54 protein-coding genes and 1 tRNA gene (2 of these 55 running past the window's edge) are annotated in these 57,671 nt (G+C 60.4%); 20 read left to right on the top strand and 35 right to left on the bottom strand.

Going from position 1 to position 57,671, the window contains the following annotated elements; all coding sequences use genetic code 11:
• Together ACYVI2_RS27510 and ACYVI2_RS27505 are read left to right on the top strand one after the other, a co-directional pair.
• Positions 1-218 carry the end of a TAXI family TRAP transporter solute-binding subunit gene (locus tag ACYVI2_RS27510; protein ID WP_415819655.1) on the top strand. Its footprint begins 745 nt before the window's first position, so the window shows 218 of its 963 coding nt (coding positions 746-963); the start codon falls outside the window, past its left edge; its stop codon occupies positions 216-218.
• A 90-nt stretch (positions 219-308) separates the two neighbouring features.
• Positions 309-2,336: a TRAP transporter permease gene (locus ACYVI2_RS27505; RefSeq protein WP_415819654.1), complete on the top strand. Its 2,028-nt coding sequence runs from the start codon at positions 309-311 to the stop codon at positions 2,334-2,336.
• A gap of 78 nt (positions 2,337-2,414) precedes the next feature.
• Here the strand turns inward: ACYVI2_RS27505 and ACYVI2_RS27500 are convergent, their stop codons facing one another.
• The 4 genes from ACYVI2_RS27500 to purN form a co-directional block, all read right to left on the bottom strand.
• Positions 2,415-4,712, bottom strand: coding sequence for a UvrD-helicase domain-containing protein (locus tag ACYVI2_RS27500; protein WP_415819653.1), 2,298 nt, complete (start codon positions 4,710-4,712; stop codon positions 2,415-2,417).
• Positions 4,709-5,887, bottom strand: coding sequence for a DesA family fatty acid desaturase (locus ACYVI2_RS27495; protein ID WP_415819652.1), 1,179 nt, complete (start codon positions 5,885-5,887; stop codon positions 4,709-4,711). The genes ACYVI2_RS27500 and ACYVI2_RS27495 overlap by 4 nt, the downstream gene beginning before the upstream one ends.
• A gap of 256 nt (positions 5,888-6,143) precedes the next feature.
• Complete coding sequence (locus ACYVI2_RS27490) at positions 6,144-7,607, bottom strand: RsmB/NOP family class I SAM-dependent RNA methyltransferase (protein WP_415819698.1); 1,464 nt, start codon at positions 7,605-7,607, stop codon at positions 6,144-6,146.
• A 647-nt stretch (positions 7,608-8,254) separates the two neighbouring features.
• Complete coding sequence (gene purN / locus ACYVI2_RS27485; RefSeq protein ID WP_415819651.1) at positions 8,255-8,917, bottom strand: phosphoribosylglycinamide formyltransferase; 663 nt, start codon at positions 8,915-8,917, stop codon at positions 8,255-8,257.
• A gap of 48 nt (positions 8,918-8,965) precedes the next feature.
• Here purN and ACYVI2_RS27480 point away from each other — a divergent pair, with 48 nt between their 5' ends.
• Genes ACYVI2_RS27480 through lspA form a run of 3 tightly spaced genes read left to right on the top strand, consistent with a single transcriptional unit; the run spans position 8,966 to position 13,352 of the window.
• Positions 8,966-9,931 (top strand): bifunctional riboflavin kinase/FAD synthetase, encoded by a 966-nt coding sequence (locus tag ACYVI2_RS27480; protein WP_415819650.1) that lies wholly within the window; start codon positions 8,966-8,968, stop codon positions 9,929-9,931.
• Complete coding sequence (ileS, locus tag ACYVI2_RS27475; RefSeq protein ID WP_415819697.1) at positions 9,921-12,776, top strand: isoleucine--tRNA ligase; 2,856 nt, start codon at positions 9,921-9,923, stop codon at positions 12,774-12,776. Before ACYVI2_RS27480 ends, ileS begins: the two co-directional genes overlap by 11 nt.
• A gap of 42 nt (positions 12,777-12,818) precedes the next feature.
• On the top strand, positions 12,819-13,352 hold the full coding sequence (gene lspA / locus ACYVI2_RS27470) for a signal peptidase II (RefSeq protein ID WP_415819649.1): 534 nt from the start codon (positions 12,819-12,821) through the stop codon (positions 13,350-13,352).
• A 21-nt stretch (positions 13,353-13,373) separates the two neighbouring features.
• Here the strand turns inward: lspA and ACYVI2_RS27465 are convergent, their stop codons facing one another.
• Positions 13,374-14,081 (bottom strand): GntR family transcriptional regulator, encoded by a 708-nt coding sequence (locus ACYVI2_RS27465; protein ID WP_415819648.1) that lies wholly within the window; start codon positions 14,079-14,081, stop codon positions 13,374-13,376.
• A 160-nt stretch (positions 14,082-14,241) separates the two neighbouring features.
• On the opposite strand from ACYVI2_RS27465, the gene ACYVI2_RS27460 reads away from it, so the two are divergent.
• From ACYVI2_RS27460 to coaBC, 6 genes are all read left to right on the top strand, one after another.
• Entirely contained in the window at positions 14,242-15,207 is a 966-nt protein-coding gene (locus ACYVI2_RS27460; protein ID WP_415819647.1) for a Bug family tripartite tricarboxylate transporter substrate binding protein, read from the top strand.
• 8 nt (positions 15,208-15,215) lie between these two features.
• Positions 15,216-16,358, top strand: coding sequence for a mandelate racemase/muconate lactonizing enzyme family protein (locus tag ACYVI2_RS27455; protein WP_415819646.1), 1,143 nt, complete (start codon positions 15,216-15,218; stop codon positions 16,356-16,358).
• A gap of 5 nt (positions 16,359-16,363) precedes the next feature.
• Positions 16,364-17,275, top strand: a complete 912-nt coding sequence (locus ACYVI2_RS27450) for a fumarylacetoacetate hydrolase family protein (protein WP_415819645.1) — start codon at positions 16,364-16,366, stop codon at positions 17,273-17,275.
• Positions 17,265-18,239: an NAD(P)-dependent oxidoreductase gene (locus ACYVI2_RS27445; RefSeq protein WP_415819644.1), complete on the top strand. Its 975-nt coding sequence runs from the start codon at positions 17,265-17,267 to the stop codon at positions 18,237-18,239. Before ACYVI2_RS27450 ends, ACYVI2_RS27445 begins: the two co-directional genes overlap by 11 nt.
• 8 nt (positions 18,240-18,247) lie before the next feature.
• On the top strand, positions 18,248-19,390 hold the full coding sequence (locus ACYVI2_RS27440; protein ID WP_415819643.1) for a mandelate racemase/muconate lactonizing enzyme family protein: 1,143 nt from the start codon (positions 18,248-18,250) through the stop codon (positions 19,388-19,390).
• An 82-nt stretch (positions 19,391-19,472) separates the two neighbouring features.
• Positions 19,473-20,678: a bifunctional phosphopantothenoylcysteine decarboxylase/phosphopantothenate--cysteine ligase CoaBC gene (coaBC, locus tag ACYVI2_RS27435; protein ID WP_415819642.1), complete on the top strand. Its 1,206-nt coding sequence runs from the start codon at positions 19,473-19,475 to the stop codon at positions 20,676-20,678.
• Between the two features lie 58 nt (positions 20,679-20,736).
• Here the strand turns inward: coaBC and ACYVI2_RS27430 are convergent, their stop codons facing one another.
• Entirely contained in the window at positions 20,737-21,822 is a 1,086-nt protein-coding gene (locus ACYVI2_RS27430; RefSeq protein WP_415819641.1) for a metal-dependent hydrolase, read from the bottom strand.
• A 123-nt stretch (positions 21,823-21,945) separates the two neighbouring features.
• Here ACYVI2_RS27430 and ACYVI2_RS27425 point away from each other — a divergent pair, with 123 nt between their 5' ends.
• Positions 21,946-22,509, top strand: a complete 564-nt coding sequence (locus ACYVI2_RS27425) for a hypothetical protein (protein WP_415819640.1) — start codon at positions 21,946-21,948, stop codon at positions 22,507-22,509.
• Positions 22,510-22,645: 136 nt separating this feature from the next.
• A complete protein-coding gene (locus ACYVI2_RS27420) occupies positions 22,646-23,278 on the top strand; it encodes a dUTP diphosphatase (RefSeq protein ID WP_415819696.1) in 633 nt (210 codons plus the stop codon).
• Positions 23,279-23,340: 62 nt separating this feature from the next.
• On the opposite strand, the gene ehuA is transcribed toward ACYVI2_RS27420, so the two are convergent.
• The 12 genes from ehuA to thrS form a co-directional block, all read right to left on the bottom strand.
• The gene (gene ehuA / locus ACYVI2_RS27415) at positions 23,341-24,111 is read right to left on the bottom strand and encodes an ectoine/hydroxyectoine ABC transporter ATP-binding protein EhuA (protein WP_415819639.1); all 771 of its coding nucleotides are present in this window, start codon (positions 24,109-24,111) and stop codon (positions 23,341-23,343) included.
• Positions 24,108-24,779, bottom strand: a complete 672-nt coding sequence (gene ehuD, locus ACYVI2_RS27410) for an ectoine/hydroxyectoine ABC transporter permease subunit EhuD (protein ID WP_415819638.1) — start codon at positions 24,777-24,779, stop codon at positions 24,108-24,110. Before ehuD ends, ehuA begins: the two co-directional genes overlap by 4 nt.
• Positions 24,776-25,417 carry an ectoine/hydroxyectoine ABC transporter permease subunit EhuC gene (gene ehuC / locus ACYVI2_RS27405; RefSeq protein ID WP_415819695.1) on the bottom strand — a complete coding sequence of 214 codons (642 nt, stop codon included), beginning with the start codon at positions 25,415-25,417 and terminating at the stop codon, positions 24,776-24,778. The genes ehuD and ehuC overlap by 4 nt, the downstream gene beginning before the upstream one ends.
• 15 nt (positions 25,418-25,432) lie before the next feature.
• Complete coding sequence (gene ehuB / locus ACYVI2_RS27400) at positions 25,433-26,371, bottom strand: ectoine/hydroxyectoine ABC transporter substrate-binding protein EhuB (RefSeq protein ID WP_415819637.1); 939 nt, start codon at positions 26,369-26,371, stop codon at positions 25,433-25,435.
• A 231-nt stretch (positions 26,372-26,602) separates the two neighbouring features.
• A complete protein-coding gene (locus ACYVI2_RS27395) occupies positions 26,603-27,763 on the bottom strand; it encodes an ABC transporter substrate-binding protein (protein WP_415819636.1) in 1,161 nt (386 codons plus the stop codon).
• Between the two features lie 235 nt (positions 27,764-27,998).
• The gene (locus ACYVI2_RS27390; protein WP_415819635.1) at positions 27,999-28,184 is read right to left on the bottom strand and encodes a hypothetical protein; all 186 of its coding nucleotides are present in this window, start codon (positions 28,182-28,184) and stop codon (positions 27,999-28,001) included.
• Positions 28,185-28,337: 153 nt separating this feature from the next.
• Positions 28,338-30,041, bottom strand: a complete 1,704-nt coding sequence (gene ptsP / locus ACYVI2_RS27385; protein WP_415819694.1) for a phosphoenolpyruvate--protein phosphotransferase — start codon at positions 30,039-30,041, stop codon at positions 28,338-28,340.
• A gap of 61 nt (positions 30,042-30,102) precedes the next feature.
• A complete protein-coding gene (locus ACYVI2_RS27380) occupies positions 30,103-30,372 on the bottom strand; it encodes an HPr family phosphocarrier protein (protein WP_415819634.1) in 270 nt (89 codons plus the stop codon).
• 4 nt (positions 30,373-30,376) lie between these two features.
• Positions 30,377-30,775, bottom strand: coding sequence for a PTS sugar transporter subunit IIA (locus ACYVI2_RS27375; protein ID WP_415819633.1), 399 nt, complete (start codon positions 30,773-30,775; stop codon positions 30,377-30,379).
• A gap of 10 nt (positions 30,776-30,785) precedes the next feature.
• Positions 30,786-31,742: a glutathione synthase gene (gene gshB / locus ACYVI2_RS27370; protein WP_415819632.1), complete on the bottom strand. Its 957-nt coding sequence runs from the start codon at positions 31,740-31,742 to the stop codon at positions 30,786-30,788.
• Between the two features lie 149 nt (positions 31,743-31,891).
• Entirely contained in the window at positions 31,892-32,440 is a 549-nt protein-coding gene (gene infC, locus ACYVI2_RS27365) for a translation initiation factor IF-3 (protein ID WP_209156465.1), read from the bottom strand.
• A gap of 20 nt (positions 32,441-32,460) precedes the next feature.
• On the bottom strand, positions 32,461-34,413 hold the full coding sequence (gene thrS / locus ACYVI2_RS27360; RefSeq protein WP_415819631.1) for a threonine--tRNA ligase: 1,953 nt from the start codon (positions 34,411-34,413) through the stop codon (positions 32,461-32,463).
• 377 nt (positions 34,414-34,790) lie between these two features.
• Here thrS and ACYVI2_RS27355 point away from each other — a divergent pair, with 377 nt between their 5' ends.
• The 5 genes from ACYVI2_RS27355 to ACYVI2_RS27335 all read left to right on the top strand — a co-directional run bounded on the left by ACYVI2_RS27355 (position 34,791) and on the right by ACYVI2_RS27335 (position 37,378).
• A complete protein-coding gene (locus ACYVI2_RS27355) occupies positions 34,791-35,522 on the top strand; it encodes a response regulator transcription factor (RefSeq protein WP_415819630.1) in 732 nt (243 codons plus the stop codon).
• Positions 35,523-35,542: 20 nt separating this feature from the next.
• Entirely contained in the window at positions 35,543-35,959 is a 417-nt protein-coding gene (locus ACYVI2_RS27350) for a hypothetical protein (RefSeq protein ID WP_415819629.1), read from the top strand.
• Between the two features lie 142 nt (positions 35,960-36,101).
• The gene (locus ACYVI2_RS27345) at positions 36,102-36,467 is read left to right on the top strand and encodes a hypothetical protein (RefSeq protein ID WP_415819628.1); all 366 of its coding nucleotides are present in this window, start codon (positions 36,102-36,104) and stop codon (positions 36,465-36,467) included.
• Between the two features lie 113 nt (positions 36,468-36,580).
• The gene (locus ACYVI2_RS27340; protein ID WP_460490381.1) at positions 36,581-36,823 is read left to right on the top strand and encodes a hypothetical protein; all 243 of its coding nucleotides are present in this window, start codon (positions 36,581-36,583) and stop codon (positions 36,821-36,823) included.
• Positions 36,824-36,982: 159 nt separating this feature from the next.
• Entirely contained in the window at positions 36,983-37,378 is a 396-nt protein-coding gene (locus ACYVI2_RS27335) for a pyrimidine dimer DNA glycosylase/endonuclease V (protein WP_415819627.1), read from the top strand.
• A gap of 42 nt (positions 37,379-37,420) precedes the next feature.
• Here the strand turns inward: ACYVI2_RS27335 and ACYVI2_RS27330 are convergent.
• The 16 genes from ACYVI2_RS27330 to ACYVI2_RS27255 all read right to left on the bottom strand — a co-directional run bounded on the left by ACYVI2_RS27330 (position 37,421) and on the right by ACYVI2_RS27255 (position 55,000).
• A tRNA-Val gene (locus ACYVI2_RS27330) sits at positions 37,421-37,497 on the bottom strand.
• A 139-nt stretch (positions 37,498-37,636) separates the two neighbouring features.
• Entirely contained in the window at positions 37,637-38,602 is a 966-nt protein-coding gene (locus tag ACYVI2_RS27325; protein WP_415819626.1) for a glycosyltransferase family 9 protein, read from the bottom strand.
• A gap of 141 nt (positions 38,603-38,743) precedes the next feature.
• A complete protein-coding gene (locus tag ACYVI2_RS27320) occupies positions 38,744-39,400 on the bottom strand; it encodes a phosphoribosylanthranilate isomerase (RefSeq protein WP_415819625.1) in 657 nt (218 codons plus the stop codon).
• 29 nt (positions 39,401-39,429) lie between these two features.
• On the bottom strand, positions 39,430-41,097 hold the full coding sequence (locus ACYVI2_RS27315) for a TRAP transporter large permease (RefSeq protein ID WP_415819624.1): 1,668 nt from the start codon (positions 41,095-41,097) through the stop codon (positions 39,430-39,432).
• A gap of 2 nt (positions 41,098-41,099) precedes the next feature.
• A complete protein-coding gene (locus ACYVI2_RS27310) occupies positions 41,100-41,723 on the bottom strand; it encodes a TRAP transporter small permease subunit (protein WP_415819623.1) in 624 nt (207 codons plus the stop codon).
• Between the two features lie 213 nt (positions 41,724-41,936).
• Complete coding sequence (locus ACYVI2_RS27305; protein ID WP_415819622.1) at positions 41,937-43,031, bottom strand: TRAP transporter substrate-binding protein; 1,095 nt, start codon at positions 43,029-43,031, stop codon at positions 41,937-41,939.
• Between the two features lie 203 nt (positions 43,032-43,234).
• Positions 43,235-44,041 (bottom strand): tRNA pseudouridine(38-40) synthase TruA, encoded by an 807-nt coding sequence (gene truA, locus ACYVI2_RS27300; RefSeq protein ID WP_415819621.1) that lies wholly within the window; start codon positions 44,039-44,041, stop codon positions 43,235-43,237.
• 5 nt (positions 44,042-44,046) lie between these two features.
• Positions 44,047-45,732, bottom strand: coding sequence for a type IV pilus assembly protein FimV (locus ACYVI2_RS27295; RefSeq protein WP_415819620.1), 1,686 nt, complete (start codon positions 45,730-45,732; stop codon positions 44,047-44,049).
• Positions 45,733-45,948: 216 nt separating this feature from the next.
• Positions 45,949-47,079 carry an aspartate-semialdehyde dehydrogenase gene (asd, locus tag ACYVI2_RS27290; RefSeq protein WP_415819619.1) on the bottom strand — a complete coding sequence of 377 codons (1,131 nt, stop codon included), beginning with the start codon at positions 47,077-47,079 and terminating at the stop codon, positions 45,949-45,951.
• 257 nt (positions 47,080-47,336) lie between these two features.
• The gene (leuB, locus tag ACYVI2_RS27285; RefSeq protein WP_415819618.1) at positions 47,337-48,413 is read right to left on the bottom strand and encodes a 3-isopropylmalate dehydrogenase; all 1,077 of its coding nucleotides are present in this window, start codon (positions 48,411-48,413) and stop codon (positions 47,337-47,339) included.
• A gap of 23 nt (positions 48,414-48,436) precedes the next feature.
• Positions 48,437-49,087, bottom strand: coding sequence for a 3-isopropylmalate dehydratase small subunit (leuD, locus tag ACYVI2_RS27280; RefSeq protein ID WP_415819617.1), 651 nt, complete (start codon positions 49,085-49,087; stop codon positions 48,437-48,439).
• 13 nt (positions 49,088-49,100) lie between these two features.
• Positions 49,101-50,504, bottom strand: a complete 1,404-nt coding sequence (leuC, locus tag ACYVI2_RS27275) for a 3-isopropylmalate dehydratase large subunit (RefSeq protein WP_415819616.1) — start codon at positions 50,502-50,504, stop codon at positions 49,101-49,103.
• A gap of 244 nt (positions 50,505-50,748) precedes the next feature.
• Positions 50,749-51,567 carry a M48 family metallopeptidase gene (locus ACYVI2_RS27270; protein WP_415819693.1) on the bottom strand — a complete coding sequence of 273 codons (819 nt, stop codon included), beginning with the start codon at positions 51,565-51,567 and terminating at the stop codon, positions 50,749-50,751.
• A gap of 171 nt (positions 51,568-51,738) precedes the next feature.
• Positions 51,739-52,797, bottom strand: coding sequence for a chorismate synthase (gene aroC, locus ACYVI2_RS27265; protein WP_415819615.1), 1,059 nt, complete (start codon positions 52,795-52,797; stop codon positions 51,739-51,741).
• Positions 52,798-52,889: 92 nt separating this feature from the next.
• Complete coding sequence (locus ACYVI2_RS27260) at positions 52,890-54,488, bottom strand: protein adenylyltransferase SelO (RefSeq protein WP_415819614.1); 1,599 nt, start codon at positions 54,486-54,488, stop codon at positions 52,890-52,892.
• A gap of 125 nt (positions 54,489-54,613) precedes the next feature.
• Positions 54,614-55,000 carry a DUF2069 domain-containing protein gene (locus tag ACYVI2_RS27255; RefSeq protein ID WP_460490380.1) on the bottom strand — a complete coding sequence of 129 codons (387 nt, stop codon included), beginning with the start codon at positions 54,998-55,000 and terminating at the stop codon, positions 54,614-54,616.
• Between the two features lie 126 nt (positions 55,001-55,126).
• Between ACYVI2_RS27255 and ACYVI2_RS27250 the strand changes: the two genes are divergently transcribed.
• Both ACYVI2_RS27250 and ACYVI2_RS27245 read left to right on the top strand, forming a co-directional pair.
• Positions 55,127-56,479: a YihY family inner membrane protein gene (locus tag ACYVI2_RS27250; protein ID WP_415819612.1), complete on the top strand. Its 1,353-nt coding sequence runs from the start codon at positions 55,127-55,129 to the stop codon at positions 56,477-56,479.
• Positions 56,473-56,943 carry a CBS domain-containing protein gene (locus ACYVI2_RS27245; RefSeq protein WP_415819611.1) on the top strand — a complete coding sequence of 157 codons (471 nt, stop codon included), beginning with the start codon at positions 56,473-56,475 and terminating at the stop codon, positions 56,941-56,943. The genes ACYVI2_RS27250 and ACYVI2_RS27245 overlap by 7 nt, the downstream gene beginning before the upstream one ends.
• A 146-nt stretch (positions 56,944-57,089) precedes the next feature.
• Here ACYVI2_RS27245 and dusA read toward each other — a convergent pair whose 3' ends face one another.
• Positions 57,090-57,671, bottom strand: the 3' portion of a protein-coding gene (gene dusA / locus ACYVI2_RS27240) for a tRNA dihydrouridine(20/20a) synthase DusA (protein ID WP_415819692.1). It continues 426 nt past the right edge of the window; only the last 582 of its 1,008 coding nucleotides appear in the window; its start codon lies off the right edge, out of view — the gene reads right to left on this strand; the stop codon is at positions 57,090-57,092.

Raw genomic sequence — 57,671 nt, 5'->3', positions numbered from 1 at the left:
CCAACGTGATGAACCTGCTGGTGGCTAACGAGGAGATGGACGACAAAACAGCCTATAACATCGTCAAGACCATCTTCGAAAGCCGTGACGATCTGATCGCCGTACACAAGATCACGGCGGATTTTGCGCTCGACAAGCAAAAATCGGCCGCCAGTCCTATTCCCTTTCACCCCGGGGCGGCCAAGTATTTCCAGGAACGCGGCGCCTCGCTCGATTAAGCAGGCTCCGCCTCATGCCGGTCCCGCCTGCGGCGGGACCGGCGTCGGCACACCATTGCCGCAACCGCATCCTGGAAGAGAGACCCCGGCATGACCGAATCCAACGAACAGAATTCCGCACATGTCAGTGACGAAGCCTTGCGCAAGGCCGAGCAATACATCGAGGAAGAAGAAGGCGCGATCAATCATATCGGCGGCACGCTGGGTGTGTTTCTGGCGGTGCTGGCGGTATTGATGTCGCTTTTCCATCTATATGCCGCCTACGCGATCGTGCCCACTCAGGCGCTGCGCCCCTTGCACGTGAGCATGGTGCTGGCGCTGTGTTTTCTGATGTTCCCCATCGCCAAACGTTATCGGCATCGCATCATGTGGTGGGATTGGCTGATGTCGGCATTGGCGGTGGCCACCGTGGTCTATCTGCTGCTGGGAGGCGACGAATTCACCGACCGCAATACCTTTCCCAATGCCTGGGACATCGCATTCGGCTCGGCCTTGATTCTGTTAGTCATGGAGGCAATGCGCCGTACCATAGGCTGGATTCTGCCCGTCATATCCAGCTGCTTTCTGCTGTACGCCTTTCTGGGCAACTATCTGCCTCATCCCTGGACGCATCGAGGCTATGACCTGGGCCGTCTGGTGGGCTTCATGTATATGACGCTCGAGGGTATCTACGGGGTGGCTGTCGATGTGTCTTCGTCGTTGATCATTCTGTTCACGATTTTCGGCGCGTTTCTGCAGTTTTCGGGTGCCGGCAAGTTCTATATCGATTTCTCTTTTTCGGCGATGGGCGGCAAACCCGCGGGAGCAGGACGCACCGTGGTGCTGGCCTCTTTTCTGCTGGGTGGACCATCAGGCTCGGGCGTAGCCACGACCGTGACCCTGGGTACCGTAGCGTGGCCGATGCTGGCTAAAGTCGGCTATGCGCGCAACGCGGCAGGAGGTCTGTTATCAGCTGGAGGTCTGGGGGCGATCATCTCACCGCCGGTGATGGGGGCTGCGGCTTTTATCATCGCCGAGTTCCTGCACATCTCGTATCTGGACGTGCTGCTGATGGCAGTCATCCCGACGCTGCTTTTTTATCTGGCGCTGTTCTTCATGGTCGAGATCGACGTGCACAAGTACGGAATGCGCAACGTCGATATCAAGCGCGTAGACACAGTCTGGAACCTGACGCGACGCTATTGGTACCACTTTCTGTCGCTGGTTTCCATCATCGCTTTCATGCTGCTGGGTTTCTCGCCGGTACTGTCCGTGTTCTGGGCCACGGTGGTGTCTTTCTTGACGAGCTTTCTGCGTCCGGAAACGGCGATGATCTCTCGCGATCTGTTCCGCGGCAAGGGGCGTATAGCCGAGCATTTGTTCAACTCACCGCTGATACAGGCGTTGAAAGCGGGCTCGCTCGGCATGTTGAGCGTGGGCGCGACCTGCGCCGGCGCAGGCATCATCGTCGGCGTCGTCACGCTGACCGGGCTCGGGCTGAAATTCAGCGGCATTGTGATCGACTACGCAGCCGGGTCGCTGCTGTTGACGGCGATTTATACCGCGCTGGTCGTCTGGATCATCGGCTTGGCCGTGCCCGTGACCGCTTCCTACATCATCTGCGCCGTCATCACGGCGCCTGCATTGATCAAGCTGGGCGTGCCGGATTTCGCCGCGCATATGTTCATTTTTTACTACGCCGTATTATCGGAGGTTTCACCGCCCACGGCCCTCTCGCCATTCGCCGCTTCGGCGATCACCGGCGGAGATCCCTACAAGACCACCATGCAGTGTTGGAAATACACCATCCCGGCATTTTTGGTGCCCTTTATTTTTGTGCTGGATCCGGGTGGCCAGGGATTGCTGCTGATGGGTTCGACCAAAGCGCTGGCGGGGGCTGACTGGTGGAGCATCGCCGCCGCCACGTTCACCGCAGCAAGCGGCATTTTCGCGTTGGCGATTGGCTTTCAAGGATGGCTGCTGGATCGAGTCAACGCGGTCGAGCGCACGATGTTGATCGTCGCTGGTTTCGCGTTGGTCTATCCCGATCCGGTATCGACCACGATAGGCTTTTCGTTGGTGGTAATTGCGTTGGGACTATATGCATGGCGCCGACGCATGGCGGTGCGGATGAGTTGATCGCCCACTGGCAAAACAGGCCGACGATGTGTTGGGTGGCAGATCCATTGATCCGCATCCTATCGTCGGCCCACAATATCAGCCTTGGACGATATCCAGCTTGGCAATGCCCAGTGCCAATGTCTTGGCTCCCACATCGCGGAACTGGATTTGCGCCTGGGCATCCTGGCCTGAACCGCTCAGGCCGATGATGGTGCCATCACCGAATCGGGCATGATGCACGCCCTGGCCGATGCGGAATTGCTTGTCGCCCACGGTCACTCCCGAGGTCACGCCGCGTGGCGTCCGCGGTGAGATCGTTCCGGTCGAACGGCGTCCGAACGCGTCGCCGTGACTGACACGAGCCGCCGATTCGCCAAAGCCGGCGTGCGCATGGCCCACACCACCTCGCGGGGTCAACCATTTCAGGTGTTGCTCCGGAATCTCGTCCAGGAACCGCGACCGCATGGCGTAGCGCGTCTGGCCGTGCAACATGCGGCTCTGCGCCAAGGTGAGGTAAAGACGCTCGCGCGCGCGCGTGATGGCCACATACATCAGACGGCGCTCTTCCTCGAGCCCGGAGGCCTCGAGAATGCTGTTCTCGTGAGGGAATAAGCCTTCTTCGAGACCGGTGATGAACACCGCGTCGAACTCCAACCCCTTGGCGGCATGTACGGTCATCAGTTGCACGGCGTCCTGACCAGCCTGAGCCTGATTGTCGCCCGCCTCCAGCGAGGCGTGTGACAGGAACGCGGCCAATGGCGTCATGCCTGTCGAGATCTCGGCCGGCGCATCGACCACGCCGGGCATCAAGGTACTGTCGACGGCGCCTTCGGGCACGATACCGGCAGGCAAACCGTCGAAGTTTTCCTCCGAGGCGAACACCGCCGCGGCCGTGATCAACTCGTTCAAGTTTTCGAGACGCTCGGCACCATCGCGATCGGCCTTGTAGTGCTCAATGAGGCCGCTGGTCTCGAGCATGTGCTCGACCAGCTCTGGCAGCGGCAGTTCGCGAGTTTCGTCAGTCAAACGGCCGATCAGTTGCGCAAACTGAGCCAGATTGGCGCCGCCCTTTCCAGGCACGCGGGCCACGGCGCCATAGAGGCTCGTGTCGAGCGTACGGGCCGCATCGGCCAACTGTTCCAGCGTGCGCGCACCGATGCCGCGCGTGGGGAAATTGACAACGCGCATCCAGGACGTGTCGTCATGGGGATTGGCCATCAAACGCAAATAGGCCAACGCGTGTTTGATTTCCTGGCGCTCGAAAAAGCGCAGGCCGCCGTAGACCTTGTACGGAATGCCGGCCGAAAACAGCGCATGCTCGATCACACGGGATTGTGCGTTGCTGCGGTACAGAACGGCGATCTCGCGACGCAGGCTGCCCTCGTTGATGAGCGAGCGCATCTCGTCGACCAACCATTGGGCCTCCATGCCATCCGAGGGTTGCTCGATGACGCGGATGGGCTCGCCCTCGCCTTGTTCGGTCCAGAGGTTCTTACCCAGGCGGCCGCTATTGTGGCCAATGAGGGCGTTGGCCGAATCCAGGATGTGGCCGTAGGACCGGTAGTTTTGTTCCAGCCGAATGACGGTGCCGCGCGCATAGTCGCGCTCGAAATCCGCCATGTTGCCCACGTTGGCGCCACGAAAGGCATAAATCGACTGATCGTCGTCACCCACGGCAAAAATGGCAGCGCCGCCCCCGGCCAGCAGCTTGAGCCACTTGTATTGCAGGGTATTGGTGTCCTGGAACTCGTCGACCAGGATGTGACGAAAACGACGCTGGTAGTGTTCGCGTACCGGTGCGTTGCGCGTCAATAGCTCGTACGCACGCAACAGCAACTCGGCAAAGTCGACCACACCCTCGCGCTGGCACTGCGCCTCGTACAACTGATAGATCTCGATCAAGCGGCGGCGATGGCTGTCGTAGGCCTCGATATCGCCGGGACGCTCGCCCGCCTCTTTGGCGCCGCTGATAAAACGCTGGACGTCGCGAGGGGGATATTTTTCGTCGTCGATACCGTTGGCTTTCAAGAGGCGCTTGATGGCCGCCAATTGATCGGTAGTATCGAGAATCTGAAAGGATTGCGGCAGACCCGCATCACGATGATGCGCACGCAGCATGCGATTGCACAGCCCGTGAAAGGTACCGATCCACAGACCGCGCGTATCGATCGGCAAGATCGCCGACATGCGCGACAGCATCTCGCGCGCAGCCTTGTTGGTAAACGTGACAGCCAGCAGCCCAAATGGACTGGCCTGACCGGTTTGAATCAGCCAGGCCATGCGGGTCGTCAAGACCCGTGTCTTGCCGCTACCCGCCCCGGCGAGAACCAGGGCGTGCTGCGGATCAAGCGTTACTGCGGCGCGTTGTTCGGGATTGAGTTGCTCTAGCATCATGCCGCGTAGCGGCTGAGACGTTGCGCAAATTGCTCGAGCCCGGCGATGCCGCTTTGCTGGGCGCGCTGGCACCAGGCCTGCAGGTCATGTAAAAGTTGCTCGCTGCTGGCGCTGGAGCTTTCCCACAAGCGGCCCAACTCACGGCGCATTTGCACCAGGGTGGACAACGACTTGTTGTGTGCGATGGCCTGATCGACCTCGGCGCGCTGCTCGGGATGCAGGACATCCTCGTTGCGGTGCAGCCAACGGCGGACACGCTGCAAACGCGATGCGCTGTGGTCCTTGCCGAGCTCTTCGCGCAGCGTGGTCTTGATGATCTCGCCGTAACGAGCCATGACCTCGTAACGGTGCGTGATCACGCCTTGCAGCGTACGCAGATCGATGGCCTTGGTGTTCGTTTCGAGCTTGAGCTTGGGCGCGACCTTGCGGACCTTGGCCAAGCCGAAGAACTTCAGCACCTGGATGTAGCCCCAGCCGATATCGATCTCGTACCACTTGGCCGAGAACTTGGCCGACGTGCCATGAGCGTGGTGGTTGTTGTGCAGTTCTTCGCCACCGATCACGATGCCCCAGGGAAATACGTTGGTGCTGGTGTCCGGGCTGTTGTAGTTGCGATAGCCCCAGAAGTGGCCGATACCGTTGACCACCCCCGCCGCCCAGAACGGAATCCAGGCCATTTGCACCGCCCAGACCGTCAAGCCGATCGCGCCGAACAGGGCCACGTCGATCGCCAGCATGGTGAGCACGCCCCACAGGCTGTGCTTGGTGTAGACGTTTTGCTCGAGCCAGTCGTCCGGCGTACCGTGGCCGAATTTAGCCATGGTTTCCTTGTTGGCAGACTCTACGCGATACAGATCAGCGCCACGGAACAATACCTTCCAGACACCGAACAGCATCGGCGAATGAGGATCGCCCTCTTTTTCGCATTTGGCGTGGTGCTTACGGTGAATGGCGACCCATTCCTTTGTGACCATGCCCGTCGTCATCCAGAGCCAGAACCGGAAGAAATGCATTACTGCGGGGTGTAAGTCGAGACCGCGGTGCGTCTGGCTGCGGTGCAGGAAGATCGTGACCGCCACGATGGTGACGTGCGTCATCACCAAGGTGAACAGAACAATCTGCCACCAGCTGGCTTGGGTAAACCCGCCGGAGAGGAAGGAAAGGAATTGATCCATAAAGCTTTTTGCGACCCTCGCGTAAAGGAATGGAACGCAGTTTAGCGTACCTGACTTGCTTATGACAGCGGGATTTCAAAATAGTTTTTGTGATAAATCAAGGACTAAGCTGCGATACCCGGCCCGGGGGGAGAATTTCGACCCGCGGAGCGGGCCTCTGCCCCGGGCGAGGCGGCATGTCGATGATGCCACGCCAAAAACACATTTTGCAACAAGCTGCCAGACGAACTGTGGCTTTTCCGTCCTAGTGGCAGGGTTATTCGGCAGACGGCTTGGTTTCGGCAGGAGCAAGTTTGGCTCCCGCGGGGCCGGCGCCTGTGTCAACGGAGGCAGGCTCGGTCTGACCGGCAGTGGACCCACTATCAGCGACGAGCTCGCTCTCAACAGCCACAGATTCACTATCCGCGGAGGCAGACCCAGCTTCGTCAGACGTAGACGCCGTCTCATCGGACACCGGTGCCGCAGCCCCCGTCTTTTTACGCTCTAACACGGCAGCGAAAAAACCATCCGTGCCGTGTACGTCGGGACGCAACTGGACGTAGGGGCCCTCGAGATCGAGTTCCGGACAACGGCTGGCCAAAATTTCAGCAGCATCCAGGCGCTCGAAATCGGGGTGCGTGTCCAGGAACTGCTGCACCTGGATCTCATTTTCCTCGGCCAGCAAGCTGCAGGTGGCATACACCAGGCGCCCGCCCGGGGCAACGCAACGTGCGGCGCTATTCAGGATACGCGTCTGCAGCGCCCCCAATTCCGCCAAGGCCTCGGGATGCTGACGCCATTTCAGATCGGGATTGCGGCGCAATGTGCCAATCCCGCTGCAAGGGGCATCGACCAGTACGCGCTGAGCTTTGCCTGCCAGGCGTTTTACGCGCGCATCGTTTTCGCTGTCGATCGCCACCGGCACCACGTTGGATAGCCCGCTGCGGGCAAAACGGGGTTTGGCGCGCGCCAACCGGGCGGCCGAGACATCAAAGGCATACAAACGCCCGGTAGAACGCATCAGCGCGCCCAAGAGCAACGTTTTACCGCCCGCCCCGGCGCAGAAATCGATAATCATCTCGCCGCGGCGCGGGCCGACCAGCAAAGCCAGTAGCTGGCTGCCCTCATCCTGGACTTCCAGGCTGCCGTTCTCGAATAACGGCCACCGATTGACCGCTGGCCTGCCGGCCAGCCGGATACCCCACGGGGAATACGGGGTGGCCTGGGGCTCAAAACGCGCCGCGGGACCGTCGCCCAAGGCAGCCAGCGCCGCCTCGCGTTCCATCTTGAGGGGGTTGACCCGCAAATCGAGCGCTGCCGGGCGGTTGAGCGCCGACATCAGCGATTCTGGATCATCCAGTTTGCCCAGACGTTCGTCCAGCCAATCGGGCATGCTGGTACGGACGGCACGGGGTAATGTGGCGGGGTTGATGCGGCTGACGCGTTGCAGCCAATCGTGCTCGGAGGGATCCAGACCGTCTTCTAAAAACGCCGCACCCAAGGTAGCCGCCAAGCCCAGGATTGCCAGGCGGCGCGAGGCCGGGCCGCTGCCGCTTTCGGCGAGTTGACGATAGCGGCGCAAGTGGCGCAGCACGTCGTACACGGCCTCGGCCACCTCGCCACGGTCGCGCCCACCCAGCGTGGGATGAGCACGGAACCAGTGCGACAAGGTGGCATCGGCGGGGTAGGTCCATTGCAGGATCTCGCCCAAGACACGCTGAACCTGATCGATACGGATCACGGCGCGCGGCGTGCGAGGCTGCGTGTCGGGCTGAGACCGGGGCTGGCCGGGGCGCCCCTGGGAGCGGGACCGATCCGAGTCGCCCGAGCGCCCTTCAGGCCGAGGCCGGTCCGAATAGCCAGGTCGTCCTTCGGAGCGAAACCGATCCGAGCCACCCGAGCGTCCTTCGGGCCGAGACCGGTCCGAATAGCCAGATCGTCCCTCGGACCGAGACCGATCAGAGTCGCCCGAGCGTCCTTCGGGCCGAGGCCGGTCCGAATAGCCAGATCGTCCCTCGGACCGAGACCGATCCGAGCCACCCGAGCGTCCTTCGGGCCGAGGCCGGTCCGAATAGCCAGATCGTCCCTCGGACCGAGACCGATCAGAGTCGCCCGAGCGCCCTTCGGGCCGCGACCGGTCCGAATAGCCAGATCGTCCCTCGGACCGAAAGGGCCCGCTGGAGGTGCGACGGGCTCCACCACGAGAGCCTGTTTCAGAACGGTTCGTGGAAAAAGCGCCTGCGGGACGCTGCCGAGAGGCGGGATTCTTGCTCATTGTGGTTCCATGCGTGGCCAAGGCGGCGCCTTGACCGGTCAAAATTCAGGGCCGAGACAAACTGCCTCGGCGGATGATAACGAGAGATTTCGCTGGGGGGTATGGTCAGGCCGTCAGACCTCGCCCCCGATAAACAAACGTTGCGGATCGCCATCGACCTCGACACGATGATCGACCGTCATATGCACCCTGCCCTCGACCAGCCAGCGAACCGCTGCGGGATAGGCCTGGTGCTCAACGGCCAGTACGCGATCAGCCAGGATATCAGGTGTATCACCCGCCCGGACAGGGACGCAGCCCTGCGCGATGATGGGTCCGTGATCCAGCACCGGCGTCACAAAATGCACGGTACATCCGTGCAGTTGCACTCCCGTCGCCAACGCCTGAGCGTGCGTATGCAAGCCAGGGAACATGGGCAGCAACGAGGGATGAATATTCACCAACCGGCCGGCGTAGTGATTCACAAACCCCGGGGTCAGGACGCGCATGAAACCAGCCAACAACACATAATCAGGCTGGTACCGGTCGATTTCCTCGGCCAGGGCCGTATCGAAAGCTTCCCGGCTAGGGAAATCCTTGTGATACAGCGCGCCGGTGGCGATGCCCTGTTCGCGCGCCCATGACAGCCCGGCCGCATCGGGGCGGCTGGCAATGACGGCGCAGACCTCGGCGGGCCATGCCTCGTCGCGACAGGCGTGAACCAGGGCTTGCATATTGCTGCCCCGCCCCGAAATGAGGATAACCAGGCGACGTTTTAAAGTTGAGGATTCCGGCAAGATGAGATATTCCAAGGCAAACCAACCTAAAATTGTAAACTCTCGGTTGTGAAAACCTTGCTGCAACTCTATCGATCGGTCCCGCCGCCTGCGCGGCGATCCCCTTGCGCGCTGACAATCGGCAATTTTGACGGCGTTCATCGCGGTCATCAGGCCATTCTGGCGCGAGTACGGCAGGCGGCCCGCGAACGCGGACTGCTGCCCTCGGTGCTGACATTCGAGCCACATCCCCGTGAATATTTCGCCACGTTGAACCAACGGCCGGAATTGGCGCCGACGCGCATCTCGGGTTTGCGCGACAAACTCGAAGCGCTCGCCAGCCAGGACATGGCGCAGATCATCATCGAGCGATTCAATGCGCGATTCGCGGATATGTCTGCCAACGCCTTCATTGAGGAACTCTTGGTGGGCGGCCTGCAGACACGTTGGCTGCTGGTGGGAGAAGACTTCCGCTTTGGCCGCAAGCGCAGCGGCGACGTAGATCTGCTGCGCGAGGCGGGCATGGTGCACGGGTTCGAGGTGCAGACGATCGCTGACGTGACCGACCGCCAAGGGCATCGGGTATCGAGCTCGGAGGTCCGCACCGCACTCGCGGTGGGCGACCTGGATCGAGCCGAGCATCTGCTGGGACGTCCATTCCAGATCAGCGGACACGTGATTCACGGCCAGAAACTCGGCCGTACGCTCGGTTTTCCCACTCTGAACCTGCGCGTTGCGCCACGCTGTGCCGCGCGCTCGGGGATTTATGTAGTGCGAGTACATGGATTGGGCGAGCAACCGCGCCCCGCCGTCGCCAGTCTGGGAGTCCGTCCCACCGTCGAGGACCACGGACGTGTGCTATTAGAGTCACACCTGCTCGATGGCCCGGCTGACGCATACGGTAAACTCATACGCGTTGAGTTCCTGCACAAATTGCGGGACGAAGAAAAATTTCCCGATCTGCCTTCCCTGACAGCCGCCATCGCCGACGACGCGCAAAACGCGCGTGCCTATTTTGCCGTTCATGGACTATAAAAAAACCCTCAATCTGCCCGACACCTCCTTTCCGATGCGAGGTGATCTTGCCAAACGCGAACCCGCCTGGGTCACCCAGTGGGAAGAAAACCACGTGTATCAAGCCATACGCGCCGCCAGCCGTGGCCGGCCGCGCTTTGTGCTGCACGACGGACCGCCGTATGCCAACGGCGACATCCACATTGGTCACGCAGTCAACAAGATCCTGAAGGACATTATCGTCAAGAGCCGCAACATGGCCGGCTACGACGCGCACTACGTGCCGGGCTGGGACTGTCACGGCATGCCGATCGAGATCCAGATCGAAAAGAAATTCGGCAAGCACCTGCCCGTGACGGAGGTCCAGTCCAAAGCACGGGCTTACGCGCTGGAACAAATTGATCGCCAACGCAAGGACTTCAAGCGTCTGGGGGTATTGGGCGAGTGGGATCGCCCCTACCTGACCATGAACTACAGCAACGAGGCGAACGAGATCCGTGCGCTGGGCGGCATCCTGCAAAAGGGCTACGTATTCCGTGGCCTGAAGCCCGTGAATTGGTGTTTCGACTGTGGATCGGCGTTGGCCGAGGCCGAGGTCGAATACGCCGATCGCGTGGATCCGGCGATCGACGTCGCGTTCCCCTTCGCAGATAAGCCGGGCGTGGCAAAGGCCTTTGGCCTGGATTCTGTCGATGATGGCGCAGTGGTGATCTGGACCACGACGCCGTGGACGATTCCTGCCAACCAGGCGTTGAATGTGCACCCTGAGCTGGAATACGCGCTGGTGCGCGTCACGCCGGCAACGGCGCATGGTTCGCTGCTGCTGTTGGCCAGCGAGCGCGTAGAGGCCTGCCTGAAAGCCTGGAATCTGCAAGGCGAAATCATCGCCACCACCACGGGCGCTGCGCTCGATGGATTGCGTTTCCATCATCCGCTGGCCTCGGCGGATGCAGGGTATGCCCGCACCTCGCCGATCTACCTGGGCGACTATGTCACGATCGACACCGGTACCGGTGTCGTGCACTCGGCCCCCGCCTACGGTATCGAGGACTTTGTGTCGTGCAAGGCGCACGACCTGCCCGACGATCAGATCCTGAATCCCGTGTTGGGCGACGGCAAGTATGCCGAGACCCTGCCCCTGTTCGGCGGCCTGTCCATCTGGGATGCCAATCCGCGCATCGTCGAGGCCCTGAGGGCCGCGGGCTCGCTGATGGATGTGCAAAAACTGTCGCACAGCTATATGCACTGCTGGCGCCACAAGACCCCCGTCATCTACCGCGCCACCAGCCAATGGTTTGCCGGCATGGACGTCAAGCCTGCCGATGGCGGTCTCACGCTGCGCGAGAGCGCCTTGGCCGGCATCGATGCAACGGCGTTCTATCCGTCCTGGGGCCGTGCCCGCCTGCACGCCATGATCGCCAACCGGCCCGACTGGACCTTGTCGCGCCAACGCCAATGGGGTGTGCCCATGGCGTTTTTCGTGCACAAGGAAACCGGCGCCCTGCATCCGCGTACCGTCGAATTGCTGGAACAAGTCGCGCAACGTGTTGAACAACACGGCATCGAGGCTTGGCAGTCGCTCGATCCGCGCAACCTGCTGGGTGACGAGGCCGATCAATACGAAAAGAACCGAGACACCCTCGATGTCTGGTTCGACTCGGGCACCACGCACGCTACCGTGCTGGGCGGCAAAGACCAGGTTCTGGGCGGCTCGCACGGCGCGGAATTGGCTTGGCCGGCTGATCTGTACCTGGAGGGTTCCGACCAGCACCGCGGCTGGTTCCACTCGTCGCTGCTGACCGGCTGCATGCTGTATGGCCAACCGCCGTACAAGGCCCTGTTGACGCACGGTTTCGTGGTCGATGGCCAAGGCCGCAAGATGAGCAAGTCGGTGGGCAACGTCATCGCCCCGCAAAAAGTGTCCGACTCGCTCGGCGCCGAGATCTTGCGATTCTGGGTCGCCTCGACGGACTACTCCGGCGAGCTGTCGATTTCCGACGAGATCCTCAAACGCGTGGTCGAGGGCTACCGCCGCATTCGCAACACGCTGCGCTTCTTGTTGGCCAATCTGGCCGACTTCGATGCCGTCAGCCAGGCAGTGCCGTATGACGAGCTGTTCGAAATCGACCGCTACGCATTGGCCATGACGGCGCAAATGCAGGCTGAAGTCATCGCACAGTACGAACGCTATGACTTCCACCCCGCTGTCTCGCGTTTGCAGACGTTCTGCTCCGAGGATCTGGGCGCGTTCTATCTGGATATCCTCAAGGACCGCCTGTACACCACCGCCACCGATAGCGTAGCGCGCCGTTCGGCACAGACGGCGCTGCTGGAAATCACGCAGACACTGCTCAAGCTGATGTCCCCCATCCTGTCGTTCACTGCCGAAGAAGCCTGGAAAGTCCTGGTCGATTCGGCGCTGAAACACCAGGCCGATGCACCGCGCGTCACGATTTTCACCGAGGTGTTCCACACGCTGCCGCCGTATGCCGAGGCGTTGACCGGCAAGTGGGCGCGTCTGCGCGCCATCCGTGCCGACGTACAGCGCAAGCTCGAAGAAGTCCGCACGGCAGGCGGTATCGGCTCGTCGTTGCAAGCCGAAGTCGATCTGCATGCCGACGGTGACGATCGCGCCATCCTGGAAAGCCTGGGCGACGATCTGCGATTCGTGTTGATCGTCTCGCGCGCTACGGTCCATGCAGGTACAGGCGATTTGCGCATCGAGATCACGCCGTCCACGAACAAGAAATGCGAGCGCTGCTGGCACTGGCGTCTGGATGTAGGCAGCGATGCGGACCATCCCGAGATCTGCGGCCGTTGCGTGTCCAACTTGTTTGGCTCGGGTGAGCCGCGCGACAAGGCCTGACACATGTCGCGTGAGGTATCAAGCCAATCCTCGGCGGGCTCCATGAACAATGCGAGCTCGCAGCCAGGCCGTGGGCCAGGAGAGCCGATCCAACCAGCGCCGCGTACCACCGGGCGCTGGTTATCGATCGCCTTGCTGCTGATCGTCCTGGACCAGATCACCAAGCTGTATTTCGACTCGGCTTACACGTACGGCCAACGCGTCAATGTGCTGCCGATTTTTGATTTCACGTTGATGTACAACCGCGGCGCGGCGTTCAGTTTCCTGGCTTCCGAAGCCGGTTGGCAACGGTGGCTGTTCACCGGACTGGGCATCGTCGCGTCTGTCGTCATTGTCTGGATGCTACGCCGGAATACGGCGCAGCCGCGCTTTTGCCTGGCGCTCACGCTGATACTCGGCGGCGCGCTGGGTAATGTGATCGATCGCGTGGTCTACGGTCACGTCATCGATTTCCTGTTGTTCTACTGGAACGACTGGTACTACCCCGCTTTTAACATTGCCGACGTCTGCATTACCTGCGGTGCAGTGCTGCTGGTACTGGACGAACTGCTGCGCGCACGCAAGCCGCGCAACTGAGGCCTGCACAGGCGGCGGCCCTCACCCCGCCTGTGTGTCCACCGCCGCAGCCTCGCGGCTGCACAGCAATTGATGGATATATGTCCCCGCCTCGGAAATATCGCGGCGGATGGCATCCGCTACGCCCTGCGCATCCTGACGCTCCAGGGCATCCAACGCCGCGGCATGGTAGTCCGTCTTTTTCAAGTACGGCACATATTCCGGCAAGACGATGGTCAAGACCGGTCCGCAGCGCAGCCACAGCGTCTCAATGGCATCCTGGATGATGGGCATGTGCGCCAGTGTGTAGATACCGAAATGAAAGCGGCGATGCATCTCCAGATAATGATCTCGCCGTTCCTCATTGATGTGATCCGTCATCTGCGCCAGGTGCTGGCGCAACAACGCGACATCCGCATCGGTTGCATGGGCCGCGGCCTCGTAGGCGGCACGTGACTCCAGATCTGCACGCATGATGGTCAACTGGCGGAATTGATCAGGATCGATGGGCGGCACAATGGCGCCACCTCCCTGCCCCCCGGTACCGCGCTCGAGCACACGCTCGGCGATCAAATGATTCACCGCATCACGCACGGGCGTCAGGCTGATCCCCAATTCGCCAGCCACGTCGCGCAGCAAAATGCGTTGCCCCGGCACGAAACGCCCGGCCAATAGCGCGCCCCGCAATTCGGCATACGCCCGGTCCCACAGCGTGTATTTCTCGATTTGCTTCAGGCCGGTTGCACCCACGTAGAACTCCTTTGTTACAACGAATAGCGAACCAGGATGTTCGCACTGTCCGCCTCGCTTGGCAAATTGGCATTTCCCTATTGTTGTTTGTTATAACGAATGCTAGCATCACTGCAAAACAGCAAGCCGAAAATCGGCCAACTCCAAGGAGGAGACAACCATGTCCTTGATAAAAAAAGCGTTTTTTGCTGTCGCGTTGACTGCTGTATCTCTGCCGGCCTGGTCAGCCGATGCTTACCCAACGAGAGATGTGCGATTCATCGTGCCCTGGAATGCTGGGGGTTCGAACGACATCGCCGCCCGTGCGCTGCAGCAGATCCTGGCGAAAGACGGGTTCAACATCGTGGTGGAGAACGCCCCTGGCGCCACCGGTGCCATTGGCCTGACCAAGGTTGCCAATGCTCCGGCTGACGGCTATGTCATAGGCATGGGCACGAGTTCGACGCTGGCTCAGATTGCCCAGAAAATGACACCGCTGCGCAACGATCAATTCACCCATATCGCACGCGTATCGACCGATCCGCTCATCCTGCTGGTGCCAGCATCAAGTCCCGCGCAGACCCTGGAAGCGTTCCTCGACTACATGAAGAAGAACCCGGGCAAGGTCTCTATCGGCACCCCAGGCACCAATAATCTGAACCATATTTTTGCCGAGATGACGGCTCGCGTCGCAGGCGTGCCTTACGTCAATGTGCCTTACCCTGGCGGGTCCAAAGTCATCGCGGATTTGTCCGGCAAACAAATCCAGGCTGCGGTGCTAAAGCCCTCGGAAAGCCGCGGCCAGATCGAAGCCGGCTACGTCAAACCCATCGCCGTCTTTGACACCCAACGCCTGAAGGTCATGCCCGACGTACCGACCTTCAAGGAAAAAGGCTACGACGTGTTTCCCTATGGCCCCTTGGTGCAGATGGCTTATGTCGTCGGCCCCGCCGGCCTGCCCGGTCCCGTGCGCGACAAGCTCATCCAGGCTTTTGAGGCCGCGATCTTGAGCCCTACTTTCAAATCCTTTTCCGAACAGAACGGTTTTCTCGTGGACGGCCTTTCTGGCGACGCCCTGGAAAAAGAAGTATTGGCCGTCCAGAAAACACTGGATGACGTTGGAACCAAAGTCTTCAAAGCAAAATGAGGTCGGATGTGAGCACCATCAAGAAAGTTACTTGCCATGTTGTCAGCGCGCCTGTCGAGCGTCCCTTTACCTCATCGCGCGGATGGTTGTACAAGTCGCGCGGCTCGTGCATTGTCGAAATCGAAACCACGGACGGTGTGGTCGGTTGGGGCGAATGCTATGGCCCCGCCCAGGTGGCACGCGCCTATATCGACTCGCAATACGGCCCACGCATCGTGGGACGCGATGCCTTCGATGTAGAGGTGATCTGGGAAGACCTCTACAACCGTATCAAAGACTACGGATCCAAGGGCATGGCGATCTCTGCCCTGAGCGGTATCGACATCGCATTGTGGGACATCATCGGCAAGGTCTGCGGCAAACCGATCCATAAACTTATTGGCGGTGCTCACCGGACTGAAGTCTCGGCCTATGCGACCGGCCTGTATTTCATCGATATGGACCGGCTCATCGAAGAAGCCGTCGAAGAAGCGCGCGGCTACGTGGAAGAAGGCTTCACCGCCATAAAGATGAAAATCGGCCTGGGTTCGCCCAAGCTGGACATCGAACGCGTAGCCGCGGTACGCAAAGCCATCGGCGATGATGTGCGGTTGATGGTGGATGCCAATCATTGTTTCACCGTGCCGGCCGCGATACGCCTGGGGCGCGAGCTGGAACAACTGAATGTGGAATGGTTCGAAGAGCCCATTTCGCCCGAAGATGTCGACGGCTATGTCGAGGTCACGCGCGCGCTGGACATGGCTGTCGCAGGTGGAGAAAACGAATTTACCCGATGGGGTTTTCGCGATCTGGTCGTGCGCAAGGCCATGGACATTGTGCAGCCCGACGTATGCGCCGCCGGCGGCATCAGCGAATGCCGCAAGATCGCCACGCTGGCGGCCGCGCATGGCGTCGAATGCGTGCCCCATGCATGGGGTTCGGCCATCGGGCTGGCGGCCACGCTGCACTTTTTGGCGGCCCTGCCGGACCAACCGCCGAGCTTTCGCCCCATGCCGCCGCTGCTCGAATTCGAACAGTGCGAGAACCCGTTCCGCGATCATTTGTCGACCGAGCCTATCGTGCAGAAGGCAGGCATCGTACAGGTGCCGGCCGGCGCGGGACTGGGTATCGACATACGGCGTGAAATCCTCGATCAATATCGCGTGGCCTGACGACTATGCGCTTCGTTTCCTACTATGACGCAGCCGGGCGTATCGTGCCCGGCATACTGCCAGGCGATCCCACGGCCCCGGACGCCTGGGTGGCCGACGTCCGGCATCCCGCCTGCTCGGCGCATTACGCGGACTTGCCGGACACGCTGATGGGCTGGGTCGAGTACGGGCTAGCCAACATCGCCCAGCGTGTTGCCGCTGCGCCGCTCATCGATGAAAGTGCGCGGCTGCCTCTACACTCGTTGCGCCTGGCCGCCCCCTTGCCTCGTCCCGGCAAGATCGTCGGTGCCGCGTTCAACTACCATGATGCGCTAGCCGAACGCGACATGGCCTCGCCTGCGGAGCCTGTGATCTTCGTCAAATCCGGGCGCACCGTGATCGGTCCGAATGATGTCATTCGCGTGTTCCCCCATGCAGGCAATGTCACCTACGAGGCCGAGCTGGCAGCCGTCATCGGCAAGCCAGCCTTGCGCGTGTCGCGTGAACACGCCATGAAACACGTGGCCGCCTACACCATCATCAACGACGTCAGCGCCACGACACTGGTCAAAGCCGACAGCGGCTTTGTACGCGGGAAAAATCAGCCTACGTCTGGTCCTCTGGGCCCATGGCTGGTGACACCCGATGAGATCCCGGATCCCTATGCACTGGATATCCATCTGGACATCGATGGACGTGTCCTGCAACAGTCCAGCACGCGCAGCATGCTGTTCAACATTGCCGAACTGATCGAGTATGCCTCGGCACGCATGCCTTTGGATCCAGGCGACATCATTGCCACAGGCACGCCTGCCGGTGTGGCGGGCGCCCATCAACCCCCGGCATGGTTAAAAGCCGGCGATACCGTGTCGATTTCGCTCAGCAAGCTGGGCACATTAAGCAATCCCGTCGCCGCCGGAGCATCAGATGACAGCTAAGCCTCGTGTCCTGCTCACCAATCCTATTCATCCCGATATCCAACCGAAACTCGCAGCGCAGGTCGATCTGATCATCGCGCCCGACACGTCCGCGGACACACTGCGTCGATACGTTGCGGACGTACACGGTCTCGTCGTCCGCGCCCAATTGCCCGCAGATATCTTTGATCATGCTCCCCATTTGCGGGCTGTGGTGCGACATGGTGTCGGACTGGACATGATCCCCATGGAGGCAGCCGATCGACATCGAATCCCCGTCGCCAATGTTCCCGGATCGAACACGTCTGCCGTGGTCGAGTATTGCCTGGCGGCCATGCTCACTCTGCGCCGGCCACTCGCCGCTATCGACGCCGAGCTGCGTCATGCCGGCTGGAGCGCCGCACGGCCGTTGGCGGACCACACCGCCGAACTGGAGGGAATGACTTGCGGCATCGTAGGGGTAGGCGCAATCGGCAGCCGGCTGGCGCAGGCCGCAGCGGGCCTGGGCATGTCGGTGCTGGGCCTGACCCGCCGTCCGGAATCCTTGCCGCCGGGCGTACAGCCCGCTGCGCGAGAGGCCTTGTTCGCCAACGCTGACATCGTTGTGCTGTGCTGCCCGTTGACCGATGAGACGCGCGGGCTGGCGAATGCCGGCATGATCAACAGCATGAAGCCTGGCGCAATACTCATCAATGTGTCGCGCGGCCCCGTCGTGGAGACCGCTGCGTTGTTGGATGCCTTGCGCCGCGGCCATTTAGGCGGAGCCGCGCTGGATGTACATGACATTCAGCCGCTCCCTGCGGACAGCCCGGCACTCGATGTCCCGAATCTGCTGTTGACGCCGCACATTGCAGGCATCACCGATTCCAGCATGCGGCGCATGAGCGAAGGCGCGATTGCCAATTTATTGGCGCTATTGCGTGGCGACCCCGCACCCAACATCGTCAACCCTCATGTGCTGTCCTCCCCTCAATCTACCTCGTGAGATCCGTCATGCGAATTGCCGACATACGCGCCGTGCCCATCTCCTTTCCTGTTCCTGCTGAAAAATCAGTACGCCTGGGCATCGGCCGCAGCGTCAAACGCGACGCGGTGCTGGTACGCGTCGAAACCGACGACGGCCTGGTGGGCTGGGGCGAGGCCCATCACGGACGGTGTCCCGGTGCGATCGCGCGTTTGATCGACACCACTCTGCGCGAACTGGTGCTGGGCATGGACGCCACGGACGTCGCGGGCGTCTGGCATCGCGTCTACAAAATGCAATTGGCCAGCCACGGCATGGGCGCCGCAGCAGCGCTGGCGCTCAGCGGACTGGACCTGGCGTTGTGGGACATCCGCTGCCAAGCGACCCAATGGCCGCTGTGCCAATTGCTCGGCGGCACACCCAAACCGATCAAAGCCTATGCGGGCGGTATCGCATTGGGATGGCAAGCGCCGGAATCCCTCGTTGACGAGGCTCGCGCCTTGGTGGAGCTGGGTTTTCGCGCGTTGAAGCTGCGTGTGGGCGACACGGCACGCCAGGACGTAGAACGCGTGCGCGCCGTACGGCAGGCGCTGGGCGATGAAATCGATCTGCTGGTGGATGCCAACACGGGCTACACCTTGGATGATGTGCGCCGTGTCATGCCGGCCTACGAAGAACTCGGTGTCAGTTGGCTGGAGGAGCCTTTTCCCGCCTGGGACCGGCACGCCTATGCCAGTGCCGCACGGCTCGGCCGTGTCCCCCTGGCGGCAGGCGAAAATCACTACACCCGTTATGAATTCGGCCCGTTGTTAGAAGACGGCAGTGTGGGATTTTTGCAGCCGGACCTGTCCAAGACTGGGGGCATCACAGAGGGGATGCGTATCGCCGCCATGGCGTCGGCCCAGAAACTGACCGTCAATCCCCATACCTCGGCCACGGCCATCAATATGGCGACCTCGATCCACTATTTGTGCGCGGTCGACAATCCCGGCTATTTCGAAGCCGACGTGACCCAGTTGAATCCATTTCGCGACCACCTGGCGGACGTCTTGCCCTATCGCCTGGATGCTCAAGGCTGCGTTGAACCGCTGGCTGGACCGGGCATAGGCTTGCGCCCCGACCCGGCGTTCCTGGCCAAACATCCCCTGATCGAGGGGCCTTGCTACGTCTGAGCACCGCCCGCCCCCAGGCAGCCGGGCGAGCCAGAGGGTTTTTGCCGCATAATGGCGGAATTCGGAATTTTCATATATCCCCATGCTCGACCTCGCCCGCAAACGCATCGTCCTCGGTCTGACCGGCGGTATTGCTTGCTACAAGATTGCCGAACTGGTGCGGCGCCTGACAGAACAAGGCGCCGTCGTCGACGTCGTCATGACCGAGGCAGCCACGCACTTCATCACGCCTGTCACCATGCAGGCGCTGTCGGGGCGTCCGGTGTTCGTGGACGCATGGGATGCCCGTATCGGCAACAACATGGCGCACATCGAACTGACGCGCGGTGCGGATGCGGTCTTGATCGCTCCCGCCAGTGCAGACTTCATGGCCAAACTGGTGCACGGCCTGGCCGACGATCTGCTCTCGACGCTGTGTCTGGCGCGTGCCTGTCCGCTATTGGTAGCGCCCGCCATGAATCGCGAGATGTGGGCCAATCCAGCGACACAGCGCAATGTGGCCCAGTTACGCGCCGATGGCGTCAGTGTGCTGGGCCCGGCATCAGGCGAACAGGCCTGCGGCGAGACCGGAGACGGCCGCATGCTGGAGGCTCACGAGCTGTTGACGGACCTGGTGGCCTTTTTCCAGCCTAAAGTCCTGGCTGGCCGCCATATTCTGCTGACGGCCGGCCCAACGTCCGAGCCCGTCGATCCGGTACGTGTGCTGAGCAACCGTTCGTCCGGCAAGACCGGCTATGCCCTGGCCCGCGCAGCACGCGAGGCCGGTGCGCGCGTGACCTTGGTGACGGGCGCGACCGCCCTGCCCTTGCCACGCGGCGTGACGGCTCTGTCCGTCAACACGGCGCGCCAAATGCATGATGCCGTCATGGCCAATGTACATGATGCAGACGTCTTTATCGCCGTCGCGGCAGTGGCCGATTGGCGGGTAAAAAACGTCAGCGATCAAAAATTGAAGAAAACCAGCGAAGGCGGCGGCGCGCCGGTCATGGAGTTCGAGCCCAACCCCGACATTCTGGCCGAGGTCGCCAAGCTGCCCAAGGGCCCCTGGTGCGTGGGCTTTGCCGCCGAAACGGAAAAGCTCGCGGAACACGCCGAGGCCAAGCGCGTACGCAAAGGCATTCCGCTGCTGGTCGGCAATCTGGCGCACAAAGTCATGGATGCCGACACGACAGAACTGGTGCTCTTTGACGCCCACGGGTCTCATCCGATGCCGGCGGGATCCAAGCTGGACGCCGCGCGCAGGCTCATCGCGGAAATCGCCGCGCGACTGCCTGCGGCCCGACGATAAGAGCGCCTCACACAGCGTCACCAGACTGCCGTCTGCGTTTCAATCAGGCTCAAGGGGGCTACTGCACTTCATCGGACTGACGACGGCCCTCAACGGCCTGCCCAGGCTGAATCGCACGCTCGGCCCATTGCGCCAATGGCAGCGGCGTCGCGCTATCGACGATACGGGCCAGCACGATTTTCATTTGGGCCCATCCGCCACGCTCACTCGGCCAGATGTACGGCGTGACAGGGTGCCAAACGCCATTGGTGGCTCGCTCGGCCATGACAAAGCGAAAGGTGTAATAGCCTGCCATTCCCATACGCAAGTCGGTCACGACCAATTGATTGCCCAGTTCGTCGTAGCGCAGCCAATCATTGGTGAACCAACGCAAGCGCTCATGCAAGGGCACGCCCTTTAAAACACCGGCTTGAGACACATGCAGCGGCAAACGCACCATCTCGGGGCGATCGCGATCGAACCAGCCACTGACGGCCTCGTAGTAGTTGTTCGCACCGTCCTTGGCGATGACACGCCACAGCAGCGTATTGAAAGGCATCGGCGTTGCCAACACTGCCGTCGGCTGCACGCCCTGCTCTCGCAACGCTTGTTCGACCCGAGCCTCCGCATGCCAACGCCCCACCAACGATATACCGAGATAGGCCGTACTGAACACCAATGCAGCAGCCAGCACCGTTCGGGCTCGCGCCGTGCATCCGATGATTGTTGCCACCAGCACCGCGACGACCAATGGCACCGTATACACCGGGTCAATGATGAACACTGCAGACCAGCTCTCGGGTATACGAGCCAATGGCCAAAATAGCTGTGTGCCGTACACCGTGAACGCATCCAGCACCGGATGCGTCACCAACACCAGCCATAGTGTGAGAAACAAGCGCCTGCCACTATAGGGCGCGTCCGGCCACTTTTTACGTACCAGCCACGCCAACACCCCGGCCAAGGCCGTCAGCACAAACACCGAATGAGAAAACCCCCGGTGAAACGTCATTTGCGACACCGGATCGGCATAACGCACCAGCACGTCCATATCCGGCAAGGTGCCCAGCAAAGCACCGTAAAACAGAGCCTTGCGGCCCTGACTGCGTCCCAGCAATGCGCCCTGAATGCCTGCGCCCAGCACAGCTTGTGTAATTGAATCCATATTTTCAGGATATTGTTCTACAAAACGAGGCGCCCGCGCGCCGACTCGCCCCGACCATCCCGCGGCGACAAGCGTTAAGATACCGCACAGATCCTTCCGCCTGCATTTCACCGGACACATTCCATGGCCATATACGGCGAACCCAAGAACGGCGATTTCGTACGCTATATCGAGACGCTGAATCGGCAGAGCGGCAGCCCTGGCCAGGTCTTGCCGCGCCAGCGCAATGCCAAGCCGAATGCACGGCAGACCGAGACGACACCAGCCGAGGCACCGGAATCGATTTATTCCTACGCGCCGCGGAACAAGTCGACGGCGCCGGCCTATTCGCCAGACTCAGATACATCGTCAAGCGCTTATACGCGCAATGCATCCCCTGGCTCAACGAGAGACAGTGACGACGACGAGCCATCGACCACGTTGGCAGCACGTAGCGGCCAGCGGCATCTGTCGTTAGGGTTGGGCATCGCAGGCGCTGTCGCGCTGTGGAACGCGGCACATAGACTGCTCACGGCCATCAATACCCGCAGCCTCGACCTCGACAGCATGGTCCCGGTCGTTTTTCTATTGATATGCGCATGGATGCTGTTCAAGGGCGCTCGTGGTGTGCGCCGGAAACAGAACCGGCCCCTGGCCAAGCTGCCGCCGCTCACGACCGTCCACATGGGCCGGAAACCGCAGAAATAACGTGAGCGGACACGGGGGTTCGGCGCTCAAACAGTTGGTGCTAACATTTCGGGCCTACGGCCCCCGGGCCAGTTGATTTTACGGAGCGAACGTGAGCCACACCCCAGCCGGATTGACCGCTGCCCAGGCAGCAACGATGCTGACCCTGCAAGACCGCCTCAACAGCATCATCAACCCTGACTGGGTGAATGGTGGTGCACGTTTTCTACGGGCGGCCTTTGTCGAGTCCGCCGAAGCCCTGGAACACCACGGCTGGAAATGGTGGAAAAAGCAGACGATCGATCTGCCTCAGGTGCAGATGGAGTTGATCGACATCCTGCATTTCTATTTGTCGCACACACTCGTGTCCGCAGCGGGCTCCGCCCCGGATGCCACCCTCATGCTGGTGGCGGACCTCGCCTCCCCCGAAGCGATTGCACTGGACGGCCACACCTATCGCCTGCCCGATCTGGATGTGCCCCAGCTGCTGGAGCTGATCGGTGGTCTGGCCGTCTGCGGCCGTGCCAGCTATAAAACGCTGGAACACACCATGGCGCGTTGCGAACTGACCTGGCAGGATGCCTTTACCCAATACGTGTCCAAGAACGTGCTGAACCTGTTCCGCCAGGAAAATGGCTACAAGACCGGCACCTACGTCAAAATCTGGCAAGGCGAAGAAGACAACGTCGTCCTCGCTCGCCTGATGTCGGCGCTGGATCCCACCCGCCAGGATTTCGCCGACGCACTGCATGCGGGGCTGCAACAGGCCTACGCAGAAGCGACGCGCTGATCGCTAGATCGGTGTCGTAAAACATACGACCTGTCGGATCACGCCGACAGGTTTGCGCCTCATCAATCCGCCTCGATCACCGTTTGCAGGAATTGCTGCGTGCGTTCTTCTTTGGGGCTGGAAAACAGCACGCTGGATTCTGCGTCCTCGACAATGTTGCCCTGATCGAAAAACAGCGTGCGATCCGAGCTGCGCTCGGCAAAACCCATCTGGTGTGTCACGATGATCATGGTCATTGTGCGCTTGGCGGCGAGGTCTCGCAAAATCTGCAAAATCCCGCCCACCAGTTCTGGATCCAGCGCCGACGTGACCTCGTCGAACAGCATGATCTCTGGATGCATGGCCAAGGCTCGGGCAATCCCCACGCGTTGCTTCTGCCCGCCGGAGAGCTGGGCCGGATAAGCGTCAAGCTTGTCGCCCAGGCCCACCAGCTCCAGGTATTCCTTTGCGCGTTGCGCTGCCTCGTCACGAGGCACGCCGGAAACGTGGACAGGCGCCTCCATGACATTACCCAGCGCGGTCTTGTGCGGGAATAGATTGAAATGTTGAAACACCATGCCGATCTTGCCGCGCACGCGCCGCACATGGGCCGAATTCGGCCCCATCTCACGTCCTTGCGCATCGGTCCACATCGACTCATCATCGATCAGAATCTCGCCACTGGAGGGACGATCCAGCGTCATCAGCAATCGCAGCAAGGTAGATTTTCCCGAGCCCGATGGCCCGATGACCGACACGGTCTGCCCGGCAGGAATCTCCAGATCGATGCCGCGCAATACCTCCAGCTCGCCGTAACGTTTGCATAGTTGCTTCAGGCGAATGCTCGCGCTCATCTTGATCCTCCGAATTTCTTCAACCACGCCTCCAGGCGCCGGACACCCCAGGCGGCAATCAGGCTCAACAGCAAAAACAGCACCCCGACCAGCGTCAATGGTTCGGTATAGCGAAATGTCGCTGAGCCAATGATTTTGCTTTGCTGCAGCAACTCGACCACCGTGATCGCCGACAACAACGGCGTGTCTTTGAACATCGCGACGAGATAATTCCCCAACGCGGGCACGACAGGAGGAATCGCCTGCGGCAGGACGACCCCGACCGCCGTGCGCCACGGCGATAGATTCAGCGCGGTCGCCGCCTCGATCTGTCCACGCGGCACCGACTCGATGCCGGCGCGATAGACCTCAGCGCAATAGGCCGCGTAATGCACACCCAGCGCCAGAATACCCGTGACCAACGGCGACAGCTGCATGCCGCTTTGCGGCAAGACATAGAACAGAAAATACATCTGCACCAACAACGGTGTGCTGCGCACGAACTCGATCAACACCGCAACGGGCATCGAAATCCAACGCGAACGCACACGCCGCAACATGGCCAGCACCAACCCCAGCACGACGGCCAACGCCATGCCAAGTGCGGTCGCTTGTATCGTGATGATCAATGCCGAGCCTAAGGCAGGCAGAATTTCCCAGGCAAATGCCCAATCGAAAATAGGAGTCATCGGACGCGAAACCTCCGCTCCAACAAGCGGATGCCCGCCGTGATCACCAGCGCCACGGCAAAATACAACAGCAGCAGCAAAAGGAAAATCTCAGTCGTACGCAACGTCTCCGCACGCAGCATCTGACCGCGGAAAGTGAGATCGGTGATCGTGATCAACGATACCAACGCCGTGTTTTTCAGCAATTCGATCAGCAAATTGCCGGCGGGCGGCAACATCGCGGGAAACGCCTGCGGCAGCACGATGCGTCGCAGGGATTGTGCGGAAGTCATATTCAATGCAGTTGCCGCCTCGCGCTGCCCGGATGCCACCGCCAAAATCGCGCCGCGCACTACCTCGGCGCCATAAGCGCCCGCGTTCGCAGCCAGCACCACGATGCCAACCGTCACCGCAGGCAATTTCAAGCCGAACAACGGCAGCACGTAATAAAACCAGAACAACTGCACCAAGGCAGAAGTCCCCCGGAATACCTCGACATAGACCAGCGCGATGGCGCTGACGATACGGTGCGTGGACAACCGCGCCAGGCCTGCCGCCAGGGCCAACGGGACGGCCAGCAATGCCGCCCCTGCCGTGATACGCAACGTCATCCACAAGCCGTCGAGCAGCGGCGGCAATAGCGTGGCGAACCCTTCCATTGAAAATGCCACGCCTTATTTGCCAGCGGCCGGTTCACCCGCGCAAAGTTTGGCTGCCGTCACGTCGCCGGGCAATTCCGCTTTGGTAAAGCCGAACGGCTCGACGATCTTGGCGTGCTCCTCGGTACCGATGAACTTGGCCAACTCAGCATTAAAGGCATCGACAAACGCTTGATCGTCCTTGCGGAATGCAAAAGCTCCATAGCCCCGCACGCTCTTGCCATCGATGACCGGATCCGTGAATGGCTCGGCTTTTTCCAGATCGCCGGTGGCCGTCTTGTTCATCAGATCGTTCACCGTCATCGCGGTCGCAGCGTAGGCATCGGCACGGCCGGCCTGCACACCAGACAGCGCGCTCACCACATCGGGAAATACGACGACGCGATCCAGCGGGATATCCATCTTGCGGGCGTACTCGCTTTCGATAGCCCCTACGACGACGCCGAGTTTCGTGTCGTCCTGCTTTGCGATGTCCTCGTAGCTATGCAGTTTTTTGGGATTCCCCTTTTGCACCAGGAACGATTCGCCCACCCCATAGGTGGGATTCGAAAACGCCGCCTGCTGGCAACGCTCCGGCGTGACATACATGCCCGCGGCAATGATGTCGAAACGTTTGGCCTGCAAGCCGGGGATCAACGAGCCGAACTCGGTCAACACGCCTTCGACCTCGTTGATGCCCATGCGCTTGAGCACCACGCGCGCAATCTCCACCGCCTCGCCAGTAATGCGATTGGAATTGCTATCCATATACGCATAGGGGGCTTCGTTCGCGTAGCCGATGCGTATTGTCCCTGCGGCCTTGGCGGCCTCCAGCGTGCTTTGCGCAGCCGGCGGGTTATTAGCGGCAGAGGGTTTCGCGGCAGAGTCATCGGAGTCCGAATCGGAGCATGCCGCCATCAACCCAAGACTGAGCGCCAATACAGCCCATTTGGTCGTCTTCAGAATGTGTGTCATGCGAGGCTCCCTCTCAGAATATTTATGTACAGAACTAATTCACACGAAATAGTACGTCAATTAATCATTTCAACACAAAGTATATGATGACAAAAATCGTACCCGCATCCCCGGCATTGACGCCGCAGTGGCCGTCTTGGGGCGAAAAAAAACGGCAGCGATTTTTCGCTGCCGTGCTTTATGGGGTAAAAACACGAAGCCGCCTGTCAGGCGGCAAGACATTCCTATCGCCTATTGCGCATAAGAAAAACGCCCGTCGCGAATGACGCCCATTACGCGGGCACGCTCATCAAAGCCCTGATGGTCGGTCTTGGAAATATTCAGCACTCCATTGGGGACCACCAAATCACGGGTATTTTCCAGAGCATCGCGCAAAGCCGCGCGGAACTCGGGAGTCCCTGGCTTGGCGCCCGTTTTCAGAGCGCGTCCCACCGCAGAATCCAGCAGCATCCATGCCCCATAAGCATCCCCGGCAAACTGCGTCAGGCTGTTGGAACCGTACTGAGCTTCGTATTTGTCAGCAAACGCCACTGCCACCGATTTAACCGGGTTGCTGTCCGGCAGCTCTCGCGCCACGACCCCTGGGCCGGTGGGAAACAGTGTACCGTCGACGTCTTTGCCGCCCACTTGCAGGAACTCCAGCGTGCCGATGCCGTGCGTCTGATAAATGGGGCCTTTGTAGCCGCGCTCGACCAAGGTTTTTTGTGGCAGCGCCGCAGGCGTCCCCGAGCCGGCGATCAAAATTGCATCGGGTTTTGCCGCCATCGCCTTGAGCACCTGTCCCATCACTGACGCATCGGTGCGCTGAAAGCGCTCTTGAGCGACGACCTTGATATCGTTGCCCGCGGCCGCGTTGAATTCCGTCCACCAGCTATCGCCATAGGAATCGGCAAACCCGATAAACGCGACGTTCTTGATACCTTTCGCACGCATATCGTCCACCAGCGCCGATGCCATCAGCGAGTCGTTTTGCGGCATCTTGAAGGCCCAGCGGCGCTTGGGATCGTCGGCTGGCTCCACAATGACCGCCGAGGCGGCCAGGGCGACCATGGGCGTGCCCGTTTCAGCCAGGACATCCAGGCCGGCCAGGGCGGATGCCGTGATGTTAGGGCCGACAATCGCGTCGACCTTGTCTTCGGAGGTCAGCTTGCGGAAATTCTTTACCGCGCGGCTCACATCCGTGCCGTCGTCCAAAATGACATACCGTGCGGGTTCTCCCCCCAACGTCGCCGGCCACAGGCGTACTGCATTATTGGTCTGAATACCGATCGCAGCGGCGGGACCGGTCGACGAGATATCGACCCCGATCACGACCTCGGCATGAGCGGACCAAGATAGCAAAGGCGCAATAGTGGCGGCCAACGCGGCCAGGCGCAATAAACGGTTGGGCATGAAGGAGTCCAGCAGAGTAGTGAAAAATAATGAACGGGCGCACATCGGCACCACGCATGATATCCAAAACAAGACGTTATTTTGCCGGAACACAGCCCTCGCCCAGAGGCGGGTTCCACAAATAGGTGTTTTAGGACCCAAGGAAGGCCCAATGGACATCAGTAATGACTGGAGGCAATAAAGCAAAATGCCAGCGCTAGCGCTGGCATTTTGTCTAGCTGGCAGATAAGCCAGATTAGCGGCGTACGGTGCGGCAAGAGGAAATGATCGGATGAGCCTGGCGGGCCTCATCCATGCCGTGCAGTATTTCTCCGATGGCTTCCAGGAAATGGGTCACGCCATCCCGAAAACCACGCCAACCGCCTGGCGCCCCGCCGGCCGGTTTGCCCGGCCCCGTAGCCCTGCTTGTGGAAACTTCCATGACCTACTCCTTGAGAAGAATGAAAGGGAACCACAAGAGTCATCTTACGCCCAGTTTTGTTGCAGCACAACATAAGCCATATTCCACTATGGCAAACCAGCAACATCACCAGGATTTAGGATTTTGTGCAATGCAACAAAATCTGCCGTATCGCTATCCCAGGCGATCCAGATCGACGCGCAGCGCGCGATTTAACGGCGTAGCCACCTTGACTCGCAGGTCATTGCTATGAGCACGCAAAATCTCGCGTTTGACGTCCAGAATCTGTTGGGAATGCATGGAAAACTCGGTCAAGCCGAGTCCCAGCAATAGACGCGTCAGACGCGCGTCTCCCGCCATTTCGCCGCATACCGCCACGGGCTTGCCCATACGGGCACCGACGTTGATCGTATTGGCGACCAGCCGCAATACGGCAGGATGCAGGGGGTCATATAGGCTCGCCACGTCATGGTCCCCCCGATCAACGGCCAGGGTGTACTGGATCAGGTCGTTGGTGCCGATGGACAGGAAATCCAGGGCCTCGGCAAAAGGCTCAATCGCAATCGCAGTGGCGGGCACCTCGACCATGGCACCGACTTCGATCCGATCGGCGTAGGCCTGGCCACGTGCGTCCAGCTCTCGTTTGGCCGCCTCGATCGCAGCGAACGCTGCCCGGACCTCGTGCATATGCGCCACCATGGGCAGCAGCAGCCGCACATGACCATGCGCCGACGCCCGCAAAATGGCGCGCAATTGCGTCGCGAACATGTCAGGGTGAGCCAGGCAATAGCGAATCGCTCGCAGTCCGAGCGCGGGGTTCATCGCGACCGTGGCTTCTTCGTCCAAGGTCTTGTCGGCGCCAATGTCCAGCGTGCGGATGGTCACGGGCCGCCCCGCCATGGTTTGCACGACAGAGGAATAAGCCTGGTACTGTTCTTCTTCGTTGGGCAGCGTATGACGTCCCATGAACAGGAATTCACTGCGGAACAGGCCGATGCCATGCGCCCCCGCAGCCAACGCCGCCTCCGCCTCATCGGGCAACTCGATGTTGGCATGGAGCACAATGTCGATACCGTCCAGCGTGACGGCGGGTTCATCGCGCAGCAGCGCCAACTCGGCGCGTTCGGCGGCATAAGCCACCTGACGGTCGCGATATTCCTGCAGCATCCGCGGCGAAGGGTTCACCAGCACGGCGCCCGTGGCGCCGTCCACAACGACCGTATCGCCGTCGCGCACCAGTTCTCGCACGTGACCCAAAGCGACTACCGCCGGCACGCCCATGCTGCGCGCCACAATAGCAGTATGCGATGTCGGGCCACCCAGATCCGTGACAAAGGCCGCAAAACGACCGCCCCGCAGACGCAGCATGTCGGCCGGAGAAATGTCGTGCGCCACGACGATCAAAGGATCGTCGCCATCCAGGTCCCCGGCGTCGGGCAAGATCACCGGGTTACCAGACAAGACTTGCAGCACGCGCTCGATCACCTGGCGCACATCCGCGCCACGCTCACGCAGATACTCGTCCTCCATGGCCTCGAACTGCTCGCCCAGAATCTGCCCCTGGGCAGCCAACGCCCATTCGGCGTTGTAATGACGCTCGCTGATCAGTGCTCGGGTCTGCTCGGCCAACAAGGGATCGGCCAGCAACAAGCAGTGCACGTTCAACATCGCACCCAGCTCGCGCGGCGCATCTGCCGGCAGGCTATCGGCCATTTGCTGCAGATCCGCCAAAGCAACTGTCAGCGCCTGTGTCAGGCGCTCGCTTTCTGCGGCAACGTCTTCTGGGGCAATACGGTAATGAGCAACCTCTAGAGAGGCGGCTCCCATCACCACCGCACGCCCTATCGCGTATCCTCGCGCCACGCCCTTGCCCTGCAAGGCGACCACGGCACTATTCACGGCAGCAGGAGCCGCCGTCACGGGACATTCCAGGCTAGGGTTATTCGTGCTCACCGAATTTGCTGTCGAACAAGTTCTGAATTTCAGAAAGCGCCTGCTCGGCATCGCCTCCTGAGGCCTCTAGACGTACGGTAATCCCCTTGCCTGCAGCCAGCATCATGACGCCCATGATGCTTTTGGCGTTGACACGCTGCGCACCGCGGGAAATGAAAATCTCACTGCCGAACTTGCTGGCCAATTGCGTCAATTTGGCGGCAGCTCGTGCGTGCAGGCCCAGCTTGTTAGAGATGATGATGTCAGAAATCGGCATAGAGTCAGTCTACCTGTAAACAACCTTGCACGCCGCCGGCCAATGCCTTGGCTCGCGCCTGCGCCAGGCCTTGATCACGCGAGGTCAAGGCCCGCAACAACATCGAAGTATTCAACCCAGCCACCACACAGCATTGCGTGCCCAGCGCCTGGGCCTCCGCGACGGCACGCTTGGCAATATTGGCAGGGGTAGCGCCAATCAAATCGGTCAGCACCAACACACCCTGCCCCTCGTCCGCAGCCCGGATGGCACTCAACAGGGAAGGCACCTGCTCCTCGGGCATGTCCTCTGGCTGGATATCGTGCACAGACATCCGGTTGCCTGCCTCGCCCAGCACGTGGACGGCAAACTCACGCATCGCCTCGCCCAATGGTGCATGCACGACAATGACAATACCCGTCATGACTGAGCCTCTATGCCACCGCGCGTTCGAGGGCCGCCGCAAACATGTCGGCCACATCAAAACCGGTTTGCTCGGCGATCTCGACGAAACAGGTCGGACTGGTGACGTTGACCTCGGTCACATAATCGCCAATGACATCCAGCCCCACCAAGAGCAGGCCCCGCGCGGCCAGCTTGGGAGCGACCTGCGCGGCGATCTCTGCGTCGCGCGCCGACAGCGGCTGGGCAACACCTCGGCCGCCGGCCGCCAGATTGCCGCGCGTTTCGCCCGCCAGGGGAATGCGCGCCAGCGAATACGGCACCGCCTCGCCACCGATCAGCAAAATGCGCTTGTCGCCCTGGACGATTTCAGGGATGTAGCGCTGTGCCATGATGGTGCGCTCGCCGTTGTCGGTGAGGGTTTCCAGGATGGCGTTCAGATTGGGCTCGACCGCCTGCAGGCGGAAGATACCTGTGCCACCCATGCCGTCCAGCGGCTTGACGATGACATCCTGGTGTTTGACATGAAACGCCTTGATCCGCGCCATGTCGCGCGTCACCAGCGTGGGCGCAGCCAAATCGGCGAACTCGGTGATCGCCAGTTTTTCCGGATGATTGCGGATTGCGGCCGCGTCGTTAAAGACCTTGGCGCCCTGGGCCTGGGCATACTCGAGCATGTGCGTCGAATAGACGTATTCCATGTCGAACGGAGGATCCTTGCGCATCAGCACAGCGCCGAATTGCGACAGCGGCACGTCGCGCGCCTCGCCATTGTCACGCCACCAATCGTGGCCGTGCAGATCGGCGCCTTCGACCAGTTCGATCGCGGTGCTGCGAGCCGACACAACACCCGCGTCGATGAACAGATCGCCCTGTAGCGCCACGCTCAGCGTATGGCCGCGCGCAACCAGGGCGCGCATCATGGCAACCGAACTATCCTTGTAGGCCTTCAGGCGCGGCAAGGGGTCAATAACGAATAAGACATGCATAGAGATATCCCGGTCGCGCGTGGAACACAACCCCACGCGTCATACCGCCATCGTAGCGTAAATGACCCGCCCGCGCCGGGCGGCTTGATGATCTTTTTGCGGCACCACGGGCAGCCGCGCAAAGCGGCTGCCCGTGGGCTCAAGCATCCTCAACCGGCGGCGTCAGCCTTGCCGGGCGTGCTCTTTTTGCGAGGAGCAAGCACCATGACCATCTGACGGCCCTCGAGCTTGGGCATGGCTTCGACCTGGGCCAATTCGGTCAGATCGTCGCGCACGCGTTCGAGAACGCGCATGCCGAGCTCCTGGTGAGCCATTTCGCGGCCACGGAACCGCAGCGTGACCTTGGCCTTGTCGCCTTCTTCCAGGAAACGGCGCAGGTTGCGCAGCTTGACTTGGTAGTCGCCTTCGTCGGTCGCCGGACGGAATTTGACTTCCTTGACCTGGATGACCTTTTGTTTGGAACGAGCTTCGGCCTGGCGCTTTTGTTCCTGGTACTTGAACTTACCGTAGTCCATCAGACGGCAAACTGGAGGATCCGCGTTGGGCGCGATTTCGACCAGATCCACGTCGGCTTGTTCGGAAAGACGGAACGCGTCGGCCAGCTTTACGATGCCCAGCTGTTCTCCGTCCAGACCTATCAGGCGCACCTCGGGGACACGGATTTCACCGTTGATGCGATTGGCTTTTTCAGTGGCGATGTTGACAACTCCTAAAAGATTTAAGCAGCACTGCTATCGGTATTGACGACGTCCCGGCGAGCGGCGACGTCTAGGGTCAAGCGGTCGGAGAAGGCTTCCAGCGTGATGACGCCGAGGTCCAGCCCGCCCAAACCACGCACCGCAACAGTGCCATTCTGCTTTTCCTTGTCGCCCACGACAAGGATGTATGGCACCTTTTGCAGGCTGTGCTCGCGGATTTTACGGGTGATTTTTTCCCCACGCAAATCGGACTGCACCCTAAAGCCTTGTTTTTTAAGGTTTTGCGTAATTTCGGCGGCATATTCGGCCGAAGGCTCGGAAATACAACACACGACGGCCTGCACCGGCGCGAGCCAAGGCGGCATCGCACCGGCGTGGTTTTCGATCAGCATGCCGATAAAACGCTCGAGCGAACCGAGGATCGCCCGGTGCAGCATCACCGGCGGACGGCGCTGGTCCTGCTGGTCGACGTATTCAGCACCCAAGCGGACGGGCATAGAAAAGTCGACCTGAATCGTGCCGCACTGCCAATGACGGCCGATCGCGTCTTTCAGCGTGTATTCGATCTTAGGGCCGTAAAACGCACCCTCTCCGGGCGAAACTTCGAACTCGCAACCCGTGCGCCGCAGGCTTTCCATGAGGGCGGCTTCTGCCGTATCCCAGACCTCGTCAGAGCCGATGCGCTTTTCGGGGCGCGTCGCGACCTTGTACAGCACCTCGGTGAAACCGAAATCGCGGTACACCTTTTGGAGGAGTGCCGTGAAATCAGCGCACTCATCCTGCAATTGGTCTTCGGTACAGAAAATATGGCCGTCATCCTGCGTAAAGCCGCGCACGCGCATCATGCCGTGCAACGAACCGGAAGGCTCATTGCGGTGGCATTGGCCGAATTCACCATAGCGCAAAGGCAGCTCACGATAGGAATGCAGGCCGGCGTTGAAGATCTGCACGTGGCCCGGACAGTTCATAGGCTTGAGGCCATACACGCGGTTTTCGGACTCGGTCGTGAACATGTTTTCACGATAGTTGTCCCAGTGGCCGGTCTTTTTCCAGAGCGAAATGTCCAGGATCTGCGGCGCCTTGACCTCTTGGTAGCCGTTATCCTGATAGACCTTGCGCATGTATTGCTCGACTTGCTGCCACAGGGCCCAGCCCTTGGGGTGCCAGAAAATCAGGCCCGGCGCCTCGTCCTGGAAATGGAACAGATCCAACTCGCGGCCGATCTTGCGATGGTCGCGGCGCTCGGCTTCTTCGAGCATATGCAGGTAGGCGTCTTGCTCGTCTTTCGTCGCCCAGGCGGTGCCGTAGATACGCTGAAGCATCTCGTTGTTGCTATCACCGCGCCAATACGCACCAGCGACCTTCATGAGCTTGAAGACTTTCAGCTTGCCCGTGGACGGCACGTGGGGCCCGCGGCACAGATCGATGAATTCGCCCTCACGATAGAGGCTGAGCGTCTCGTTGGACGGGATCGAGGCGATGATCTCGGCCTTGTACGCCTCGCCGATGCTCTTGAAAAAAGCCACCGCATCGTCGCGCGTCCATTCCTCGCGCGTCACGACCTCGTCCTTGCGGGCGAGCTCGGCCATCTTTTTCTCGATAGCCGCCAGATCCTCCGGCGTAAAGGGACGCTTGTAGGAAAAGTCGTAATAAAAGCCGTTTTCGATGACCGGACCAATCGTGACCTGCGCATCGGGAAACAAGGACTTGACCGCATACGCCAGCAAGTGCGCTGTCGAGTGACGAATCAAATCCAGGCCGTCGGGGTCCTTGGCCGTGACGATGGCCAGTTGCGCATCCTGATCGATGCGAAAGCTCGTATCGACCAGCTTGACCTCGCTGTCTGGCAGGGTGACACGGCCGCCCAGCGCGGCCTTGGCCAGCCCGGTGCCGATGGACTGCGCAACCTCGGCCACCGTGACCGGTGCCGGGAACTGACGCTGCGAACCATCGGGCAATGTGATCTGTACCATCGAAAATTTCCTGGGGGAAGAAACAACAAACGCGGCTATCGGCCGCGTTTTGTCTGGTTGCTTGTTGGGGTCTGCCGTCTACCTGACGAGAACCCGACGCTGATAAAACTAACGCGGCATGGGGCGGAAGTTTCCGGTCGTAGTTCGTGTCGGGCGAATCATCATGTGCTGGCCACCTGAGGCGGGCACGCAAAACAGGTAACAACAATCGGGCGCGTGCCGAGATACCACTATTGTATCACTCGACATCCAACAATACTCAATTTCAGATAAGTCTTATTTCTTGACCAATTCAGCTGCTTCATCTCAAAGCTGGCGTCGTTTTGGATAAGGTCGGCAATGGAACGTTTTGCCACCACTGGCCACACACCAGGACTATGTCAGCCATTACGACTTCGACCTCCCCCGAGCCCGCCGCGACCTCGCCCTACGTAGAGCGGCGTTACCTGCTGCTATCAGGTAGCAACCATCGAGTCCGTATCGCCATTCTGGACGACCATCCGGTCATCACGCTGGGCGTCGCCGCCTATCTGCGGGCCCAACCCGATTTTGATATCGTCCATACCGACACCTCGTCCGAGTGCCTGCTGCGCAATTTGCATGAGCATCCTTGCGACGTCGCATTGGTCGATTTTTATCTCCCCAAGCAAACCGTGGACGGCGTGGATTTCATCCGGCGACTGCGCCGCCACCACCCAAAGATGGCGATCATCACCTTTTCTGCAGGTGCTGCCGACGAAACCGAATACGCTGCATTCCGGGCTGGTGCGACGGGATATCTGCCTAAATCCGCGTCGTTGCCTACACTGGTCGAGGTCATCCGCGCCTCGTGCAATACCAATCTCGATGGCTTCATCACCTACAAAAACGGCGCGCTGAACATGACGCCGCCTCGCCACCCCGATACACGGCTGACGCTCGCCGAGATCGAGGTCCTGCGCCTGATCTCTCAAGGCCTGTCGGTCACACAAGTCTCCACTCGCCTGCTACGCAGCAAAAAAACCGTCAGCACACACAAACGCCGCGCCATGGCCAAGCTGGGCGTCGCAGACGACCTGGCCTTGGCCTTGTACCTGAAAGAGAAATTCGATCAGCCTGCCGGTCCCTGACCCTATTTCAGCGCCGACTTATGCTGCATATAGAGACTATCCTGTCGCTGTATCCCGATGATGCCACCCGGCTGTCGCTTTTGTCGCAAGCACTGGCTCACTCGCAGGCCGACTTGACTTCGCTACGCTATGCCGTCGATACCGGCGATCGCGACGCGGCCCTGGCCCACACCCACAAGGCCAAGGGCACAGCCAGTTTCCTCGGCGCCGACAAACAGACCTTGCAGCAATTCGATCAACTGACTCTGCTATTGCGAAACACGAATGATCCTGCGATTCACGTCGCGATGCCCGCCGCCATTCATCACGCATTCCAAGCCGTAGAGTCGATTTTGCAAGACCTGGAAATGTCGATACAGACCATGATCAATGGACTGGAAAACAACAAAACCCGCCTTCGCGGCAACTCATCAAAACGCTCCAAATCTAAAGGATAGTGAAGTGTCAACGAATCTTTACGATTCAGACACGTTCTGTGAGATCTCGGCCGTGAGAGCATCATCTCATTTCAACTCGATGCTTACGTAATATTTTTCCTTTACTAGACTCGTCACGTCGATATTTCACATGGCAAGTCACATGAAACCGATTAATCGCACCGACCGCATTCAAACCCTGCGCCCACGCGTATTCGAAATCGATACAGGCCTGTTTCGTGGATATGTAGATATTCGAGAACGCCAATCCGGCGTGTCGGCCTCTTCCAGATCCGAATATTGCCCAAATACTGCAGTATCCCGAGACCTGGCCGAACGGCAAGCATTGGATTTGGCCAAACACATTCGCACGGCCTCGCAACGCGTCGGCATACGCTCACAGTTGTTATGCGACAGTCTCAGTGACGGCCATGCGGGCCGTCACGAACTGGACAGCATTCCGGCATTTTTGATACGCCGCTCGGCGGCCACCCCATCGACACGCAAGCATCTGCGCGCAGTCGCTTGATATATCAAAATGATAGAAATTCCCATTTCTAATCTTACAGATTGAAATAGTCTGCGTATAATAAGGGTCGTAAGCAGCAAACAACCTGATTGAGTCGTAAAGGAGAGCCGCCCATGAGTATCGGAAGCGCCAATCCTGGCTGGATAGATGACCTCCCCACCCCCGCGGAAGCGCGAGCGCAACGAACCCTGCAGGCAGCGGAGCGTCTACTTGTCAAGCCCACCCCCGCCGCCCCGGCCGCCCCAGCCGCTCCTGTCTCTGCAGAGCATCAATTGCGTGAATATATGCAGGAAATGAGCCTGACACGCTATGGTCATGCGGGCGCCCTGCTCACGCGGCTATACGGAAAATCGTAATCGCGAAACACCGACCAAGTAACAGGGCTGCAAATCCGGCCGAAAAAAGCCGCCGTGGTCGACCATGGCGGCTTTTTTTATTCAGGCCATACGAACCCGTTTAATCATCATTAAGGAATGACACTTGAGCGCCAGGGTTATTTCCGTCTGAATAAAAATATGACTCGCATCAACTGCATTCCCGTACAAGAACTCAGCGGCCCGCATCTGGTCGCGGAATACCGAGAATTGCCCCGCGTTTTTGCGCTGGCGCAAAAGGCAGCCGCGCGCGGCATAACATCCCAACCCCGTGCTTACACGCTTGGGAAAGGCCACCTGCTTTTCTTTTATACACGACTGGATTATCTCGCCCGCCGGCATGCTGACTTGATCGAAGAGATGCGCCGCCGCGGCTACAAACCCACCTTTACTGGCATACGACGCGAAGATTATCCGACCATCCCGGACGGCTTCTGGGAAAACTGGGAGCCCACGGCAGAAGCCCTGCGCTTGAACCGCCAGCGAATCAAAGAACGGCATCAAGACGCTGAAAACAAAAAGGCCGCCAAGTTGTGATGTGGCGGCCTTTTTGGGGTAGTGATGAACTACCAGGAATCCTGGTAGGCGGTATTGGAATCGAACCAACGACCTCTACGATGTCAACGTAGCGCTCTAACCATCTGAGCTAACCGCCTGCGCAAACTGCGAAGAAATGAGATTATGCACGAGTTTTTTTAGCTGTGCAAGTTGGAGCAAAATTTCCTTGCTGTCGGGGGCATCCCCAAGGAAAAAAGCGCTCTTGGGGTGAGCCCATACATGCCACGGATGCACGCATCAACGCTGCCCGCTGGCCTGCCTCTCGTACTGAATCATCAAACGTCGAAAAGCCGTCAACACTTGCCCGGGCCGTAGCCAACGACGCCAGAGTAGATCGCGCCATCGCCCCCCGGGGATATATGCGGGATACACAATGTGCGAAGGCGCCCAGCCAGGACGCCAGGCACGCGTACGAGTCGGCCTGCCCGTCACGGTCAAAGTCGGGATTCCCAGATTGGAAGCGAGATGCCCTATTCCGGACTCATTACCGATGAACCAGCCGCATTCGTGGATGAACTTTGCCACATCGGAGAGTGATTCCGATTGAAAAACAGCCAAGCCGTTTTCTTCGAGGCAGCGCCACTGCCCTCTCTCGTGCCCGGCGAGGATATAGACCGGGTCATAGCCTGCACGCTTCAGGCGCAAACCGAGTTCGACAAAGTGCGACGCCGCCCAGCATCGTTGCTCACTGGAGGATGAAGGATGTACCGCAACCCTTCTGGCGTATTGTCGATGACGCAGACCGTTCAGAGGAACCAGACCGTTGCCTACCTCGCTATTTTTTAGACCAAGCTGATCTATGCAGTAATCCCGGATTTGATTCAGCTTGACGAAGCCTCTGCCAGTGATGACGACATGCGCGTCATAGTAAAAATATCGCCGCGCGTAGTTGTGCAGAGCATAGGGCCACCCCACATGCATCTGCGCCACGCAATCGTACTCGGACAAGGCTTGCGCTGCCTCGGACTCGGGCAACGACGGACGAACATCGATATCAGGAAACCAGGCGCGCAGTTGATACACATAGTCGCCAAAGACCGTGACGTTGCGCCCATTGATGGCCAGATTTTGCGCCATGGTCATCATGAGCAAGGTATCCCCCAGGCGCGGGGCCATGAGTATGGCTACCCTGGTGGCTTGTCTTAGATGCTGTTGATGTTCGGCAGCCAAATAACGAGATGTGCCGGAAAGGAGGGTCGCCATGCGTCAAAAATACCTCTGCCAGGCCAGGAACGGCCGCAACAGGTCAGAGGATAGACAAAATCGGACTCCCGCAGATCTGTTTGGTTAGATTACAGCACGGACATGTGAAAAATGCACGATTCTCAATTACGCCATGATGAATTATTGGCGTTGCTCATCCGCCTGCCGTACGACACGCATCAGGGCGTGGATCTTGTCTGCGGACTTCAGACCAGGAGCGGTTTCCACGCCACTACTCAGGTCGATTGCCCAGGGGCGCAAAGCCTGGATGGCCGCCGCGGCATTATCGGCGTTGAGCCCCCCTGACAGGACAATGGGCCGCGAAGCCGTATCTGCCCGGACGGTCGATAGCAAGGCATGGTCAAAAGCCAGGCCACTACCACCGTAGGCGGCACTGTAGCTGTCGAATAGCCATCCCGCCGCCCCGCCGTAGGCTCGGCACGTCTCGGCTAAACCGTCGGGCGTCTCGAGCCCAGGGGCACCGACACGGAAAGCCCGCAAGAAACGCGCGCCGTAACGCGTGCAATCCTCGACGGATTCGTCACCGTGGAATTGCAGCAGGTCGGGACCGACCTGTTCCAGCACCGCGCGAACATCGGCGGGATCTGGATCCACAAACAAGGCCACTACATCGACAAAGGCGGGCACCGTGCGGCGCAAGGCTGCAGCCTGAGCCGGGGTGACGTAACGCTTGCTGCGCGGATAGAACACGAATCCGATCGCGTCCGCCCCGGCCTGCACAGCCGAGGCGATATCTGCTTCGCGGGTCAAGCCGCAGATTTTGACGCGAGTACGCATAACGCTATTTGAAAACCAGGTTGTAAAGATTACTTGAACGCGGCGCCAGGATCGCCACCCTCGTCACCGTAAATGCTGGTGCCATAGGTCGTGTCGATTTCGATCTTGACGCTGCTGGGATCGACCGTGGACTGGCCCGCCTTATAGTGCATCACCATACCAGGGAAAATCATAACAGCAGCCACCATCACCAATTGGATGATAATGAAAGGCACCGACCCCCAATAGATCTGACCCGTGGTGACCGGCTCGATACGCTGACCGGTGACTTTGTCGCGATAGGCGTCCTTGGGCGCCACCGAACGCAGGTAGAACAGCGCGAACCCGAACGGCGGATGCATGAACGAGGTCTGCATGTTCACTGCCAGGATGATCCCGAACCAGATCAGGTCGATGCCCAGCTTGTCGGCAACCGGCCCCAAGAGCGGCACGATGATGAATGCCAGCTCGAAGAAGTCCAGGAAGAACGCCAACACGAACGTGAGCACGCTGACCACGATCAGGAAGCCCCATTCTCCGCCAGGCAAGCCAATCAGCAGATGTTCGACCCACAAGTCGCCGCTGACGCCCCGGAAGGTCAAGCCGAATACCGTCGAGCCCACCAGGATGAACACCACGAAGCAGGACAGCTTGGTGGTCGTATCCATAGCTTGGCGCAGCAGATCCAAGGTCAACCGTCCGCGGATCAACGCCATGACGATGGCCCCGACGGCGCCCATGGCCCCGCCCTCGGTGGGCGTCGCGATACCGATGAAGATGGTCCCGAGCACGAGGAAAATCAGGAACAACGGCGGGATCATCACGAAGGTGACGCGCTCAGCCAATGCAGAAAGCATTTTCAGACGGAACACCTTGTTGACGATGGCGATGACAAAGGCGGTCAGACCCCACAGCAGCAAGCTCAGGACGACCTTCTCGTCAACCGGCGCGGTGTCTTTTTCCAGCCATTGCGTCAGCAAATACGCCGAGGCAGCCGAAATCAACATCAGCACCAATAGCGAACGGCCGCCGCGGGAGCCATTCGGCTCACGAAAGGTGCGCGCTTCTTCGGGCAACGCGGGGGCCGACGATGGCTTGATGAACGACATCAGTACGATGTAGGCGATATAGGAGCCCGCCAGCAGAAACCCAGGCACCATCGCAGCACGGTACATGTCACCGATCGAACGGCCCAATTGGTCAGCCAGAATGATCAGCACCAGCGAGGGCGGAATGATCTGCGAGAGCGTGCCGGATGCGGCGATCACCCCGGATGCCAGACGTCTGTCATAGCCATAACGCAGCATAATGGGCAGCGAGATCAGGCCCATCGAGATGACCGAGGCCGACACTACGCCGGTAGTCGCGGCCAGCATCGCGCCCACCAGCACCACGGCAATCGCCAAGCCGCCACGCAGCGGCCCGAACACCTGACCGATGGTCTCAAGCAAGTCCTCTGCCATCCCCGATCGCTCGAGCACCAGCCCCATCAGCGTAAAGAACGGCACCGCCAGCAAGGTATCGTTGGACACGATGCCGAACACCCGCTGAGGCAAGGCCTGAAACAGCGAGGCGCTGAACAGGTTCAATTCCATACCGATCAAACCGTACAGAATGCCGTTCGCAGCCAGTGCAAATGCCACGGGAAAGCCCAGCAACAAAAACACCACCAAGGTGCCGAACATGATCGGCGCCATATTTGCGATGAAAAACTCCATGATCATTGGCCCTTGTTTTGTTGTTGCAGGGCCGCCGCTTCGCGATCTTGCGCTTCGCGGGCGATCTCATCGGCCAATTGCTCTTCGGCGGATTTGCCCTCGGCGCGTGCCAGCGGATCCGGCGCCTGGCCGCACAGGTAGCCCACGCATTTGATCAAGCGCGAAATCCCCGCGAGCACGAGCAGCGCAAAGCCGACCGGAATCAACAGTTTGACCGGCCAGCGGACCAAGCCACCGGAGTTTGAGGACTGTTCGTTGGAGATGTACGAATCCATGAACATCGGCCAAGACAGGTACATGATCAAGATGGCCATGGGGAGCAAGAAAAACAGCACCCCGAAAATCTCGATGTAAATTTGCGTACGCTTGGAGAGCTGGGAGGACAGGATGTCCACCCGGACGTGTTCGTTTTTGAGCAGGGTGTAGCCGGCGGTCAGCAGGAACATGGCACCAAACATGTACCACTGCAGTTCCAGCCAGGCATTCGAACTGGTTCCGAATACCTTGCGGACCACCGCATTGCCGGCGCTGACCAGCACCACCAACAGGGTGACCCATGTCACGGCTTTTCCAACCCGCACATTCAGCGCGTCGATGGCGCGCGATAAAGCGAGTAATGCTTTCATGATGGGAATAATGAGCTAGATAGAAGGTCGCAACTAGCCAAATACGGCATAGCGCACGAGCATGCAGGGCCCCGCCCGGGGTGGCCGGGCGACAGACTTCGGCAATGCGCCACTCCTGTCGCCCCAGCTTTTGGCGGACACGAAAACGAGCGGAAACCTTAGATTTTATAACGTTACGCTCGTTTGCCCGCCGCCCTGCCCTTGAGGGCCTATTTACTTGCCTCGGCCAATGGTCCCCATAAAGCCGTCGAAACTGCCTTCGGCCACGCGGAACCATGGGATCTCGTTGTCACGGAACGCCACCATGTCGTCGTAGATCTTTTTGAAGGTGGCATCCTTGGCGGAGAGCTCTTGATAGACCTTGACAGCCTCGGCGTAGCAGGCTTCCATGACCGGCTTGGGAAAGGCCTTGAGCTGAGCGCCCTGCGAGACCAGGCGGCGCAGTGCAGCCGGATTTTCGGCGTCATAGGTGGCGATCATGTCGTTGGTGGCAGCCGCGGAAGCCTGCGCCAGGACGGCCTGATAATGTTTGGGCAGCTTGTTGTAGACCTCTTGGTTGACATACAAGGAGACCTGCAGCGTGCCTTCCCACCAGCCTGGGAAATAGTAGTTCTTGGCGACTTTGTGGAAACCGAGCTTTTCGTCGTCGTACGGTCCGATCCATTCGGCGGCGTCGATTGTGCCTTTTTCCAATGAGGGATAGATATCGCCACCCGCGATCTGCTGCGGCACCACGCCCAAACGGGACAACACGGCACCGGCAAATGCGCTGGCGCGGAATTTCAGGCCCTTGAGGTCGTCAACGGTCTTGATTTCGTTGCGGAACCAGCCCCCCATCTGGGTGCCGGTGTAGCCGCAAGGGAAATTCACGATGTTGTACTTTTGGAAGAGTTCGCGGGTCAGTTTCAGGCCATTGCCATGTCGCATCCACGCGTTCATTTGGCGCGTGTTCAGGCCGAAAGGCACAGCGCCGTCAAAACACAGCGCGGGGTCCTTGCCATAGTAGTAGTACGAGGCCGTATGACCGCATTCAATGGTGTTGTTCTGCACGGCGTCGAGCACCTGCAGCGCAGGCACGATTTCGCCTGCGGGAAAGGCTCGGATATTGAATTTGCCGTCCGTTGCTTCGGCAACGTATTTGGCCAGATTCTCACCGCCGCTGAAGATTGCGTCGGCGCTGCGGGGAAAACTGGACGCCAGGCGCCAGTTGAGCGTGGGGGATTCTTGCGCGAGAACGGGTGCGGCAAGCGCAGCACCGCCAGCGGCGGCACCTAACGTGGCCTTTTTGAGGAACGAACGACGTTGCATGAAGGGAGTCTCCTGATTGGACAACGCTGCAAACGCAGGCCGCTCGTGTGAAGCGGCCGCGCATTGTGGCAGCTCGTGTAAGAGGCTGCCGTTGTTGTGTAATGCTGGGGCCTTTTTAGGACGTCGCCGCATCGCAGCAAACGTGGCCTTTTGCGTTCGCAATCATATAGTGACAATTGATTGCTGCCCCCCTGCTGATAACCCTAAGCAGACGTAAAAGGCGACAGCAGATGGGATCCGCCATCCAACTCTTTCAGCTGGAATTCAGGAGGGTATTCGATCGCGGACAGGTAAAGTCCATCAGGAGAAAACGTGGGTGCGGCCAAACGGCGGTCTCGCGCCGCCAACAGTGCAGCCATCCAGGAGACGGATTCGCGGCCCTGACCGATTTGCAGCAATGCTCCCATCAGGTTGCGCACCATGTGGTGCAAAAAAGCATTGGCGCGCAATGTGAAGACGAGAAAAGGACCACGGTCCTGGATGTCGAGTTGATGCAAAGTACGCACTGGATGGCGAGCCTGGCACTGCGAGGAGCGGAAGCTGGAGAAATCATGTTCGCCAAGCAGCGTCGATGCCGCCTGTCTCATTGCGTCTACATCCAGCGGCTGAAAACACCAGCCTGCTCGCGCGGCCCACAGGGGCGGCCGCACGCGGCCGCGCCAAAGCAGATAGATGTAGGTGCGAGAGCGTGCCGCAAAGCGTGCATGGAATTCATCCGGAACCGATTGTGCCCACTGAACGGCAATGCTGGGCGGCAGAAAGGCGTTGACGCCGCGTACCCACGATTCGTCGCGACGCGCCAGAGGCGTATCCAGATGCACGACTTGCATGGCGGCGTGCACACCAGTGTCCGTACGGCCGGCGCAAATCGTGGGCACGATGCCGTCAATGCCGCTGAAACGGCCCAGCGCCGCCTCTAGCGTGTCCTGCACCGTTTGACGGTGCGGTTGTGTCTGCCAGCCTTGCCAGGGGGAGCCGTCATAAGCCAGCCCCAATGCCATACGCGCCATGAGTGTCAGACGCGAGGCCCGCGAGCGCGAGGCTCGTCGGTCGGCGGTTTATTCAGATCCAGGTCGATGCCGTCCAGCTTGCGAGTGAGCAAGCTGGCATCCAGCACCGGCTCTCCGCCATAAGACGCGTCCTCGTCCTCGTTTTCGTCTGCACGGCGAGCGCCGGCACGGCGCAGCAGCCATGCGATGATCAGTACGATCAACGCCAGGATGGAGGTCACGACAACCAGGAGATTGTCAGTCAGCCAATTGCCTGTGGTGGACGTGGAACCCGCGCTATTGGCGCCCGAGGCAGCGGCGAGGTCCTGAGCGGCTGCCTCGGTTCCGGCGGCCTCAGTTCCAGCAGCGTTGGACGCGCCCGTTGCATTGGAGCCTGATGTGCCGGCACCTGCCGCACCGGCCCCTCCGGCTGTTGAACCCGTTGCACCTGTGCCACCGCCCCCGGCCGCGGCACCACCAGTGTTTGCACCGGCAGTATTTGCATCGCCAGTTGCGCCTGCGACACCTGCTCCTGCACCTGCCGCGCCGCTGCCTGTGGTACCTGTCCCAGCACCCGCAGCACCGCCACCTGCATTACCGGCTGCGGCACCTGCGGTACCGTCAGCACCTGCAACGCCAGAGCCACCTGCCGCATTATTCTGATTCGCGTCACTCCCCGCCGTACCACTGCCCGCAGCCTGGCTCAGCGCATCGACGTTGCCTTGCAGGGTCTCGACACGCTGCTGCGCATCCTGCAAAGCATGCTGCTCGGAGGTACGCGCATCCGCCTGGGCGTCAGCCTGGGCTCCTGCGGCGTCGGAGGAACTGAGACGCAAACGGTCTTGTGAGGTTGCGGCAGCGCTGCCGCCTGAGGGCGACGCCTCGCTCACGCGGCCACCACCGGCATTGGCACCCTCGCCGACCGCGGCCGCACCGGCAACCGCCGCGCCCGCACGGCCGCGATAGCGTGCAAAGGCCTCGGCCTGCTCGACATAGATGCGACGCGCCTCGGCCGGATCGATTGCGCGGACCGTAGCTGCATCGGGGATCGTCAGCGTTTCTCCCGCACGCACCAGATTCATATTGTTCTGGATGAACGCCTGAGGGTTGGCGCGCCATATGGCTACCAGCATCTGATATACGCTGGCGTCCGACACGCCATTACGGCGGGCAATGCGAAACAGGTTATCTCCCGCACGCACGGTCTCTGCCGAGGCGGGCGCCGCGCGGTCTGCGCTGACGGATCCAGTACGCGCCGACTGAACCGGCGCTGCGGCCGCACGCTGCGGCACCAGAATGGTGACCTGGACCTGGCGATGGCCGGAGCTGGACTGCAGATCGAGCAACAGATCCACAGCCGATGTCGCCAAGGGCTGCGAAGATTCAATGCGAATGTTTTTGCCCGTGGTTCGCGGACCATCCTGCACACTCACACGCGCAGTGTTCAGGGGCACTGGCGGCTGCAATCCCGCACGCTGCCATGCGGCGGCGTCGGCCAGCGAGACCTTGAGTGAAGCCAGCTCCTCAGCCGTGACATTGTCGAGCGGCACTACGATTTGCAGCGGCGCCCCCGGCGCGGAGATGACGCGCGAATGCCCCACGGTCGCGGCATGCGCCGTTGCCCCCATCGAGGCGCCCAATGCAAGCGCGATGGCCCATTGCGAAGCTTTGATACGGTGGGTCGGCGAAAAACGACGTGAGCGCAATGTCATGTTGGGAAATCCTGCTGGACGAATCGGGTTACCGGCCAATGCTGGGCGAAAGTGTAATAGATCGACCTTGATTCACAAACCTGCCATCAAGGCTGCGGCAAGGACAAAATGGCAGAAAGGCACCCGCAGGTGCCTTTACCGAGCCCGGCCAAAACCGGACAAGCCTGAATGCGAAACGCCGCTGTCTCAAACCGTCAGCGGCGCTGCGTACGACACTCAGGCCTCGGACAATGCGATGCGCAACATGCGGCGCAACGGCTCGGCCGCCCCCCACAACAGTTGATCGCCTACCGTGAACGCGCCCAGGTATTCGGAGCCCATGGATAGCTTGCGCAAACGGCCGACCGGAATGTCGAGGGTTCCCGTCACCGCGACCGGCGTGAGCGCACGCACGGTGTCTTCTTTGGTGTTGGGGATGACCTTGGCCCATTGGGTGCCTTCGGCAATCAGGCCCTCGATTTCGTCCAGAGGCACATCACGCTTGAGCTTGATGGTCAGCGCCTGGCTGTGGCAACGCATGGCGCCGATCCGCACGCACAAGCCGTCGATCGGCGTAGCGGGCGTACCGAAGGCCTCGCCACGGCCCAGGATCTTGTTGGTCTCGGCTTCGGCTTTCCACTCCTCGCGCGACATGCCGTTGCCGAGGTCCTTGTCGATCCAGGGGATCAGGTTGCCGCCCAGCGGCACACCAAAGTGCTCTTGGGGCAAAGCGGGATCTTGTTGAGCGGTCAACACGCCGCGGTCGATTTCGAGAATGGCCGAGGCCGGATCGTCCAGCAGAGGCTTCACAGCCTGGTTCAGCAGGCCGAATTGCGTCAGCAGTTCGCGCATGTGCTGCGCGCCACCACCCGATGCGGCCTGGTAGGTCATGGAGGTCATCCATTCCACCAGGTCGTTGTTGAACAGGCCGGCCAGGCCCATCAACATGCAGCTGACGGTGCAGTTGCCGCCGACGAAATTGCGCACGCCGCGCTTGAGCGCCGCGTCGATCACCGGGCGGTTGACCGGATCGAGCACGATGATGGCGTCGTCCTTCATGCGCAGGGTGCTGGCAGCATCGATCCAGATGCCGTTCCAGCCCGCGCCGCGCAGCTTGGGGTAGACCTCGGTCGTGTAATCACCGCCCTGGGCAGTCACGATAATCGGCAGTTTTTTCAGAGCATCAATGTCGTAGGCATTCTGCAACGGACCAGCGCCCTCGGCCCACGTGGGCGCGGCACCGCCAGCGTTGCTGGTGGAAAAGAATACGGGATCGATCAGGGCGAAGTCGTTTTCGTCACGCATGCGCTGCATGAGAACGGAACCGACCATGCCGCGCCAGCCGACCAGGCCTACTGCTTGCGTCATGTTCAATGCTCTTGAGGTTGATAAATAAGAAAAAAAGCTAACGATTCCGACAATTTATCAGAATAAGCGGGATTATGTTGCGCTGCGGTGGTATTAGGGACAAACCACGGCCCACATTGGCGTTGCGAAAGCGCCACCAAGGCAGCTACGGGTGCACTCTGTGCGCGAAAAGTCTGGATCAGGCTGCGCCGCGCCTAATGGCACCGCCCCCGGACATGAGGTCATGCCCGGGGGCGGCTCAATCAAGCAGAGGAGGATCAGCCCAGTGCTTTCACCACGGCATCGCCCATTTGCGAAGTGGACACTTTGGTGGTGCCTTCTTCGTAAATATCAGCGGTGCGCAAGCCATCGGCCAGTACCTTGCGTACGGCAGCTTCGATACGGTCCGCTTGCGCGTTCTGGTTCAGCGAGTAGCGCAGCAGCATGGCAGCCGACAGAATCGTCGCCAGCGGGTTCGCAATGCCTTGGCCCGCGATATCCGGCGCCGAGCCATGGCTGGGTTCGTACAGGCCCTGCCCCGACTCGTTCAATGCAGCCGAAGGCAGCATGCCGATCGAGCCTGTCAACATGGCTGCCTCGTCAGACAGAATGTCGCCGAACAGGTTACCCGTCACGATGACGTCGAACTGGCGCGGGTTGCGTACCAATTGCATGGCCGCGTTATCGACATACATGTGCGAAAGCTCGACATCCGGATAGTCACGCGCGACTTCGATGACGATGTCGCGCCAGAACTGCGAGGTCTCGAGCACGTTGGCCTTGTCTACGCTGCACAGCTTTTTGTTGCGCTTGCGAGCCGATTCGAAACCGATGCGCGCGATACGGCGCACTTCGGAATCCGCATAGCGCATGGTGTCGAAGCCTTCGCGCTCGCCGGCGAAAACACCGTCTTCGGCAGTACGCACGCCGCGCGGGGTGCCGAAGTAAATATCACCGGTCAGTTCGCGAATGATCAGGATATCCAGGCCCGACACGATCTCGGGCTTGAGCGACGAGGCGCTGGCCAACTCGGGATACAAGATCGCCGGACGCAGATTCGCAAACAGGCCAAGCGCCTTGCGCAGGCCCAGGATGGCCTGCTCGGGACGGAATTCGCGCGGCAGGCTGTCGTATTTCCAGTCGCCTACGGCGCCGAACAACACGGCATGCGATTTGCGCGCGAGCTCCAGCGTCGCCGGCGGCAGCGGATGCTCGAATTGGTCATAGGCGGCGCCGCCCACGGGGGCTTGTTGAATATCGAGCGGCAAACCTAATGCACTCAGCACGCGCACAGCCTGCTCGACAATCTCGGGACCAATGCCATCACCAGGCAGCACTGCAATGTTATGTGTCATGAAAAAAACCTATGTAGGAAGACTCAAGCAATGGGCCGGCTTTCCAGCCAGGGATGACGCGCCAGGCGTTCTGCCTCGAACGCACGGATCTTGTCGGACTGACGCAAGGTCAGGCCGATGTCATCGAAACCATTGATCAAACAGTACTTGCGGAAAGGCTCGATATCGAACGACATTTCGCGGTTGTCCGCCGCGATCACGACTTGGCGCTCGAGATCGATGCGCAGCTTATAGCCGGGGAATGCCTTGACCTCGTCGAACAAACGCGCGACTTCCAACTCGGACAGCACAATAGGCAAGAGGCCGTTCTTGAAGCTGTTGTTAAAGAAGATATCCGCGTAGGACGGCGCGATGATGGCGCGAAAACCGAACTGCGTCAGCGCCCAGGGGGCGTGCTCACGGCTGGAGCCGCAGCCGAAATTTTTGCGCGCCAGCAATACCGAAGCGCCGCGGTAGCGCGGCTGGTTCAGCACGAAATCCGGATTCAACGGACGCTTGCTGTTGTCCATGCCAGGCTCGCCGTGATCCAGGTATCGCAGTTCGTCAAACAGGTTCGGACCAAAGCCGGTGCGTTTGATGGATTTCAGGAATTGCTTGGGGATGATGAGGTCGGTGTCGACGTTCTCGCGATCGAGCGGGGCCACCAGGCCTTCGTGAGTGGTAAATGCTTGCATGATGTCTGAGCTCTTAGCGGAAGTTGCGGACGTCGACGAAATGACCGGCTACGGCAGCAGCGGCGGCCATGGCGGGGCTGACCAAATGGGTGCGCCCCCCCTGTCCTTGGCGGCCCTCGAAGTTGCGGTTCGAGGTCGACGCGCAGCGCTCTTCGGGTTCGAGGCGGTCGGCGTTCATCGCCAGGCACATCGAACAGCCCGGTTCGCGCCATTCGAAGCCGGCTTCGATAAAGATCTTGTCCAGGCCTTCGCGTTCGGCTTGCTGTTTGACCAGACCCGAACCCGGCACCACCATGGCTTGCTTGACGTTGGAGGCCACGTGCTTGCCACGGGCGACGGCGGCGGCCTCGCGCAGGTCTTCGATGCGAGAGTTGGTGCACGATCCGATGAACACGCGATCGACGCGGATGTCGGTCAACGGGGTGTTGGGCTTGAGACCCATGTATTGCAAGGCGCGCTCCATGCCGCTGCGGCGCACGTCGTCTTTTTCGCGATCGGGATCGGGCACACGGGAATCCACCGACAAGACCATTTCGGGCGAGGTGCCCCAGGTGACTTGCGGTTTGATGTCTTTCGCATTGACCTCGACCACGCGGTCGAATTTGGCGCCCGCGTCGCTATGCAAGGTGCGCCAGTAGGCAACCGCCTGGTCCCACAATACGCCCGAGGGCGAGAACGGACGGCCACGGAAATATTCGATGGCCTTGTCGTCAACGGCAACCATGCCGGAACGTGCACCAGCCTCGATGGCCATGTTGCAGACCGTCATGCGGCCTTCCATGGACAAGCCGCGAATGGTGCTGCCGGCGAATTCGATCGCGTGGCCGGTGCCGCCTGCCGTGCCGATGATGCCGATGATATGCAGCACGACATCCTTGGCCGTACAGCCGAAAGGCAACTCGCCCTCGACCTTGATCAGCATGCTTTTGTTCTTTTTCATCAGCAGCGTCTGCGTGGCGAGCACGTGCTCGACCTCAGAGGTGCCGATACCAAAGGCCAACGCGCCCATCGCGCCGTGCGTGCTGGTATGCGAATCGCCGCACACCACCGTCATGCCCGGCAGCGTTGCACCCTGCTCCGGTCCGATGACGTGCACGATGCCTTGGCGCAGATCGGCCATGCGGAATTCGGTAATGCCGTATTTGTCGCAGTTGGCGTCCAGTGTGTCGACCTGCAGTTTCGAGATCGGGTCATCGATACCGCGATTACGGTTGATCGTGGGCACGTTGTGATCCGCGACTGCCAGGTTGGCACTGATGCGCCAGGGCTTGCGGCCAGCGATGGTCAGGCCTTCAAAGGCCTGCGGACTGGTCACCTCGTGCAACAGGTGCCGGTCAATGTAGAGCAAACAGGTGCCGTCGGATTCCTGGTTCACGACGTGCGCGTTCCAGAGTTTGTCGTAGAGGGTTTGGGCCATGAATAGACTCGCGGAATATCCGGCAGCGCCGGTGGGGACATCAGAATCGATGTCTCATTATGCCCATGCTCTCAACCTAGTACAACGGCAGCATTTATCCTAGTATTGGAACCACCACCTTTCTGATGAGCAATGGCGGGCGGCAAACCGGATGTCCTCAAACAGAACCGCCCCATCAGGTGGGGCAGTTCTGCTCAAAGCCCGCCGCAATTGCCATAGCGGAAGCACTCGCACCATTGCACCGCTATTTTTTGCCCTTTGCCTGGTCGTATAGCGGCATCACCCGTTCCGACGCAGCCTGCAATTCGCTGATGCGTGTCTCCGCCGAGGGGTGGGTCGATAGGAACTCGGGCGGCGCGCCACTGCTGGCGGTGCCCATTTTTTGCCACAGTGTCACCGCGGCGCGGGGATCATATCCGGCCCGCGCCGCGAGCTCTACGCCCATCATGTCGGCCTCGCTCTCGTGGGTCCGGCTGTTGGGCAGCGTGAACATGACGTCGGTGAGCTTGCTGCCCAGGTCCGTCGATACGCCCGTGGCAATCGACAGCACGGACAGGCCGACGTTGGTGACCATCTGCTGCGACATACGCTCGCGCGCGTGTTCGCGCAACGCGTGCGCGATTTCATGCCCCATGACGGCTGCCAGCTCAGCATCAGTGGGCTTGATTTGCGTCAACAGCCCGGTATAGACGGCCATTTTCCCGCCCGGCATGCACCATGCATTGACCTCGTCAGACGATAAGACGTGCACTTCCCAATCCCAATTCGCAGCATCCGGCCGGAATGCACCCACCTGCGCGATTAACCGCTGGGAAATCGTGCGCACCCGGGATACCTGGGAGGCATTACGGTCCAATGCCCCCTGGGCCTTGGCCTTTTGGATGAGGTCGGAATACTGCTGGCCGGCTTCTTGCTCAAGCTCTTTTTCCGGCACCATGCTGGACATGTACTGTGTACGCTCAACGCCCACTGTGCCGGATTGTGTGGTCTGCACGCTGGCGCAACCGCTCACGGCCAAGGTGCCAATTATTGCGGCCCCGCCAAGCAGTTGGCGAAACAGCATTCGGAATGTCACGCTCATGGTTCTCCCCCCTCGATAAACGTTGCCGACCCGACGCCACGCATCGCGACACGATAGGCTAGCGCACGACGCAGCGGACTCAGCTTCGCCAACTAGTCTGCATCACTCCTCGCGCGGCCCATTCTCATGACGTCTGCGGTCACGAAACGTGGTTTAACCGCACTGCGCCCGATGGCGCAAGGCGTGGTCCATCAAAACCAGTGCGAGCATGGCTTCGACAATCGGCGTGGCACGGATGCCGACGCATGGATCGTGGCGGCCCAGCGTTTGCACCATGATGGGTTCGCCCTCGCTATTGATCGAGTGGCGCTCGACGCGGATGCTCGAGGTCGGCTTGATCGCCAGAGATACCGTCACCGGTTGCCCGGTGGAAATCCCGCCCAGCACGCCGCCGGCGTTGTTCCCGATAAAACCTTCGGGCGTGATCTCGTCTCCGTGCTCGGAACCACGCTGCGTGACACAATCAAAACCCGCACCGATCGACACGCCCTTGACGGCATTCAGGCCCATCATGACGTGCGCGATATCGGCGTCAAGACGGTCGTACAGGGGCTCGCCCCAGCCGACCGGCACGTTTTCTGCGACGACCTCCACGCGTGCGCCTATCGAGTCCCCATCGCGGCGCAACTGATCCATATAGGCTTCGAGCTCGGGCACAACGCCGGCATTCGGCGCGTAAAAGGCATTATTGGGCACATCGTCCCAGGACACGAACGGAATGGGAATGGGCCCCAACTGGCTCATGTAGCCGCGCACCCGGATACCGTGCTGCTCGGCCAGCCATTTTTTGGCAATCGCCCCTGCCGCGACGGTAGGCGCGGTCAGACGCGCGGAGGAACGTCCGCCGCCACGCGGATCGCGCAGCCCGTATTTGCGGGTGTAGGTGAAATCTGCATGGCCGGGGCGGAAGGTATCCGCAATATTGGAATAGTCCTTGCTGCGCGCATCGACATTGCGAATCAGCAATGCGATGGGCGTGCCGGTCGTGACGCCCTGGTACACCCCGGACAGAATCTCGACCTGGTCGGCCTCCTGGCGCTGCGTCACGTGGCGCGAGGTGCCCGGGCGGCGGCGATCCAGTTCGGCCTGGATATCGGCAGCCTCCAGTGCCAGCCCCGGCGGGCAGCCATCCACCACACAGCCAATGGCAGGGCCATGGGATTCGCCAAAATTCGTGACGCAGAAAAGAGTACCGAGAGTATTGCCGGACATGGGACGTTAAGAAATCAGAAAAGCATTAGAAGGCAGGCCTGATTATGACATTGACGGGCGGCCGCCTGCGCAGGTGGATGCAAAAGAGGCGTTTATGACGAACAACTGACCTCGATCCCCCCCGCCCAATCCGGCGGCAGCCCGGCGTAGGCTTCGTAGCCGGCCCTCTCGGTATAGGGGTCGCGCAGCAACTGCAGCAGGGTATCAATTTCGCCGGCATCGCCGGTTTTCGCCGCGCGGATCGCCTGCTCGGCCAAGTGATTGCGCAGTACATACAGCGGATTGACGGCGTCCATGGCCTGGGCACGTGCCTGCGCAGCGATATCCGGCTGGCTCGCCCCGGCCGAGGGCGCAGCCTCAGTGGTTGAATCACGGGTTGCCTGCCTCGTTGAGCCGCCAGAGGCCTTGCCTTCATCAATGGGATCCTGCGCATGGCGCGCCGCCAAGCGCTCGTACCACGCGCGTGCCGCCTCACGGTCAATGAAGAGATCTTGAAACCCCTGCGTGCGGCCCCGCACGGCATCGGCCAGGCGGCGGAATGTCAGGGTGAAATCGGCCCGTTGATCGTGCATGAGCTTGAGCAGCGCATCCAGCAACGCCTCGTCATCTGCCTGCCAGCGATGGAGCCCGAGTTTCGCGGCCATCCGTTGGTGAAAAGCCTGGATAAAGATGGCCTCGTAGCCATCCAATACCCCGCGCAATGCTTCGACGTCGGCCACCAGGGTATGCAAGCTGCCCGCCAGACGATAGAGATTCCAGAGCGCCACCGAGGGTTGGCGGTTCCAGGAATAGCGGCCTTCGGTGTCTGAATGATTGCAGACGTGATCCAGCCTGAACGTGTCCATGAATCCGTACGGGCCATAATCCAGCGTCAGCCCCAAAATGGACATGTTGTCGGTGTTCATCACCCCGTGGCAAAAGCCGACGGCCTGCCAGTCCGCCATGAGCAATGCCGTGCGGCGGGTCACTTCGGTCAAGAGACGCAATATCGCGCCGTCGTTGCCCGGGGCACCACCCGTTTCGACGTCGCGGCATTGGGGATAAAACTTGTCAATGACATAGTCGGTCAACACCTGCAACTCGTCCGGCTGGCGGCGCGAGGACCAGTGCTCAAACGATCCGAATCGCACAAAACTGGGAGACATGCGGGTGACAATCGCCGCCGTTTCCATCGTTTCGCGTCTGACGGGATCATCGGAAACGACCAGGGCCAAGGCGCGCGTGGTCGGGATCCCCAAGCCATGCATAGCCTCGCTGGCCAGATACTCGCGCACGGACGAGCGCAGCACCGCCCGGCCGTCGCCCATGCGGGAATACGGCGTCATCCCGGCGCCTTTCAGCTGTAATTCCCAATTGCCATGCGGACCCACCACTTCGCCCAACAGATGCGCACGGCCATCACCCAATTGCCCGGCCCACACGCCGAATTGATGACCGCTGTATACGGCCGCCAGCGTGGCCCCGCCCGGCAAGGGCTGCTGGCCTGAACAGACGCGCAGAAACGTCTCGGATTGCAGGGCCTCGGGCGACAGGCCGATCAGCTCAGCAGCCTGCTCGTTAGCATGCAACAGCCTGGGGGCGGTCAGCGGCTGCGCCGCCAGCCGCGTGTAAAACGCAGGCGGCAGCGCGGCAAAGGAATTGTCCACCCGTAAGGCGTCCAGTTGATGCAGCAAGGTCGGTGAATCGGTCATAGTGGAAAATGAATCTTCAGAAATCGCGGAGGCTGCCGTGGTATCTCGGCCCGTGGACAGAGATCCAGACGCTGAACGGGATCAAGTATGGCCCGCCAGGCGACGCGTGGATCCCGGCCGGTACGTCATCGCGGCACGCCGGCACGCGCCCGGGCGCGTGCCGCGCGCTTGGCAGGCCGTACATACAGGATAGCAGCGATGAAAAACACCAGCGACAGCGCAATTTCCAGGCCTGCCAGCGCAGCCGACATCGGCGCGGGGTCGGACATGGCGCGCACGACGCCCTCCATCAAATACAGCAATGCCAGCATCGAGGCCCACTGATAGGTGTAGAGATTGCCCCGCAACACGCCGCGCAGCGGAAAGGCCAACGGCAACGCCTTGAGAAACAGCCACGAACCACCCGGCCGGATCGGCGCCAGCACGGTTTCCCACGCCACGCACAAGACGATCAGGGCCAACAAGGCTGCCGACGCCAGACGCCGCAGATTGGGATTCAATTCAACGTTCATCAGTGGTCTCGAGAAGTCACGTCCCGGCTCAATACTGTGTGAAGCCGTCTACACCTGCCCCAAGCATCCCGGCATGCAGGCCTGGAGATGCCATGAAGGAAGCGCCCAAACTGCTATTATCGCCCGATGAGCCCCTCTGCCGAGCCCGCTACCGCTGCGCCGGAGCCGCCCCCAGTCACGCGCACGCGTACCTCCTGGATCACGCGCGTCGGTCGGGTGTTCCGTTTTGCCGCCCAACGGGCTGACGAGGAACGGCTGCTGCAGGTGGCATCCAGCCTGACTTTCACCACAGTTTTGGGGCTCGTCCCCATGTTGGCAGTGGTGCTGTCGCTGTTCACGGCTTTTCCGGTGTTCCAGGATTTTCGGCTTGCGCTCGAGGATTTTCTCACGCACAGCCTGATGCCGCCGGCCGTGTCCGACAACATCATGAATTACCTGAACCAGTTCGCCCGCCAGGCTACGCGGCTCACCGCGATTGGCGGCGCCTTTCTGGTGGTCACGTCGATCTTGCTCATCATGACCATCGACAAGACCTTTAACGATATCTGGCATGTGACGCGCCAACGCCCTATTCCGCAGCGCGCGCTGGTGTATTGGGCCGTCGTGACACTAGGACCGGTGGTGGCGGGCGCCAGCCTCTGGGCGACCTCTTTTGTGGCTCGCGAATCCATGGGGCTGGTGCGCGATGTGCCGGAGATCCTGAGCCTGATCATTTCGTTTGTCCCCGTCATCCTCACTGGGCTGGGTTTTGCGGCGTTGTTCGTGGTGGTGCCCAATCGCCAGGTGTTTTGGCGCGATGCAATGGCAGGCGGCTTCGGGACGGCGATTGTGCTCGAGCTCATGAAAGCCGCGTTTGCATACTATCTGACACGTTTTCCAACATACACCGTGATTTACGGCGCGTTTGCCACGCTGCCGATTTTCCTGCTGTGGATTTATCTATCGTGGTTGGCGGTACTGTTTGGCGCGACCGTTGCGGCCAGTGTGCCGCTGATCCGCCTGGGGCGCTGGGAAATCAACCGCAGTCCCGGTGCGCCCTACATCGACGCCATGGCCGTCCTGCGCTCGCTGCATGCCGCCCAGGGACGCCGGCCCGCCGGCCGCAGCACCAGTTCCTTGGCCAAACGCCTGCATCTGCACCACGACGAGTTGAATGCCGTCCTGGAAAAACTGGAACAATTGGACATCATCGCCCGCACGTCAGAACAACGCTGGATACTGGCCTGCGATCCGCGCAAGATCCCGCTGTCGCCAGTTGTTGATCATTTTCTGCTCGATCGGCAACAGCCCAGGCTGCAAGACGATCCGCACATTTTGGACGTCGCAGCGGCCGCCCTGGGCAGACAGGACACCCCCACACTGGAAGAACTCTCTCAGCTGGCGCACAATACGCCTATGGACGCGGCTGCGCCCGCGCCGCCGCATGCGGGCCAGAATACAAAATCGGGGCAACAGTCCCCAGGAGAAGCATCATGTTGAAAGTCAGTGAAATCCTACGAGTAAAGGGTGATACGCTTTATACGGCCTCGCCCGATATGCCCGTATCCCTGGCCGTCCAGACGATGAGCGAACAGGACATCGGCTCGCTGGTCATCATGGAGTCCGGCATGTTGACGGGCATGCTGACCTTTCGCGAAATCATCCGCCACTTGCATGACCACACGGACGGTGAATGGGGCAAGACCACCATCCGCGCCATCATGGACGACGCGCCGGTCAGCGTGACCCCCAACACCAGCGCCGACGAGGTGCAGCGCCTGATGCTGGAAAAGCATGCTCGCTACATTCCCGTCATGGACGGCCCCATGCTGATGGGGGTGATCTCGTTCTACGACATGGCCCAGGCCATCGTGGCTGCGCAGCAATTTGAAAACAATATGCTCAAGGCCTATATCCGCGATTGGCCCGTGGATGGCAACAACGCCTCCGCAGAACCCTCCTGAGCGGCGCCATGAGGTCCGTACAGGCAACGTACGGACCTCATGGCTGTCATCAAATTGATTACAGACAGCCCCCGCGACTGACGCAGTCAGTCTGTATGCGCCTGACGCTGTGAGCGGATTACGCGATCTGCAGCGGGTCTATCGGCCTAGCCGGCCGGCATCTCAGCGGCGGCCGGCACGTGCGAGGGGCTCTGCAGACTGCGCCACGCTTCGTAAATCAACCCTGGCTCGTTCCCTGCCAGACGCGCCGGATCGGACAACATGCGCCGCCAACGCCGCGCCCCCGACTGGCCATTGACCAGTCCCAACATAGGACGCGTCATCACACGCAGCGGCACCCCACGGCTCACCTGCTCCGCCGCGTAGCGCACCATGGCGTCGACGACCTGCGCGTCCGTGGGCAGACGGCCCGAGGGCCATAATTGCAGCGACACCTCCGACAACACGCGCGGCGTGTGCCAGGCGGCACGCCCCAACATCACGCCATCGAACTCATGCGCCGCAGCCACCGATTGATCCGCATCTGCCAAACCGCCATTGAGCACAAAAATACTGTCGGGAAAATCTGCCTTAAGCTGCTTTGCGACGTCATAGCGCAGCGGAGGGATCTCGCGATTGTCTTTGGGCGACAGGCCCTTTAATACGGCATTGCGCGCGTGCACGACAAATACCCGGCAACCGGTGTCGTGAATCATGCCCACGAAATCCCGCACAAAGGCATAAGACTC

It is taken from the genome of Bordetella tumbae (genome assembly GCF_054780995.1).
The sequence above is the reverse complement of the archived record's forward strand: the minus strand, read 5'-3'. Positions and strand labels throughout refer to the sequence as shown.

Excerpts from the sequence above, each read along its gene's own strand:
- ACYVI2_RS27505 (WP_415819654.1), top strand. The coding sequence starts at position 309 with ATGACCGAATCCAACGAACAGAATTCCGCACATGTCAGTGACGAAGCC.
- ACYVI2_RS27500 (WP_415819653.1), bottom strand. The coding sequence starts at position 4,712 with ATGATGCTAGAGCAACTCAATCCCGAACAACGCGCCGCAGTAACGCTT.
- ACYVI2_RS27495 (WP_415819652.1), bottom strand. The coding sequence starts at position 5,887 with ATGGATCAATTCCTTTCCTTCCTCTCCGGCGGGTTTACCCAAGCCAGC.
- ileS (WP_415819697.1), top strand. The coding sequence starts at position 9,921 with ATGGACTATAAAAAAACCCTCAATCTGCCCGACACCTCCTTTCCGATG.
- lspA (WP_415819649.1), top strand. The coding sequence starts at position 12,819 with ATGAACAATGCGAGCTCGCAGCCAGGCCGTGGGCCAGGAGAGCCGATC.
- ACYVI2_RS27460 (WP_415819647.1), top strand. The coding sequence starts at position 14,242 with ATGTCCTTGATAAAAAAAGCGTTTTTTGCTGTCGCGTTGACTGCTGTA.
- ACYVI2_RS27450 (WP_415819645.1), top strand. The coding sequence starts at position 16,364 with ATGCGCTTCGTTTCCTACTATGACGCAGCCGGGCGTATCGTGCCCGGC.
- ACYVI2_RS27445 (WP_415819644.1), top strand. The coding sequence starts at position 17,265 with ATGACAGCTAAGCCTCGTGTCCTGCTCACCAATCCTATTCATCCCGAT.
- ACYVI2_RS27440 (WP_415819643.1), top strand. The coding sequence starts at position 18,248 with ATGCGAATTGCCGACATACGCGCCGTGCCCATCTCCTTTCCTGTTCCT.
- coaBC (WP_415819642.1), top strand. The coding sequence starts at position 19,473 with ATGCTCGACCTCGCCCGCAAACGCATCGTCCTCGGTCTGACCGGCGGT.
- ACYVI2_RS27430 (WP_415819641.1), bottom strand. The coding sequence starts at position 21,822 with ATGGATTCAATTACACAAGCTGTGCTGGGCGCAGGCATTCAGGGCGCA.
- ACYVI2_RS27425 (WP_415819640.1), top strand. The coding sequence starts at position 21,946 with ATGGCCATATACGGCGAACCCAAGAACGGCGATTTCGTACGCTATATC.
- ACYVI2_RS27420 (WP_415819696.1), top strand. The coding sequence starts at position 22,646 with ATGCTGACCCTGCAAGACCGCCTCAACAGCATCATCAACCCTGACTGG.
- ehuA (WP_415819639.1), bottom strand. The coding sequence starts at position 24,111 with ATGAGCGCGAGCATTCGCCTGAAGCAACTATGCAAACGTTACGGCGAG.
- ehuD (WP_415819638.1), bottom strand. The coding sequence starts at position 24,779 with ATGACTCCTATTTTCGATTGGGCATTTGCCTGGGAAATTCTGCCTGCC.
- ehuC (WP_415819695.1), bottom strand. The coding sequence starts at position 25,417 with ATGGAAGGGTTCGCCACGCTATTGCCGCCGCTGCTCGACGGCTTGTGG.
- ehuB (WP_415819637.1), bottom strand. The coding sequence starts at position 26,371 with ATGACACACATTCTGAAGACGACCAAATGGGCTGTATTGGCGCTCAGT.
- ACYVI2_RS27395 (WP_415819636.1), bottom strand. The coding sequence starts at position 27,763 with ATGCCCAACCGTTTATTGCGCCTGGCCGCGTTGGCCGCCACTATTGCG.
- ACYVI2_RS27390 (WP_415819635.1), bottom strand. The coding sequence starts at position 28,184 with ATGGAAGTTTCCACAAGCAGGGCTACGGGGCCGGGCAAACCGGCCGGC.
- ACYVI2_RS27380 (WP_415819634.1), bottom strand. The coding sequence starts at position 30,372 with ATGCCGATTTCTGACATCATCATCTCTAACAAGCTGGGCCTGCACGCA.
- ACYVI2_RS27375 (WP_415819633.1), bottom strand. The coding sequence starts at position 30,775 with ATGACGGGTATTGTCATTGTCGTGCATGCACCATTGGGCGAGGCGATG.
- gshB (WP_415819632.1), bottom strand. The coding sequence starts at position 31,742 with ATGCATGTCTTATTCGTTATTGACCCCTTGCCGCGCCTGAAGGCCTAC.
- thrS (WP_415819631.1), bottom strand. The coding sequence starts at position 34,413 with ATGGTACAGATCACATTGCCCGATGGTTCGCAGCGTCAGTTCCCGGCA.
- ACYVI2_RS27355 (WP_415819630.1), top strand. The coding sequence starts at position 34,791 with ATGTCAGCCATTACGACTTCGACCTCCCCCGAGCCCGCCGCGACCTCG.
- ACYVI2_RS27350 (WP_415819629.1), top strand. The coding sequence starts at position 35,543 with ATGCTGCATATAGAGACTATCCTGTCGCTGTATCCCGATGATGCCACC.
- ACYVI2_RS27345 (WP_415819628.1), top strand. The coding sequence starts at position 36,102 with ATGAAACCGATTAATCGCACCGACCGCATTCAAACCCTGCGCCCACGC.
- ACYVI2_RS27340 (WP_460490381.1), top strand. The coding sequence starts at position 36,581 with ATGAGTATCGGAAGCGCCAATCCTGGCTGGATAGATGACCTCCCCACC.
- ACYVI2_RS27335 (WP_415819627.1), top strand. The coding sequence starts at position 36,983 with ATGACTCGCATCAACTGCATTCCCGTACAAGAACTCAGCGGCCCGCAT.
- ACYVI2_RS27325 (WP_415819626.1), bottom strand. The coding sequence starts at position 38,602 with ATGGCGACCCTCCTTTCCGGCACATCTCGTTATTTGGCTGCCGAACAT.
- ACYVI2_RS27320 (WP_415819625.1), bottom strand. The coding sequence starts at position 39,400 with ATGCGTACTCGCGTCAAAATCTGCGGCTTGACCCGCGAAGCAGATATC.
- ACYVI2_RS27315 (WP_415819624.1), bottom strand. The coding sequence starts at position 41,097 with ATGGAGTTTTTCATCGCAAATATGGCGCCGATCATGTTCGGCACCTTG.
- ACYVI2_RS27310 (WP_415819623.1), bottom strand. The coding sequence starts at position 41,723 with ATGAAAGCATTACTCGCTTTATCGCGCGCCATCGACGCGCTGAATGTG.
- ACYVI2_RS27305 (WP_415819622.1), bottom strand. The coding sequence starts at position 43,031 with ATGCAACGTCGTTCGTTCCTCAAAAAGGCCACGTTAGGTGCCGCCGCT.
- truA (WP_415819621.1), bottom strand. The coding sequence starts at position 44,041 with ATGGCGCGTATGGCATTGGGGCTGGCTTATGACGGCTCCCCCTGGCAA.
- ACYVI2_RS27295 (WP_415819620.1), bottom strand. The coding sequence starts at position 45,732 with ATGACATTGCGCTCACGTCGTTTTTCGCCGACCCACCGTATCAAAGCT.
- asd (WP_415819619.1), bottom strand. The coding sequence starts at position 47,079 with ATGACGCAAGCAGTAGGCCTGGTCGGCTGGCGCGGCATGGTCGGTTCC.
- leuB (WP_415819618.1), bottom strand. The coding sequence starts at position 48,413 with ATGACACATAACATTGCAGTGCTGCCTGGTGATGGCATTGGTCCCGAG.
- leuD (WP_415819617.1), bottom strand. The coding sequence starts at position 49,087 with ATGCAAGCATTTACCACTCACGAAGGCCTGGTGGCCCCGCTCGATCGC.
- leuC (WP_415819616.1), bottom strand. The coding sequence starts at position 50,504 with ATGGCCCAAACCCTCTACGACAAACTCTGGAACGCGCACGTCGTGAAC.
- ACYVI2_RS27270 (WP_415819693.1), bottom strand. The coding sequence starts at position 51,567 with ATGCTGTTTCGCCAACTGCTTGGCGGGGCCGCAATAATTGGCACCTTG.
- aroC (WP_415819615.1), bottom strand. The coding sequence starts at position 52,797 with ATGTCCGGCAATACTCTCGGTACTCTTTTCTGCGTCACGAATTTTGGC.
- ACYVI2_RS27260 (WP_415819614.1), bottom strand. The coding sequence starts at position 54,488 with ATGACCGATTCACCGACCTTGCTGCATCAACTGGACGCCTTACGGGTG.
- ACYVI2_RS27255 (WP_460490380.1), bottom strand. The coding sequence starts at position 55,000 with ATGAACGTTGAATTGAATCCCAATCTGCGGCGTCTGGCGTCGGCAGCC.
- ACYVI2_RS27250 (WP_415819612.1), top strand. The coding sequence starts at position 55,127 with ATGAGCCCCTCTGCCGAGCCCGCTACCGCTGCGCCGGAGCCGCCCCCA.
- ACYVI2_RS27245 (WP_415819611.1), top strand. The coding sequence starts at position 56,473 with ATGTTGAAAGTCAGTGAAATCCTACGAGTAAAGGGTGATACGCTTTAT.